This is a genomic window from Rufibacter hautae, assembly GCF_008271695.1.
GTDB lineage: Bacteria > Bacteroidota > Bacteroidia > Cytophagales > Hymenobacteraceae > Nibribacter > Nibribacter hautae.
Genome location: NZ_VKKY01000003.1, coordinates 460,199 through 517,869, shown reverse-complemented (window position 1 = coordinate 517,869; position 57,671 = coordinate 460,199). Strand labels below are relative to the sequence as shown.

The following is a 57,671-nucleotide window of genomic DNA, read 5'->3' as shown; positions in this document are numbered from 1 at the left end:
GGGCAATAACTTCTTTACTATTTCTACTTGGGTTACTTTTCCTTCTTTGGAAATAACGAACGAAGCGACCATGGTCCCGTTTAGGGAGTCCTGGTCTATGCCCATGTTAATGACAAAATTATTCGCCAGGTATTTCAACATGGCACCTTGCCCACCTGGGAACTCCGGCATCTGCTCAGCAGTAACATATACTTTCTCTTCAACGGGCTTCTCCTGTGCCACCACAGGCAAACTAGTCCAGAGCCATACCCAACAACAAAGCAGAATCGCAAATGTGAATCCTCTGGAAGTGGAAAAAGGCCGAAACGGACCAAGTACTCTTTGTATCATTTTGCAGGGCTTTGTGGAGTAATTCGTACTGGGATAGCTATGTGTATAGAATTTTTATTTTTGCATCAATATAGGACAAATCTTTTATATAATTTGATGCATATTTAAAAACCTTGAACCATCCAAGCTTTACAAATTATTTGTTTGCACCTGTCCCAAATCCTGTGAGCCTACCTAAGACGAGGTAAGTTACTTTCTCAATATTCTCGTTCTTTTCCGTTCTTCAGGGTTCCAGGCGCTCTACTTGTTCCGGAAGAATGCTAATATTGCGGTGTTGATATGAAGATAGGATACGACGCGAAACGCGCTTTCACCAATACCTCGGGCCTGGGGAATTACAGCCGCTTTGTTATCTCGGGCATGATGACGCATTACTCCCAGGACGAATACGCGCTGTTCACCCCCCGCCGAAACGACCTTTTCAAAGACTTTTTTCCTTCGGTAGCCAAGACCCAGGTTGTGCAGCCCAACGGGTTGGGCAAGCGGTTCTCTTCCCTATGGCGCACCTTCGGGTTGCGGGCGGCTTTGCCCCAGCATGGGGTGCAGGTGTACCACGGCCTCAGCAACGAACTGCCCTACGGCCTGGACCGGCAGCGCACCAAACTGGTAGTGACCATCCATGACCTTATCTTTCTGCGCTTCCCGGAGCTTTACCCTACCATTGACCGCTACATCTACCGCAAGAAGTTCAAAGACGCCTGCGACAGCGCCCACCAGATCATTGCCATCAGTGAGCAGACGGCCCAGGACCTGGAGGAGTTCTTCGGGGTGGGTCGTGAGAAGGTGCAGGTGGTGTACCAGGACTGTGACCCTGTTTTTCAGCTGATTCCCGAAAAAGAGGCCCAAACCGAGGTGCGGCAGAAGTACGGGTTGCCAAGTCAGTTCATTCTTTGCGTGGGCACACTGGAGCGCCGCAAAAACCAACTGCATCTGTTAAAAGGCTGGCACGCGGCGGGTGCCCCGATTCCGGTGGTTTTCATCGGGCGCAAAACCGAGTACTACCAGGAGATACAGGACTTTATTGCGCAGCATTCGCTGGCGGATAAGGTGTTATTTCTGCCCTACATCCCTTTCCAGGAGCTCCCGATTATCTACCAACTGGCTACGCTGTTTGTCTATCCCTCTATCTTTGAAGGCTTCGGGATACCCATTGTGGAGGCTTTGAACAGCGGCGTGCCCGTGATCACGTCTACCGGTTCCTGTTTCTCCGAGGCCGGTGGTCCGGCTACACGCTACGTCTCCCCTACCGATGTGGAAGGCATGGCCCACGCCATCCAGGAAGTCCTGTCCAGCCCCGATCTCCAGAAACAGATGGTGAAACAAGGTCTGGAGCACGCCCAAACCTTCCGGCCGCAAGTCACTATCCCGCAGCTCTACCAAGTCTACGAGCATGTCTTAACGCAATAAAATTGGATCGCTGAAGAGGAAAGCCGTTGCGCCGGTTTTCTGATGAAGAAGTAAATGAATGCCGTTTTTAGGCCGATATTGAATAAATCGATTTAAAACGGAAAGCGTTGCTATTCCTACTTAAGAGGAGAAAGGCAGCGTTTGCCTGATCAATTTTAGCCTAAGAGAAATCAGGAATTGTCCAGCTCCAGGTACAGGATGGGGTGCGGCTTGCCCATGGCGTCCAGCTCAGAACGCTTGGTTACTTTAAAGCCGTGGTGCTGGTAGAAACCTAGGGCTTGCTCATTTTCCTCGTTCACGTCCACTTTGGTCACGCCCTGGTGCCGGATCACGTGCTGCAGCAAGGCCGTGCCGATGCCTCTTCCCCGGGCCATGGGATGCAGAAACAGCATTTCCAGCTTACCCGCCATAACCCCCGCGAAACCCAAAATGGCTCCGTGGCTGTTGCGGGCGCAGGTGAGTTTCATCATTTTGAGATAGTCATGCAAGATAATGGGCCGGAAAAAGGCAATTTCGTCTTCAGTGACAAATGGATGGGTAGCCCGCACCGATGCCTCCCAAACCGCCACCAGCTCGGGGTACTCTGCGGGCGTGGCGCCGCTCAGCCTGATATCAGGGGTGTCTAAGTGAATCATTTCCTTTGCCCTTTTATGACTAGACACCCAAAGCCCCGGTGTACCCTTATGTTACCTTGAATAAAAACGTATTAAGCGAGCGGTTCTATTTTGGTAAGGCCTTCCCCGGTGCTGCAAAATTGCGGGAGGCTTCTTCTAAATCTTCACCTTTTCACGGCAATCCTCCGTACCTTTGCAGGCTGCTTTCTCTTTTGTACAACAAGGGCAGCGCAAAAGTGTTTTACTTGTAAACGCACCATTTAACTTGACGAAATTACCTGATTACCATATCCATACCCTATCCAACGGCATTAGAGTGCTGCACAAGCAGGTACCGCATACTAAAATCGCGCACTGCGGTTTTATGATGGACATTGGTTCCCGCGATGAACTGCCCCATGAGCAAGGCCTGGCCCACTTCTGGGAGCACATGGCGTTCAAAGGAACCCAGAAGCGGAAATCGTTCCACATCCTGAATCGGCTGGAAAGTGTGGGCGGCGAACTGAACGCCTACACCACCAAAGAGAAGATCAGCTTTTATGCCTCGGTTTTGGAAAACCACTTCGAAAAGGCCTTTGAGCTGCTCACCGATATCACCTTCAACTCCACCTTTCCCGGTAAGGAGATTGAGAAGGAGCGCGGCGTGATTCTGGAGGAAATGGCCATGTACCTGGACACCCCCGAGGACGCCATCATTGATGAGTTTGACGCCGTGGTGTTCCAGAACCACCCGCTGGGTTACAACATTCTGGGTACCCGCGAGAGCGTGAGCGGCTTTACCCGTGAAGACTTCCAGGCCTTTATTGACCGCAACCTCAGCACCGACAAGCTGGTGTTCTGCTCTGTGAGCAACTGGCCTATTGCCAAAGTGGTGAAGCTAGCCGAGAAATACCTGGGGCACCTCCAAAGCAAGATCCAGCCCCGCGAGCGGCTCCTGTTCAACAGCTACGAGCCGCAGACTCTGGTTATGGAAAAAGCCATCCAGCAGGCGCACTGCGTCATCGGGTGCCCCGCATATCCTTTGTCTGATCCGCGCCGGCTCACGTTCTTCATGCTGGTGAACATTCTGGGCGGCCCTGGCATGAACTCCCGCCTGAACCTAGCGGTGCGCGAGAAACACGGCCTGGTGTACACCATTGACGCCAACTACGCCACCTACGTAGATACCGGCCTTTTTGGGATATACTTCGGGACGGAGAAGAAGCAATTGAAACGCACCACCGGGCTGGTCTTGAAAGAATTGAAGCTGCTGCGCGAAAAGCCTATGGGCAGTGTGCAGTTGCACACTGCCAAGGAGCAACTGATGGGCCAACTGGCCATGGCCGAGGAGAGCAACATGGGCTTTATGATGATGATGGGCAAGAGCATCCTGGACCTGAACACCATTGAAAGCCTGAATGACATCTTCGGACAGATCAAGAAAGTACAGGCTAATGACCTCCTGGAAATGGCTCAGGAAACTCTGCGCGAAGAAAACCTGAGTTTCCTGCAGTACGTGCCTAATTAAGAATTAATCTTTTACTCATTATCTATTTACAGAAAAGGCTGCCTAATGGCAGCCTTTTTCATTTTCAGGGTATTTTATCAAAAACACTCATTATTCATTTAAAACGAATCAATAAAATGTAAACTTTAACAATAAACAAGAGTCTTATTTACTGTTTCACAATTTTATCTCATCTCAAATAAGGAAATATATAAATAGGAATTAAACCTAGTTTACTCTCCGTATTAATACTCTTATCAATACATATTTGGCTACTTTTAAGCTTTTATATCTAAAAAAATAAGTTGCATTTACCCTTCTTTTCCATTAGCAAAACTTAATATAAGTGAGGCATAGTCTATGTCACTACATATAATTTAATTTATTCAACTATACATTTTATAATTAAAACACAAAACCTTTTCTATAACTACTCATTTTGAATTATTAAAAAAATTTAATTAACTATTTCACTTAAAAAATCTTGCACTCCCAATTTTTTATCCATAAAATAGCCTATCACTTAACATAAACCCCAATAAGCAGTATGAAGAAAAACTACTCAATCAAACTCCTCGCGTTCGCTTTATTATTAGGCGGCACCTCGTGTTCTGTAAGTGAAGAAGAAGTGGTAGAGAAAGCGCAAGTCTCTAAAGAGAAGCTGCAACAGATCTACAACATGGGCTTCGGGACCACCGATGTCAAAGCCGTTGACGGCGGCTACCTGGTAGAGGGAGACATCTTTTTAACGGATGAGCAACTGAACGCCAAGCAGGATCCCAAGTTCTTACGCGTTGGCGAAACCGAACAATACCGCACCAGCAGCCTGGTAAGCGTGGGAAGCGGACGCACCATCAACGTGGCCATCACTACTTCTTTGCCTAGCTCTTATGTAACTGCGCTAGATGAAGCTATTCGCCGCTACAACGCAGAAAACCTGCTGATTAGGTTCAGAAGAGTATCCTCAGGGTACAACATCTTGTTGTCTAAGGCCCCAACCGGTTCTTCTTACCTGGCCTCAGCGGGCTTCCCTTCCGGCGGAAATCCTTACAACAGAGTTCTGGTGAACTCAGATTATATGGGCTCTAACCCAGGAACCAATTACCTGGCCACCATTCTGGCGCACGAATTAGGCCACACCATCGGGTTCCGCCACACCGACTACATGGACCGGAGCTACAGTTGCGGTGGCGCCTATACCAACGAAGGTGCTTCCACTGTAGGCGCTATTCACATCCCGGGCACGCCCACCACCGCCGATGCCACCTCGTGGATGTTGGCTTGCGTGGCCACTGGCCAGAATCGTCCGTTCAATACCAACGACCGCACGGCCCTCAATTACCTCTATTAATTTCTTATAGATTCTTAAGAAATTCAGTCTTTTTATAATCTAAAAGACGCTCTCCTTTATAGGCAATAAAATATCCTAAACGGGTTTTATACAAAAACCTAAAGGGTATTTTATTGCCTAAATTATCCGGATTTTAAGCATTTGGAATAATTGATTTTTATATCCTTTTTTCGTCAACCTTAATCTATCTTCAACGTTACAGGCTTTATCCTGCTTTTACAGTTGTTCCTTCAAACAAAGAACTCCCCTCCTTTAGCCATTGACAAAACAAACCACAGTTTAACACTCCTTTTTCTGGCTGGTTGTTTTTAAAAATACTTTCTTTTTCCTTTTATACCGAAGCCGTTTTTTTCTTCCATAAAAAAGAACTAAATTCAATTTCAATCTTTACTACCTAACAAACTTTTCTCACACTTTACACCAAACCTTAACAAACAAATTATGAAGTTAACGCACACTCTTAAATTAGCGGCAGTAGCCTTAGTACTTGGTTTTTCTTCTTGTTCTTCTGCCGATGAAGAAATTGTTGAAAAAGCGGCTGTTTCAAAAGACACGCTGGCTAAAATCTATGAAATGGGCTTCGGCACCACAGATGTAAAAGTAGTAGAAGGCGGCTATCTGGTAGAAGGAGATATCCTTTTGACAGATGCCGAATTAAACGCCAAACATGATCATAAATTCCTGCGCGTAGGTGAAACCGAGCAGTACCGCACCACTAACCTGGTAAATGCCGGATCCGGCCGTAACATCACTTTATCCATTGACCCAAGCTTGCCCGCTACCTATGTAACTGCTCTTGATGCCGCCATTGCCCGTTACAACGCGCAAGGTTTGACCATTACCATGAGCCGTGTTTCTTCTGGTGGTCAGATCTACCTTCAGGCTGCTCCTAAGTCAGCTCAATACCTTGCTTCTGCTGGTTTCCCAGTGAACGGCAACCCACATAACAACATTAAGATAGCTACCCGCTACATTGGCACCAACCCTAACCAGGCTTGGTTCACCACTATTCTGGCGCACGAAATCGGTCACTGCATCGGGTTCCGCCACACTGACTACATGGACAGAAGCTATAGCTGCGGTGGTTCTTACACCAACGAAGGTGCTTCTACTGTAGGCGCTGTCCACATCCCAGGCACGCCAACTACCGCTGATGCCACTTCCTGGATGTTAGCTTGTATCGGTTCTGGCCAGAACCGTCCATTCAACACCAACGACGTAACTGCCCTTAAATACCTGTACTAGTCAGGTTTTAGAATCCTAGGGAAAATGGCCTCCAGTTACCTGGAGGCCATTTTTGTTTTCGGCCTGTTCTGCCCTAGCCTATACCGGAGTACTGGAGAACAGCTTGATTGAAAACAGTGGCCGCCCGGTGCCTTGGGCTTTTACTTTCGGTTTACTTCCAGGTGAAAGCTATCTCTGTTATAGGTTTTCTGCTTCCTTTTGGAAAAATGCCCTTAAACCATCCTTGTAGAAAGTGCCAATCCATTCAAGTCTGTTATTCCTACTTTTTCCGTTGTAAGTTTTCGTTTATAGGCCGATTTTCTGAAACAAGCCCTAAACGGCTCGGCAATCCTTTCGCGCTTCTTTACAGCAGAATGACTCTGGCTTGGGTGAGCGCACCTTCCTCTGAAAAGACTTTGATGAAATAAGCTCCCGGGCTTATGCCTTTGGTGTCAATGACCTTGATGGAACCGTCCTGGGAGTATTCCCTGATCAGGCGCCCCATTTGGTCATAGAGGAAAATTGAGTTGAGGCCGTCATCCTGGGTGATGATATTCAACTCTCCTCCCGCCAGGTTGGGGTTAGGATACACCTGGATGTAGTTCTTGGGAGTATAGAAAAGAGCTTCTTCCTGGCTGTAGAAGATGGTTCCGGCTTTGGTGACCATTTTGATTCGGTACTCATTCCTCCCGGAGACCGGAGCAGCATCCTGAAGTGCAAATTTGGTCTGCTGCCCTACAGCAATGGGCTGAATGGTCTGAAAGACACCGGCAATTTTCTTCTCCAGGTACATGGCCTCTATCCCAAACCCCGTACTGATTTGCAGGTCAAGCAAAGCGGTATCTGACACGAAGTGCCTGGGCAGAAAGCTGATAATGTAGCAACCTACTCCCTGTTGGGTGTAATTGAGGGTAAGGCTGCGCTGCCCTAACTTTCCGTTTACCAGCGGAGCAACTGCGTAATGGACTCCAGGCTGTTGGCTTTTTTGTAGAATCACCACCGTATCTGTGGTTTGGGCTGTGGGTTCCAAATACTGGGTTCCCATAGCGTACACCTGGTATCTATCGGCTCCTGCAGCTTTGGGCCAGAACAGCATAAACTCCTCACCGCATTGGTAACCCACTTTCAGCGGCAAGGTGGGTCCTACCATAAATAGCCCTGTCTCGTAGATTTCGCTTCCTACCACCATCCGCATCTGGGCTAGCGCCATGGTATCTGGGAAAACGGCATCAAAAGCCTCAGCGGATAAGGAAATGTTTTCTCCCAAGGTTAGCCATTGAGCCCCGCCGCTCGCCCATTTAAACTCCAGTTTGCCTTTGGCACCGTTTTGCACCGGCAACAACCAACGCAACCGGTTTTTTCGGCCGCTGTCTAGCTGGCCTCCAGCCGAGGGATACCCCCAGGAGAAGGCTTTCTCCACTTCATAGACTACACTGTATTCTTGTGTTCCTGCTACTTGAAAGCCTCGCACCTGCACCTCATATTCACCAGCCAGCGGGTTAGACACCGTTACCTGCTCTACGTTGTTCAGGTGATCAGTTTGGCGGCGGGCAAGTGCCAGTAGAGAATCTTTGTGGGCGAAGGTACTCAGGCCCCAAGGCAGCCAGTTCTCCCCATTTGCTATTGATCGCAGCGACAGGTCCAGATCCTGGATCAAGGCTTTCTCGGCGTTCGGAGATCCTTCCCGGTCTTGCCACACCAAGGTCACTTTCACTTTGGCCGTCCCCGCGGGGACCGTGAACCGAAAAGTACGAGTTGCTGCCTGCGTTACCTCGCCCAGGGCATATCTTTTATCCAGGATGGACTGAACCGCACCCAGCGCATCGGCATTCCCGAAACCGGCGGCATAGTCCACTTCGGGTCGGCCTTTGTCATCAGCGGAGTTGATGAGGGCGGCCTTTACCAAGGAAGAAGGAGGCAAAACCCCACCGTTCTGTTTCCGGTAGGCGTCCTGCACCACCAGGGCAATACCTGAGACCACCGAGGCGGCCTCTGAGGTCCCGGCCTCCCCAAAGGCCACCAGTTCTGGCTTGATGCGCCCGTCATACGTGGGTCCTGTGGAACTGAGCATACTCACTTGCCCCGAGGTGTCAATGGCGCCCACGCTCAGCGTGTTTTTGGAAACCTTGAACTGACCGGTGAGATTAGCAAAACCAGAGATATTGGCATATGGCCCCTCCTCCGCAACCAGAGCACCCGAATTCCCGGAGGAGAACACATGGAGCAAGGTTGGCAACTGGAGCGATTGCTGGTCATAGGCCTGGCTTTCCAGGCCATAGTAATTCTCCACCCCCACCCCGTAGGAATGGTTCTGCACCGATACGCCTTGGGTCTTCAGCAGGTCAGTGTTGTCAGGGAGCAGGTTAGAGAAATCTGCGGCGGTGAGCCGGCTTTGCCAAGCCACGCCTTTGCTGGAAGGTGCCGTATTCCCTCCGCCAGAGATCAACGTAGCCATGCTGGTTGCGTGCGGGGTAGCTTGTTGGTTAAAGCCCGGCGAAGAAAGCACGCGTGTTTTGAAATCTATATCGGTAGAGTCAAAGGGCTGCTCTTTTACGGAGACCACCAAGTCTTTGCCGTGCAGATGAGGGTATTGGAGATGCAGGGCCTCTACCCGGTTCACCCTAGGATCCGCGTTTTGCAGATAGGCCTCTTCCCGGGCTTTCCGGTTTGGCACGTCAACAAACTGCACCCAAGGGCTTTGAGCCAAGGTATGGAGGTTCTCTGGATTGATTTTCTCCAGGAAGTACACCTGGGACAGTGCGGTGGAGCGGACAGGCACCTGGGGCAAGGTGGCCTTCATCCAAGCCAGGAACTGTTTCTGGTCTTTCACCTGAACCCGCACTTGGGTTGTTTTCCGCATCTGGCCGCCGGATTGCAGCACCGGGGCTAACTTGCCCTGCCTTTTAAATTCAGGTGATTCCTGGCCTTGGGCAGCTAATGATAGAAATACCAGACCAACCCCAAATACCCATCGTCCTAAAATATTGCTAGTAAAAAACTGCCCCATCCGGTAATCATCTCGTCTGCTTAAAGAGATAATTTACCGGGTATTCTCCAGGAAAACAAACCTATACCGCTAAAATTAACTTACCATCCACGAAAAGATCCTTTGCGGTCAGCTACTAATGGTACAATTCGGGATGAACTTAATAGCTTTTTTTGCCCAATGCCGAGATTCCGTTTGGGGCATGTTTTCTGAAAAGGAGCCTTAAACAAGGAAAGCAAGCGCTATCAAGACCTTCACCCCTTCATTGCGCTTAAGTCCGGTGTCGGCTTAGGCTCAAAGGTGCCTTATACCACCATGGCCCCATCATACTGCTTCAGGAACTCGGCTAGTTTGTCCAGGGTAAGGGCCAGTTCCTCGGCCATGGGCAGGTACACTACCCTAAAATGATCTGGTTGGGGCCAGTTGAAGCCGGTGCCCTGCACCAGCAGCACATGTTGGTCAATCAACAGATCCAGCACCAGTTTCTCGTCTGACTGGATGTTGAACTTCTTGGTGTCAATCTTAGGGAACATGTAGAACGCTCCTTTGGGCTTCACGCAGGTGATTCCCGGGATGGAGGTCAGTTTCTCGTAGCACACCTCGCGCTGCTTGTACAACCGGCCGGAGGGCAACACCAGATCAGTGATGTTCTGATAGCCGCCCAGCGCCGTCTGGATGGCGAACTGCGAGGGCACATTGCTGCACAGGCGCATGCTGGCCAGGGCGTTGAGGCCCTCCAGGTAAGAAGTGGCGATGGCTTTGTTCCCGGAGGCTACGAGCCAGCCGGCCCGGAAACCGGCGGCTAGGTAATTCTTAGACAGCCCGCTGAAGGTAAGGCACAGCACGTCTTCGGTGAAAGAGGCGGTGGAATGGTGCACTACCTCATCGTAGAGAATCTTATCATAGATCTCATCGGAGAAGATGATGAGTTTGTGGCGTTCAGCAAGCTGTACAATCTGCTGCAGCACCTCGGGGGGGTACACGGCGCCGGTGGGGTTATTGGGATTGATGATGACCAAGCCTTTGGTGCGCGACGTGATCTTGCTTTCCATGTCCTTCAGGTCTGGGTACCAATCCGAGGTCTCGTCGCAGAGGTAGTGCACGGCTTTGCCCCCGGATAAGGTCACGGCGGCCGTCCAGAGCGGATAATCCGGCGCGGGGATCAGGATCTCGTCGTCATTGTTCAGGAGGGCCTGCATGCTGAGCATGATAAGTTCGCTTACGCCGTTGCCTATGATAATGTCGTCTTCGTGCACGTTGTAGAGGCCTTTGCTTTGGCTGTAGTGCATGATGGCCTTACGGGCCGCGAATACGCCTTTAGAGTCTGTGTAGCCCTGGCCGTTGCGCAGGTTCACCATCACATCGTGCACAATCTCATCTGGGGCCTCAAACCCGAAGGGCGCCGGATTGCCAATGTTGAGCCGGGTAATGTGATAGCCTTTCTTCTCCAGGTCTACTGCTTTTTCAAAAATGGGACCTCTTATCTCGTAGAAAACATTGTCTAAGCGGGTACTCTTCTGTATCATAATGCAAGCATGAAAGAATAAAGATAAGGATATCCCTTAGCCCAGGAAATTTGTTTTTGGCCTGTTTTCCCTGAATCACCCAACAAACCGCCTCAGGACTGATGCAAAAAGGCACAAAAAAAGCCACTCCCGGCGGAGTGGCTTTCTATAAAAAATGCGCTGTGCTTTGGGTTCTGTTTCCCTAAAACAGGCCCTAAACGCTAGCGGTCTTCTTCATCGTCTTCCTCTTCGTCATCGTAGCCATCCTCGTCGTCCGGCTCCCCTTCCTCGGGTTGGCTGGCGTTGGTCACCTGTTCATCGCCCAGCACATCAATGAGTTTCTCGATCTCGGTGGCTTTCTCGGGATCGTTGAGTTTCTCGTACGACAGGGACAGGTTCCGGAGGGCGCGCCGCACGATGTCAATGGGCGAGCAGGGCTCATAGAAAATATCCACAGGGCTCAGGTTCAGCTGCAACAGATAGTTGTCTATGTCGCTCTTGGAGAGAATGAGGCCGCGGTTGTACACGTTGATGTAGAACTGCGGAATGACCTCACTCTTGAAGGTTAAGATGAACAAATTAGGCAGGTTCACGCCGTACACGGGCAGCCCCAATTTCTGGGCCAGGGTCATGTAGATGACGCAAAGCGTGAGCGGATTGCCGCGCTTGCTTTCCAGCACCTGGTTGATCATGGAGTTGTTGGGCGCGTGGAAATTCTTGGTATTCGCCGAGAAACGGTGCAGTTTGAAGAGCACGTGGTTCAGGGCTTTGACCTGGTCATAAGGGTGCATCTCGGGGCGCACGTTCACCCAGGCTTCGTAGTAGAGCTCGGCCAGGGGCTGCATGATCTGCTCCAAGGTAAGGTCGGGGTACTGGTAGGTGCTTACCAGCCACATACCGCGCACCAGATCGGTGGCGCCTTCTTCTTTCCAGGTTTTGAGGCGTTGCGTGAGGGAGCTGTACTGCAGGTCATGGATGAGTTCTTCCAGCTTTTTCTGGTGCTCGGGGTCCAGGCTCTCTTCCCAGGCTTCCTCCAGAAACGGCGTGATGGTGTCGCCTAACTCCACAATTCTCTGATGCACGTGCGCCACCACATCCGGGTCCTCGTCATCCAGCAGCGAGATGAGCGCCTTTATCTCTTTATTCGTCAAGGTAGATCAGTTAAGAATTTAAAATTAGGAATTAAGAACCAAAACTGCCGAATCTGTTTCAAAACAAGCCCGGCGGTTTCCGAAATTCCTTCTCCTGAGAACGGGATTTAGAGCAAAAGCGTTTCCCGGCTGTTTTCCCAAAATCAGCCCTTAAACGAATTTGACCTCCCAGATTCGAGCCGGAAGGTCAAAAATTCTTTCGTTTTCGTTATGCTGATTCTTGTTTCTTACCTCAAGGTTCGGTTTACAGAATTGGGATGAAATGAATGCCCGCCTTTACCTACCCCTCCGAGGAGGGGAATATCAGATATCTTAAGATTTAAGACCAAGGCCTGTCCAAATACAAAAGTGGGAAATCACCTCCTGGGAGGGGTAGAGGTGGGTTTCTGCGGCGTGAAGAACCTCATTCCTAATTAACCTCAGGTTTGGATTACGCCCACGTTGAACGGCTTGGTGATAGGTGCGTTGTTGGCGGCCTCAATGCCCGTGGAAATCACCTGGCGGGTCTCCAAGGGGTCAATAATGCCGTCTACCCACAGACGAGCCGCCGCGTAGTATGGGCTCAATTGCTCGTTGTAACGGTCCGTGATTTTGTCCAGAAGTTCTTTCTCAGCCTCTGGGGTAATTTCCTCGCCTTTTGCTTTCAAAGACGCTACCTGAATCTGCAGCAGCGTTTTCGCCGCCGAGGCGCCACTCATCACCGCCAGTTGGGCGGTAGGCCAGGCGTAGATCAGGCGCGGGTCATAGGCTTTGCCGCACATGGCGTAGTTGCCCGCGCCGTAGCTGTTGCCCACTATGATGGTGAACTTAGGCACCACACTGTTGCTCATGGCGTTCACCAACTTAGCACCGTCTTTGATGATGCCGCCGTGCTCAGCCTTGCTGCCCACCATAAACCCACTCACGTCCTGCAGAAACACCAGCGGAATCTTCTTCTGGTTGCAGTTCATGATAAAACGGGCCGCTTTGTCAGCGCTATCTGAGTAGATCACGCCGCCCATCTGCATCTCGCCTTTCTTGCTTTTCACAATCTTGCGCTGGTTGGCCACAATGCCCACGGCCCAGCCATCGATGCGCGCAAGGCCGCAGATGAGGCTCTGACCGTATAAGTCTTTGTAAGGCTCAAACTCAGAGTTGTCCACCAGCCGCAAGATGATGTCCATCATATCATAGGGCTTCACGCGGTCCTGCGGCAGGATTCCGTAAATCTCCTTCGGGTCCAGTTTTGGCTGTGCCGAGGTCACGCGGCTGAAACCAGCTTTGGGATTATCGCCCATTTTATCGAAAATGTTCCGGATGTGGTCCAGGCACTCCTCGTCGGTCTCGAATTTATAATCGGTCACGCCGGAGATCTCTGAGTGGGTAGAGGCGCCGCCCAGGGTCTCGTTGTCGATGGTTTCGCCGATGGCCGCTTTCACCAGGTAAGAACCCGCCAGGAAGATGGAGCCGGTACCCTCCACAATCATGGCCTCGTCGCTCATGATGGGCAGGTACGCGCCGCCCGCCACGCAGGAACCCATGATAGCCGATATCTGCACGATTCCCTCGGAACTCATGATGGCGTTGTTGCGGAACATCCGCCCGAAGTGCTCTTTGTCTGGGAAGATCTCGTCTTGCATGGGCAGAAACACGCCCGCGCTGTCTACCAGGTAAATGACCGGCAAACGGTTTTCCATGGCGATCTCCTGCGCCCGCAGGTTCTTTTTGGCGGTGATAGGGAACCAGGCCCCGGCCTTCACCGTGGCGTCATTGGCCACCACCATGCACTGCCGCCCTTTCACGTAGCCAATGCCGGCCACCACGCCGCCGCCCGGGCACCCGCCGTACTCTTTGTACATGCCCTCGCCGGCAAAGGTGCCTATCTCCAGAAACTCAGAACCCTCATCCAGCAGGTAGTTGATGCGCTCGCGGGCGGTGAGTTTGCCTTTCTCGTGCTGCTTGGCAATGGCTTTCTCGCCGCCACCCAAGGCTACTTTGTTATGTCTGGCTTTAAGTTGGAAAGAAAGCTGCTTGAGGCTGTCTTCGTTCTTATTGAATTCAATATCCATAAATCTACAGAAAGCGGGTGGTTAGGGGTTAGGTCCCATGCGGGGTGTACAAATATAGCAAAATTCAGAAAAGGCTAACACTTGTTAGGAAATTGCATTCCCTTTACGGAACCGCATAAAAAAGCGTTTCGGGGCCGCTTTTAAGAAAACGGCCCCGAAACGCTTTTGCTGCTGACAGAGCAGGTTATTTCTTGGTGTCTACCGTGCCCGTGTTCTCCACGGTCTCGGCGTTCTTCACCTTTCCGGCTTCCTTCACCGTTTTGGCTTCTTTCACTTTGGTGCCGCCGCCAATCAAAGAGAAGTGCACGTACCGCTTGGGATTGGCTTTCAGGTCCATGAGCAGCTCGTTCAGGCTGGCGCTGGAGGCATTGAGGTTGCTGTAGAGCGAGTCATCGTTCATGAGCTTGCCCAAACTGCCGTTGGCCTGGTTGATCTTGGCCATGGTCAGCTGCGCCTGGTAGATGGTGCTGTCCAGTCCCCGGATGGCGCTGTTCATGGAGTTGACGTCGATGGTGTCTGTAAGGGTGTTGAGGTTTCCGGCCAGGCGACTGAACTTGGCCTCAGTGCCCCGCAAGGATGCCGTAAGCCGGGCCAGGTTGCTGGTGATTTCGTTGATGTTGCCCTGGTTGGCCAATGCCACCGCTCTCAATGTTTCAGAAGTAGCCTGGGCGTTGAGCAAAATAGACTGTATGCTTTGCTTCGCGTCTTTGTCCAGGAAGGCATTGAGGCGCTGCAAAGTGGTGTCTACGGTTCCCAGCACCGGCATGGCCCGCTGGGAGAGCATATCGGTGATGCTGCGCTTCACGAAGGGAATGAGGTACTCGCCGCCCTTGTAGCGCAGTTTATTCCGGCCCATGTACAGTTCCACCGCCTTGCTGCCCAGTAAGTCTGAGCTCACCAGCATGGCCACGGTAGAATCGCCCACGTCAATGTCTTTGTCAATGTCCAGGGTTACCAGAATCTTGTTGCCTTTTTTCTGGTCCAGCACCATGTTTTTCACCAAGCCTACCCTGAAACCGTTGATGAGCACCGGGTTAGAGACCGCCAGGCCTTCCACAGAGTCATAGGTGACGTAGAAAGTACGCGTGGAGGAAAGGATATCGCTTCCTTTTAAGAATATAAAGCCCACGTAGAGTGCCGCCAAAGACACAAGGCCCAGCAACGCTACTTTGAGTTCTTTGGAAAATTTTCCCACAGAGGTAGATTAAATTAGTTCATGGCCTCAAGTTCTTGCTTGTAGTCCTTGAAAGCCCGGTATATGCCTGATGCAATATACGATTGGTTGGATTTATCGTTGAGGTACTTCTCTTCCGTTGGATTGGTCAGGAACCCGATCTCAATCAAAGTGCTGGGCATAGCCGATTTCCACAGCACCAGGAAGCCCGCCTGCTTCACGCCGCGGCTGGAGCGGCCCACCTTGGTCTTGAACTCCCGTTCCACTTTCTGCGCGAACCGGAGGCTGTTGTCAATGTAGGCACTTTGGTACAAACTGAAGAGGATGTGGCTCTGCGGCGACTTGGGGTTGAAGCCGTTGTAGTTCTTCTCATAGTCGTCTTCCTGCAGGATAACGGAGTTCTCGCGGGTGGCGACGGCCAGGTTGCTGCTGGACTTGTGCAACCCCATGGTGTAGGTCTCGGTGCCGAAGGCGTTGCTGGGCCCAGAGTTGCAGTGGATGGAGATAAACAGGTCTGCGTGGTTTTTGTTCGCGATGCCGGCGCGGTCAATGAGCTCCACAAACCGGTCGTCTTTGCGGGTGAAGATCACCTTCACATCGGGCACGTTCTCCTCAATGAGCTCGCCCAACTTGAGCGCCACCTTGAGGGCGACTTCCTTCTCGCGGGCCGAGGCCCCGTTACAGCCCGTGTCCTTTCCGCCGTGGCCGGCATCAATTACCACAGTTCGTATTTTTACATCCTTCCTGTCAAAAGTGGTGAAGGAACAAAAGAGTAAAAAAGCAAAAACGGTAAGAGAGACAATATTTTTCACAGGATGCGTTAGTTAAAAGCTATTGTTAATAACTTTGTCCTAGTTAACAAAATAACAAAAAATTTACTTGAATCAGAAGAGATCCCTCCTGTTTTTGGCAATCGCCGCTATGAACGTGATTGCCTTTTTTTCCGCTACGGAGGGAAGCGCGCAAATTCGTCCTAACCGTAATCGTGCCAATTTAATTCCGAAGCCGGATTCCATTGTGGTCTCCTCTCCTGATACTGCTAACGCCAAAGCCAAAGGCGATATTGAGACCACCATCAATTATAAGGCGAAGGACTCTATCCGCTACGATGCCGTCAGTCAGATCATGCACCTGTACGGCGACGCCCACATTGACTACGGTGAAATAGCCCTGGACGCCGGATATATCCAGATCAACTGGAAAACCAACATTATTGACGCCGAGGGGATTTTGGACTCTGCCGGGGTTCTCCAAAACAAGCCTCTTTTCAAAAACGGGGCGGAAAACTACCAGGCCGAGAAGATGGCCTACAACTACAAAACCAAGAAGGGCCGCGTGATTGGGGCCGTGACCACGCAGGGCGAGGGCTACATCCACGCCGAGACCATCAAGCGCGACTCTCTGGGCAGCATCTACGGCCGGCACGCCCGCTATACCACCTGTGACCTGGAGCACCCGCACTTCTACATCAAAGCCTCCAAGATGAAGGTGATTCCCAATGACCGCGTGGTGGCCGGGCCTTTCCATTTAGTCTTCGCCGATGTGCCTACGCCTATAGGCTTGCCATTCGGTTTTTTCCCTTCGCCGCGTAAAAGAGGCTCCGGGGTCATCATCCCTACCTTCGGGGAGTCTAACCAGCAGGGCTTCTACCTCCGTGACGGTGGTTTCTATTGGGCCATGAACGAGTACATGGACATGCGCATCACCGGCGATATCTTCTCTCTGGGGGGTTACGGGGCGCGGGTGCAGTCTACCTATACCAAGCGCTACAAGTTCAGCGGGAATTTCTCTGTGAGCCACACCTATAACCGAGGAAGTGAGAACATTGGGGCGGGCTTGAGCACCGATGCCATCTATAACTACAACACAGACTCCCGCGACATCTGGATCAGTTGGAGCCACCAGCCCATCACGCGGCCCGGCAAAGGCCAGTTCTCAGCGAGCGTGAACGCCGGTAGCCAGTTCTACAACCAACGGAACTCCACCACGGCCCAGAATGCCCTGTCACCGGCGTTCAACTCCACGGTTTCTTACCGCAAGAGCAGCCCGAACTCGCCTATCAACTACGGCGTGACCATCTCCCAGAGCCAGACCACCAGAACCCAGTTAAACGAAAATAATGAACGGGTGCCGGTGCAGCAGATGAGTTTCACCCTGCCAGATTTCAGTTTCGGGGTGGCGAGCCAAAGCCCCATTGAGTGGTTTGGGGGTACTATGACCGGCCGCTGGATTGAAGGCATCAGGATTGGGTATTCTTTGAACGCGCGCCAGTACGTGACCAACAACATCTCGGCGGGTTCCAGCCTGGGCTTTCCTTTTACTAGAGAAAGAGTCAGCGACACCGTGATCGCCATCAACGGTTCCAACCTGGGCCAGATTTTCCGGAACGCCCGTACCAGCATCAACCATGACATTCCCATCACCCTGGGAACGGTGAGCCTTTTCAAGCACTTCAAGGTGACGCCGGGCGTGAGCTACAGCGAGAGCTGGTTTACCAAAAAGTACACCTACCGCAATATTCCGGGGTCTAACCTACTGCAAGCGGATACTTCTAAAGGCCTGCACCGCACTTACCAGTACCAAGGAAGCTTGTCGTTCTCCACCAACTTGTACGGCATCGCCCAGATCAAAGGGAAGAAAATTGAGGCCATCCGGCACACCATCACGCCGAACGTTTCCTACAGCTGGCGCCCTGATTTTGGTCGGGAGGAATACGGTTTTTACCAGCGGGTGCAGCGCGACAGTCTGGGCAACACGCAGCTACTGTCAAGGTTCCAGGGCTTGGAAGGCAACGTGCCGGGGCCAGGTTTGAGCAGTGCGCTTTCTTTCTCCATCAGCAACAACGTGGAGATGAAAGTAAAAACTGATAGTGCGGGCGTGTTCAAGAAAGTGAGCCTGATTGATGCCTTCAACCTATCGGGCTCCTACAACATGGCCGCCGATTCCTTCAAGCTCTCCAACATCAACGTGAACATGTCTACCAAGCTGTTCAACAACGTGGGCGTGACGGTATCAGGGAGCTTTGACCCGTACCAATACATCAATGGGGTAAGAAGAAACATCTACTTGGCGCAATCTGGAGGTTTCAGGCTGGCCCGCCTCATGAACCTGAACTTCAACACCGGGTTTGAGTTCAACCAGCAGGCCCGCAAGCAGCAGGCCGCCTCAGGGGCACCGGCGCCCACCAACCTACCGGCGCTGGAGCGCGTCCTCACTGCCGCCGATTACGTGGAGTTCAACATTCCCTGGACGCTCTCGGTGGATTTGACCTCCAACTTCACCCGAGACAACCTCACCGACAAACTGGTGAACAACGCCACCTCGGCGGGCATCAACGGTTCGGTGACCCTTACCGAAAAATGGGCCATAAACTACACCACCAGCTATGATCTTAAAAACCGGATCCTGAGCTACACCAACATCGGGATTGTACGTGACCTGCACTGCTGGCAGATGTCCATTGACTGGGTGCCGTTTGGGGTGTTGCAACGCTACTCCATCAACATCAACGCCAAATCTGCCCTGCTGCAGGACTTGCGCATCCGGCGCAGCAGCAGCGCCACCGGCAGACCTTACTAAGCCAAAAACAGAGCGGCCATCTTCTTCAAGATGGCCGCTCTGTTTTTGGTCTCTTTTCTGTAAATCAGCCCTGAAATACACCAACGCCAGAGGGGCAAACGTAATAGACGGGTATCTTTCCCCCAGTTCACCGGCAAAGAATTTCTGGTTTTTTATTCCTGATTCCTAAATTCCCACTCCTTACCTTTGCCCAGGCTAATACCCCAACTATTGTTATGTCGGTTCAGAAACGCGAGGTAAAAATCATTACCACCCACCAGCTGCAAAGCATGAAAGTACGTGGCGAGAAAATCTCCATGCTCACTGCGTATGATTTCTCCATGGCCACCTTACTGGATGCCGCCGGAACAGATGTTTTACTTGTGGGCGATTCTGCCTCCAACGTGATGGCCGGCCACGAGACCACACTGCCCATTACCCTGGACCAGATGATCTATCATGCCTCCTCGGTGGTGCGGGGTGTGAAGCGCGCGTTTGTGGTGGTGGACCTCCCGTTCGGTTCTTACCAGGGAAACTCCTCGGAGGCCCTGCGTTCCGCTATCAGGATCATGAAAGAATCTGGTGCCCACGGCGTGAAGCTGGAAGGCGGCGAAGAAATTAAGGACTCCATTACGCGTATCCTCAGCGCCGGCGTGCCGGTGATGGGACACTTGGGCCTTACCCCGCAGTCTATCTATAAATTCGGCACCTACTCGGTGCGTGCCAAGGAAGAAGCCGAAGCCGAAAAACTCCTCTCCGATGCCCGCATTCTGCAGGAACTGGGCTGTTTTGCTATTGTGCTGGAGAAAATCCCGTCCGCCCTGGCTAAACGTGTAGCCGAGGAACTGGAGATTCCCATCATCGGGATCGGAGCTGGTCCGCACGTAGACGGCCAGGTGTTGGTGATTCATGACCTGTTGGGCATCACCAAGGAATTCAAACCCCGCTTCCTGCGCCGCTACGCCGAACTCCATGAGATCATCACCGGCGCCGTGAGCAACTACATCCAGGACGTGAAATCCCTCAACTTCCCTACCGAAGAAGAAGCTTATTAATTGTTCATTGCTGATTGTTGATTGTTCTTCGTGGTATAACAATCAGCAATGAACAACCAACAATTTTCCGCTTTTCGCCTCTTCTCTCAAAAACAGCTTAAAAACCGAATGCCTGCCCCCTTCAAGCTAGACGTACTTTTTGAAGACAACCACCTGCTGGTGGTGAACAAACCTAGCGGAGTGCTGGTGCAGGGCGATGAAACCGGTGATGTGCCGCTCTCAGAGTTGGCGAAGGAGTACATCAAGGAGAAATATCAGAAACCGGGCAACGTGTTCATTGGCGTGGTACACCGTTTGGACCGGCCGGTAAGCGGCGTGGTGCTCCTGGCCAAGACCTCCAAAACTCTCACTCGCCTGAACGAACAGTTCAAAACCCGGAAAACGGAAAAAATTTACTGGGCCATCACGCAACGGGCTCCGCAACCTGAGGCCGGAACCCTAGTGCATTGGCTTGTCAAAGACGCCGAGCGCAATACCACCAAAGCTCTCACGAGTGAAAAGCCGGGCAGCCAACGCGCCGAACTCAGCTATTCTTTACTTAAAGGCGCCAATGGCAAATACCTGGTAGAGGTTCGGCCCGTCACCGGTCGGCCGCACCAGATACGGGTACAATTAGCCTCGCTCAAATGTCCCATCCTGGGCGATCTGCGGTACGGCGCCCCGGAGCCGCTGCCCAACAAAAGCATCGCCCTGCACGCGCGCGAACTGGGTTTTGAGCATCCCGTCCTGAAAACCTGGGTCTCTGTACAGGCTCCTCTTCCCCGCATTCCGGCCTGGCAACCTTTCCAGCCCTAAGCTTTCCCTCTGTTCAGCCTTCTTTAAATTTCAGATCAGGTTTCTGTTTGCTCAAGCAAGTGCAAGTTTCTTAGGGCCGTGCCGTTTCTAGTTTGAAGTCAAAGCAATTATCAGTCATTTTTATAAAAGCAGACATAAAATAGCCAAAGGAAAACTTCAGCCAATTACCTGTTTAAGGGATTTGGCAAACCAAGAAGGAAGAGCAAAAGATGATTCTTATCACTTTTGCGCAAAATACAGGTTTGTCATTGCAGCGTTTATAACTTGCGTTGTAGCTTTGTGAACTTATTTACGGCAGGGCTGTTCTCATACTGCCTGCCGCTGTTAGGCGTAAACTATTAATTGCAATCACCCAGCATGATTATCATCCTCTTTTTCGTAGCACACTGGTACCTGTCGCTGTTTGTGCAGACCTTTTACCTCCACCGCTACGCCGCGCATAAAATGTTCACCATGAATGCGTTTTGGGAGAAGTTCTTTTTCCTTTTCACCTACATCAGCCAGGGCTCGTCTTTCCTGTCGCCCAGAGCATATGCCATTCTGCACCGGATGCACCACGCGTTCTCAGACACGGCCCGTGACCCGCATTCGCCGCACTTTTCCAGCAATGCCTTCACCATGATGTGGAAAACCAAGAACATCTACAACGATGTCTTGAAGAACAGAGTGGAACCAGAGATGCGCTTTGATGGCAATTACCCGGTTTGGCGCCTAGTAGAAAGAATTGGCGATCACTGGGGTTCCCGACTTGCGTGGGGTACTTTCTACGTGGTTTTCTATATTTACTTTGCCGAGTACTGGTGGATGTACCTGCTGTTGCCTTTGCACTTCCTGATGGGGCCTCTGCACGGCGCCATCGTGAACTGGAGCGGTCACAAATACGGCTACCAGAACTTTGACAACAACGACAAATCAAGAAACTCGCTTTTCTTTGACTTTTTAACCGGTGGCGAGTTGTTCCAGAACAACCACCACAAATTGCCTAACCGCGTGAACTTCGGGGTGAAATGGTGGGAAGTGGACCCAACTTACCCTATCATCTGGACCCTGGATAAAGTGGGCATCATCAAATTGAAAAAAGCTACTGCTTAACCGCAGCTCAACATAAAAGCAGAAAGGCGCTTCCTAATCAGGAGGCGCCTTTCTGCTTTATACCGGCTATGCGTTAAGGTCCGCAGTTCCATTATAAGTAACTATTTAAATTCATTATCCTTAAAATCGATCTAAAAACAACGGTCTAGTTTATCTCCTACTTTCAAAAACTTCAAATCATTCCTTTTCAAAAGGCCACAGTCTCAAATCTTTAAACTAATAGTAGCAGTTTCAGAATTATTGCCGTACATTTGCACCCCAATGCCGGACGGGATCCGGCGCTTTAACAAAGTTTACTATGGCTGTTAAAATCAGACTGGCCCGCAGAGGCCGCAAAAAAGCTGCAATGTACGATATCGTAGTTGCAGATGCTCGTGCACCACGTGATGGTCGCTTCATCGAGAAATTGGGTACTTACAACCCACAGACAAACCCTGCCACTATCAACTTCAACGAAGACAAAGCGTTGGATTGGGTATTGAAAGGCGCTCAACCAACTGACACCGTGAAAGCCATGCTTTCTTACACCGGGGTTATGTTCAGAAAGCACTTACAGATTGGTGTATTGAAAGGCGCCGTGACGCAAGAGCAGGCTGATGCCCGCTATGCAGAGTGGAAAGCCGCGAAAGATGCCAAAATCAGCGGTAAAGTAGAGAAAGTAGGAAGCGACAAAGCTGCCCAGAGAAAAGCTGCTTTGGAAGCTGAGGCTAGAGTAAACGCTGCCCGTGCAGAAGCCATCCGTTTGAAAAACACGCCTGAGCCAGTAGCCGCTGAAGAAGCTCCGGCTGCAGAAGGCGATGCCACTGAAGGCACCGATGCTCCTGCCGCAGACGCTACAGAAGAAGCTCAAGCTTAATTTTACCAGCCATGACGTTAGACGCATGCTTCCAGTTGGGGTATATTGTTCGCACGCATGGCACCAAAGGCCAGGTAGTCGCGTTTTTTGACGTGGACTTTCCGGAAGAGTACGATGAATTGGAATCAGTTTTCCTGTTGATAAACGGGAAACTGGTTCCTTTTTTCATTGATGACCTCAACCCGCAGGACAAAGGCAAAAGCATCATCAAGTTTGAGGATGTGAACACCGTGGCCGATGCCGAGAGACTCAAAGGCGTAGCCCTCTACCTTCCCCTGAACCAACTGCCCGAGCTGGAAGAAGACCAGTTCTACTTCCATGAGGTGATTGGCTACACAGTGGTAGATGAACAGTTAGGCGAACTGGGCACGGTGCAGACCTTCTTTGACCTGCCTAACCAGGATCTGCTGGCCATGGATTACCAGGGCCACGAGGTGCTGATTCCGGTTCAGGACGAGATTATCCTGCGCACCAGCAAAGAGGAGCGTAAGATCTACGTGAACCTGCCCGAGGGCCTTCTGGAAGTGTACACCCAACCCTCTAACCGCCAATTGGAAGAACCGCCCCTGGAGGGCGAGGAAGACGAAGACGATGACGCGGTTTGATATCATCACCTGCCAGCCCCACCTGCTCACCGGCCCCTTTGACCACTCTATTCTAAAAAGAGCCCAGGACAAAGGTCTGGTGGAAGTACACCTGCACGACCTGCGCAAATACGCAATCAACAAGCACGGCCAGATTGACGACTACGCCTTTGGCGGAGGCGCCGGCATGGTGCTCATGGTGGAACCCATTGCCAAGTGCATCAGGGAACTGCAGGCCCAGCGCACCTATGATGCGGTGATCTACATGACCCCAGACGGCCAGACGCTGAACCAGCCCATGGCCAATCGGTTGTCCATGCTTAAGAACATCATCATCCTGTGCGGACACTACAAAGGCGTGGACCAACGCGTGCGCGACCTGTTTGTGACCCACGAGATCAGCATAGGCGACTATGTGCTCTCCGGCGGAGAACTGGCGGCTGCGGTGTTGGCAGATTCCCTTATCCGGTTAATACCCGGAGTATTGAATGACGAGAGCAGCGCGCTCTCAGACTCTTTCCAGGACAATCTGCTGGCGCCTCCGGTGTATTCCAGGCCCGCTGATTTTGAAGGACATACCGTTCCAGACATCCTGCTGTCTGGTAACACCCCCAAAGTAGAGGAGTGGCGGTTTGAGCAGGCCGTGCAGCGCACTCGCCAATTACGGCCGGATTTGCTGCCCGATGAAAAAAATTAGTACTTGTTGATTTACAATTAGAAAAATAACGTCTATATTTGCACTCCGAATTTTGCAGATAAAAAGACACTATATTATAGTCATGAGCGATTTAATTAAATTAGTAGAGCAGGAATACACAGAGAAGCGTGCCTCAATTCCTACTTTTGCTGCTGGCGACACAGTGAACATTCACGTGAAAATCCGTGAAGGTAACAAAGAGCGTATCCAGCAATTCCAAGGCGTGGTGTTGCAACGCAGAAACTCCGGCGCTAGCGAGACTTTCACTGTAAGAAAAGTGTCTAACCAAATCGGAACCGAGCGTATTTTCCCGCTTCTTTCTCCAAACATCGAGAAAATTGAGGTAATCCGCAGAGGTAAAGTTAGAAGAGCTCGTCTGTTCTACCTGAGAGGTCTTTCTGGTAAAGCCGCTCGTATCAAAGAAAAAAGAAGCTAATACCTACTGGTATAGATTACCCTATAGTTTTAGTTCCGAAAAAGCCGATCTCCCCGAGATCGGCTTTTTTGTTTTCTTGCCTGGCCGGAAAGGTTTATAGGCGGGCGAAAAGAACGTAATCCATCCTTCGTTCTTAAGAAATTCTAGGCAGTACAACCACTGCAGTTTTCACCAGGTAAGGAGGCGGGTGGGGCGCGGTCCGTAAATCAATACCAGACGCCGTTGGCAAGATTCGTAAATTCTATTGGACACCATCACCTATACAGGTTTCATGCCGGAATTCCTGAGAAATCTTGCCCACATTTAAAGAAGGCGTTTGCCTAAAAGGTTAAAACAATAGGTTATCTTTAGTTAAGAAAAAGAGATTGACACCAGCCTTGCGAAAATTACCTGCTCTTCCAACAGGATTGCTGCTCATTTAAGGGAAAGCAGCCAAAATCGTAGTCCTAGAGCTCTAGTCAGGAAACGGGGCGAAAGAGTTTGGAATGGTTCTTATTTTCTTATACGTTGTCCCTCCCTTCTGGAGCATCAGAAGTGTTCCAATGTTCTCCTACCGGCAGCCACCCCCTCCCGCCGAATTAAATGCTTCGTTAACAACCATCCGGTGTTGAGTTTCATCTCTCCTTGGGTGCGCCTTCACCTGATCTTTGGTTTTAGCTGAGAGCCACACCTGGGCTACCCACCTATCTGATTGCCCCCGCCAATTACGTAGGCAACGTAGCGAATACAGGAAATCACTTTAGATTATTTCAACAGGTCTGTTCCTGTCACCCTGGGTCAGGGAACAGATCATATCCTCTCCCCTTGCCGCTTGTGTTCCTTTCCAGGCAACTATACAGGCGTAGAAGTTCCTCCCTCCAGTGGGGGAAACAGATGCGATTGCACTATGCTTACGGTACATCTTACTGTGTAACCAAGATGAAAAAGCATTTATCCTTCCTTTGGTTGTTCCTATTGGCAACGATCATCTCCAGTTCGGGGCAAACCCTTAAACCCAAATCAATAGATACAGACGGCATTGTCTACTCCATGGCACAATCAGGCGATACTGTCTTCCTGGGTGGCTCTTTTAGCATGCTCGGCTTCAATATTGGGCCTGCCGCTTTACTATCTACCACCTCAGACGTACCAGACCGTACCTTTCCTATAGTAGAAGGCTTCGTATATGTGTCTATTCCTGACGGTTCGGGCGGATGGTACCTGGGTGGCTCTTTCAGTTACGAAGTGGCGGGGGAGACGCGCAGTAGCCTGGCCCATGTGCTTCCCAACCATACTTTTGACCCCGGCTTTGATGCGCAACCAGACCGTGATGTTCAAAAGCTCATTCTCTCCGGCTCCACCCTTTACACTTCTGGTTCTTTTACTCAGATAGGGGGAGAAAACAGGAATTACTTGGCCGCCCTGAGCGCTTCCACCGGAAAGGCCACCACATGGGCTCCACAACCCGACAATTATGTAGCGGACATCGAACTTTATGAATCTACCCTCTTTGTATCTGGAAGTTTTGCTCAAATAGGAGGAAAAACGCAAATAGAAGGACAAAACAGAATTATAATAGCTGCCCTGAGCACCTCCACTGGCAAGGCCACCGAATGGACCCTTCAGCTAGATGGGGGCATTTCAGCCATGGCACTGGATGGCAACATCCTCTATTTAGGAGGTGGCTTTACCCAAATGGAAGGCCAGAACCGCCAGAATCTGGCTGCAGTGGACCTATTATCGGGAGCGCTCACTCCCTTCGCCCCCAAAGTAGATAATTATGTAAATGACCTTTCTATCTCTGGCGCAACCCTCTATGCTGCCGGTGACTTCAGCCGGATCAATGGCATTCTCCGCCCCTTTCTGGCGGCCATGAACACCACCACAGGACAGGTCTCCTCGTGGAATCCGCATCCGAATGGGCCAGTCTATCAAGTCGCCCTCTCTGGCACTACGCTCTACGCCGTAGGAAATTTCGACCGAATCGGCAGCCATCGCCGCCCTTATGTGGCGGCCATCAGCCTCTCCACGGGGCAAATAGTTAACTGGACGCCTGAACCTAATTTTTTTGTGTACTCCGTCACAGTTTGGGGCAATGCCGTCCTGGTGGGGGGATCCTTCACCTTTCTGAAAACCACCTACCGTGACAATCTGGCTGCCTACTCAGCCAGTACGGGGAAAGTTCTATCCTGGAAACCAGGAGCGTATGGTACGTATATTTATATTCCATTTAAGCCACCTATCACGGGCAGAGTGAATGTAGTGCGTGTGCAGGGCTCCACCGTTTATGTGGGGGGAGATTTTCACTATTTAGGTGGCCAACCTCGCCTCAATATAGGAGCCCTCAGTCGCACCTCAGGTCTTGCTACCCCTTGGGATCCGGGAGCAAACGGGAAAGTCTTTGCCCTGGAGGTAGATGGAGCTACTATCTACGCAGGAGGTACCTTTACCCGGATTGGCGGGAAGAGCCGGCATTACGTAGCAGCCCTGGAGAACACTTCCGGTACCGCCTCTCCCTGGAATCCGATACTGGACAATACGGTCCATGCCTTGGCGGTAAACAATTCAACCATCTTTGTAGGGGGTTCTTTCACCAAAGTAGGCCAGCAGGATCGTGGGTCCCTTGCGGCCTTTAAGAAAACCGGGGGATTTCTTCTGTCCTGGAATCCCTTGGCCAACGGGAGGGTTTATGCTTTGGCCTTGGATAGCTCCCTCGTTTACGCCGGGGGCTCCTTCACCCAGGTAGGAGGCCAGAATCGTTCTTACGTGGCGGCTCTGGAGATGAAGAAAGGTCTGGCTACGGTCTGGAACCCAAACCTGAATGACACCGTCTTCGCCCTTATGCAGGGGCAGGGTTACCTGTTTGCGGGAGGTTCTTTCAGCAGGGCAGGAGAGCAACCGGTAAGTAACTTTGCCATGCTTGATACAAGCATGGGAGCCGCGGTAGGGAACTACCCGCAGTTCAACAAACCTGTCCATGCGCTACACTACCATTCGGCATCTTCCACCCTTCATACAGGAGGCCAGTTTACCTTTATTGGAGACGCGGCTCGAAGTTATCTAGCTTCTTTTAACGTTAGCCCTAACCAATCTGCTAGTGACCAGGTAATCACCTTCCATCCCAAAGGAGATAGAACCCTGCTAGAGGATCCCGTCACTTTAGAGGCCACCGCAAGTTCTGGTTTACCGGTCCTCTTTAGTGTAGTGTCTGGCCCGGCAACTATTTTAGGGAACCTACTCACTTTTACGTCGGCTGGCACCGTGGTGGTACAGGCATCACAGCCCGGAAACAAAAATTTCAATCCTGCCCCCGTGGTAGTGAGATCCATTGTGGTTAGGAAAGCAAAAGCCACTATCCAGCTGGATAAAATGACAACCTTGTATAATGGCTCTGTCCAGGCACCCACTTTTACTACTTCTCCTGCCAACTTACCCGTGACCCTTACTTTTGATGGCAGCACTACCCTTCCTGTGAATGCCGGGGGCTACGAGGTAGTTGCCACGGTGAACACAGCTACTTACCAAGGCTCAGCCAGTGGGTTCTTCGTGATCCGGAAAGTCCGCCAGCAACTTAGGGTGCCTACCATACCGGACCTGACGGTGGGAGGTACCCCTTATAAAATTCCGCCTACCGCTGCTAACGGTCTGCCGGTTTTGGTAGAGGTTATCTCAGGGCAGGTTAAAATAGAGAATGGGTTCCTGATTCCCATTGGGCCAGGCGGAGGGTGTATCGCCTTCAGCCAACCCGGTGATGCCAACTACTTACCCTCTGGGAAGATCCAAAGGTGCTTCACCATTCACCCGGCCGAAGGAATCACCCATGAGGTGTGGGCCAGCATTCCTTCCAGCCTGGTAGACATCCATCAGCTTCCCTCAACCCCGCCCACCAGCACCAGCACCATTACCTCCTTCATGGCTCCATCTAACCTAGGTGACAACTACTTCGCCCGGGTGCGGGCCTATCTACTCGTTCCCATTTCCGGCGAATACCGCTTCCACCTTACGGCGGATGACCGGGCAGAGGTAAGGTTGAGCCCGGATGAAGACCCCTCGAAAATGGCCCGGATCGCCTACTTGCGCCGGGCAACCAAGGCCGGCAGGTACCACGACTTCGCTTCCCAACAGTCGGAACTCATTTACCTGGAGGCCGGTCGCCGCTACTACATAGAGGCCGTGATGCGCGAGTTTAGATTCAAAGACCACCTCTCTGTAGCCTGGACCAAGCCCAATGGTACCATGGAGGTTATTCCCGGCGCTAACCTTATCCCCTTCACTTCTACACCTTCCTTAGAAGTCATGGCTGCTGCGGCGCGACAGATTCCACCTGTACCCGAAGTTTTCCTGGATAACTTCACGGCCAGCCCGAATCCCTTCTCAGACAAGGTGACCATAAGCTTTTCCCTGGCAAATGACGAAGAGGTGAGGCTGGAGATGTACACTTTCCAAGGGCAATTGGTAAAAACTCTCCACGTAGGGAAGGCTGAGGCAGGCAAGGTAAACCGCTATGAGTTTGAGAGCGGTTTACATGCCAATGGGGTTTATATTTGTCGGATAACAGTGGCCGGAAAGTCAATCCTCAAAAGACTGTTGCTTCACCGGTAACCTTAAGGTCAAGTTGGAAAGCCGAGGCTCCTAATGGAAGCCTCGGCTTTTTTGCACCAAGTACCACCCTAGTAGAAACCCACTGTTACTGCCCTCAACCCACAGGGGTGGGTACAAAAGCTATTTGTGAACTTATCTATTCCGTTTTAGCCCGTTTTCTGGAAAACACCTCAAAAATGATTAAGCGCTTCCCTTTGCCTGGGCTTCTATTCCAGAAATCAGCCTCCCGCCGCTGATGAGGGGTCTGGTGAATTGAAAACGCAGGCGGGAAGATCTCTCAAAAGAGACGGCCCATCCCGTTTCGCCGGCGTTTTTCAGAAAATAGCCAGTAAACGGAATGCGGAATTGCGTATCTTCAGAAGGCCTTACCGGGTCGTCCTCCTCCCGCCGGGCCGCGGTACCGGGTTTTGGGTAGGCATTACGTCAATTAAGGTTTTCCGCCTCTTTTTCCTGAAATGTAACGTTTCCTGCCGATGCGTTACAGGCCACGGTCCTTATGGACAGTGTCTTGGCCCCAGGGTTATGGGACGTCACTGCGGCACCCGTGGCCCCAGCCCCCGCCACTCACCCCTCCGGAGATTGCCGCTATGGAAGCCGCCCTCTTAATTACAAATTTTCATTTTGGTAAAAAAAGAAAGAAAAATAATGTAATTATTAAAATAAATATTATATTTCTCATATCTTATAGATTCTTGGCAAAAAGAGTAATCATTCCCTTTACACATTCTAGAAATCTCTTGCGGAGGAAGAGGCAAAATGGGTAAGGTCAGAAATATTTTAGCCAGCAAAGGGCACGCTATCTACTCGATAGAACCCGACGACACCGTGTACCAGGCACTGGAACTCATGTGCGAGAAAAACCTGGGAGCCCTCTTGATCATAGACCGGGGAAGATTCACCGGCATCTTTACCGAACGTGATTACGCCCGCAAGGTGATTCTGAAGGGGAAAGCCTCCAAAGAAACCCTGGTACGGGAAATCATGAGCGAACGCCCCATCACCGTTACCCCAGACACCCCTATTGAAGATTGCATGAAACTCATGACCCAAAGTTACATCCGGCACCTTCCGGTGATGGAGAACGGGGAATTGGCGGGGTTGATTTCCATCGGGGACGTGGTAAAATACATCATTGACGAGCAGAAATTCATCATCGAGAACCTGGAGCATTACATAACCGGTCACTAACGGCACTTCGCCGGCGGTGTGTTCATGTGAACCTTTCCTACATGCGGTAACCAGAATCCAAACGATTCCCTGGAGGGGATGCGCTTTGACCAATTCTCCCGAAAATCCTGCCCTGCTCTGGCCTTTGCTGGTCTACACAGCCATTGTGCTCAGCCTGGCCGGCATCATCCTCACCATTTCCCATTTCCTGGGTGGCCGACACCATGAGCGCGCCACTGGTGAACCCTATGAAGGGGGCATCATCAGCACAGGTACAGCCCGATTGCGTTTCTCTTCCCAGTTCTACCTGATTGCCATGCTCTTCGTCATTTTTGACGTGGAAACCATCTTTATTGTGTCCTGGGCCATCGCGTTTCAGGAACTGGGCTGGTACGGCTACTTTGGGGTGCTGGCGTTCATTGTACTGCTGGTGGTGGTGCTGATCTATGAGTGGCGCAATGGGGCCCTGGACTTCGGTCCGGATGGCAAGAAGATTCTGCAGGCGTATAAGAAAATCACCCTAAAAGAGACCCGGCATGAAGTGGTGGCTGAGTAGACCAGAACAACCAACGGGCGCCCTAAAAGGCACCGGTTCTTACGAGGACACCATGCAGCAGAGCATCATGCTCAGCTCCATGCAAAGCCTGCTGGCCTGGGGCCGGAAAAACTCCATGTGGCCGTTCCACTTCGGGTTGTCCTGCTGTTTCGTGGAGATGGCCACCAGCATGACGCCCAAGTACGATCTGGCCCGTTTCGGGGCCGAGGTAATCCGGGGAACGCCCCGCGAGGCCGATGTCATGATCATCGCCGGCACGGTCTTCATCAAAATGGCACCCATCATTCAACGCCTGTACGAGCAGATGATGGAACCCCGCTGGGTTATTTCCATGGGGTCTTGCGCCAACTCGGGCGGTATGTATGACATCTACAGCGTGGTACAGGGCGTGGACAAATTCCTGCCCGTAGATTTGTACGTGCCCGGCTGCCCGCCCCGTCCCGATGCGTTCATGGAAGGCTTGGTGCTGTTGTCAGAATCGGTAGGGAAAGAGAAGCGGCCGCTGAGCTGGAGCGTGGGCGAGCAGGGCATCATCCGACCAGATAATACTGATGTGAAAGCCCGCAAAGTAGAACACCGCCGGCAGATGACTGATTTCCGGTCCCCCGACGAGATATAAATCAGACAACAATCAAGCAGGAAATAAAAATCAGAATAGCCCCAAAAAGCTAGTGGAACCACGATGGTGTAGAGGAAGGATGTAAAGTACAAAAGGACAAGGATTTGCCTAAAATGGCAACAAAACGCCTGTACAATGGATAGCAACGGCAACCTTCTGGCGCAACTGCAATCCCGTTTCGGTGAGGGCACCTTCATCGTACAGACCACCAAGGATGAGATTCTCACCCTCTGGATGCCTGTGGCCCAAGCTAAAGAGATCCTGCATTACCTCAAAAAAGAGATCCCGCAACCCTTCCCTTTTCTCTACGACCTCTGCGCCCTGGACGAACGCACCCGCAACCGGGCTACGAACCACGTCCCCCACGCCGATTTCACCATTGTCTACCATTTGTTCTCCTACGCGCAGAATCTCTTCATCCGGCTGAAGGTGGGTCTGTTTGGCGAGTATCCTTCGCTACCCAGCATCACCGGGCTGTGGGCCAACGCCAACTGGTATGAGCGGGAGATTTTTGACCTCTTCGGGATCAAGTTTGAAGGGCACCCCAACCTGTCGCGCATTCTCATGCCGCGTACCTGGGAAGGCCACCCGTTGCGCAAGGAGCACCCGGCGCGGGCCACCGAGATGGGACCTTTTAGATTATGGGACGAAAAGCAGGATCGTGAGCAGGAGGCATTAAGGTTCAAGCCCGAGGAATGGGGCATGGCGCGCCAGAGCGAAGACAGTGATTTCATGTTCCTCAACATCGGGCCGCAGCACCCGGGCACGCACGGCGTTTTACGCATTATTTTGCAATTAGACGGCGAAGACATTGTGGATGCCGTGCCCGACATCGGGTTCCACCACCGCGGGGCCGAGAAGATGGGCGAACGGCAGTCTTGGCACACCTACATTCCTTACACTGACCGCGTGGATTACCTGGGCGGCGTGATGAACAACCTGGCCTACCTGCTGGCGGTGGAGAAACTGGCGGGTATTGAAGTGCCGGAGCGGGTGAAGGTGATCAGGGTCATGATGTGCGAATTCTTCCGGATTGCGAGCCATTTGGTGTGGTACGGCACGTTTGCGCAGGATTTGGGGCAGCTCTCGCCGGTGTTCTACATGTTCTCTGACCGCGAAAAGGTCTTTGAGGTGGTGGAGGCCGTTTGCGGCGGTCGCATGCATCCCAACTGGTTCCGGATTGGCGGCGTGTCACAGGATCTGCCCAAAGGCTGGGAAACGCTGGTGCAGGGTTTTCTGGACTATTTCCCCAAAAGGCTCAAAGAATACGACAGCATGGTGCTGAAGAACAGCCTGTTCAAAGCCCGCACCGTGGGCATCGGGATCTTCACCGCCGAGGAAGCCATTGAGTGGGGCGTGACCGGGGCCAACCTGCGAGCCTGCGGCATGGACTGGGATTTCCGGAAAACGCGGCCTTACTCGGGCTACGAAATGTTCGATTTTGAGGTGCCCATCGGCCAGAACGGCGACTGTTATGACCGGGCGCTGGTGCGCGTAGCCGAGATGCGGCAAAGTCTGCGCATCATTGAACAGTGCCTCAAGAACATGCCCGCCGGTTCCTACAAAGCCGACCATCCGTTGACCACGCCGCCTCTCAAAAAGCACACCATGCAGGACATCGAGACGCTGATCACGCACTTTCTGAACGTGAGTTGGGGACCGGTGATCCCCGCGGGCGAGGCTATGAGTTGCATTGAGGCCACCAAAGGCGCCAACAGCTATTATCTCACCTCAGACGGCAACACCTCGGCGTACCGCGTCCGCATCCGCACCCCCTCCTTCCCCCACATGCAGATGCTGCCCTACATCAGCCGCGGCTATACCGTCGCCGACCTGCTCTCCATCCTCGGCGCCATGGACTACGTGCTAGCCGATATTGACAGGTGACGAATTTTGAATGAGAGATTGAGTGATGGAGTGAATGTTGGAGTGAATGAGGAGAGAACCTTCGGCAATGCAGTACAAACAGACTCTCGTTTTGGGCTGATTTTAAGAAAACAGCCTCTAAACGGCCCGGCAAAATCGGGAATGTTGAGAGTAGAGGAAGCAAAGCCGAGGTCTACATAGATACAGTGAATGTCCGCCTGAGTTCTCTGTTTTTAGGCTGGTTTCTGGAAAACAGGCCTGAAACAGGGAACATCAGGTGAGCTAATCACCAAGACAAACATCGACTCAATTTTACAAACAGCAGCACTGCTGCTGAGGAAACGAACAAGTACTTAACCGAAGAACAGATGCTGACCACGGAGGAAATCGCGCAGATTGAACATGAGATTAGCCTGGTGCCGCAGCGGAAGGCGGCCTGCATTGAGGCCCTGAAGGTGGTGCAGCAGCACCGCGGCTGGGTCTCGGATGAAAGCCTCAAAGACACGGCCACCATGCTGGGGATGTCGGCGGAGGAGTTGGACAGCGTGGCCACGTTCTACAACCTCATCTTCAGGCAGCCGGTGGGCCGCCACGTAATTCTGCTCTGCGACAGCATCAGTTGCTGGGTCATGGGCTATGAGCAGATCAGGGACCACCTCATACAGAAACTGCAGATCAAATACGGCGAGACCACTCCTGATGGCCGCTTTACGCTTCTGCCCAACGTCTGCCTGGGCACCTGCGACCGCGCCCCCGCCCTCATGATTGACGACCATCTGTACCAGAACGTGACCATTGAGGAGTTAGACGACATCTTGCACCACCACAGATAAACCGCCCGGCCATAGCCATGGAAAGACCCTTGACCAAACACATCCACCCCGATAGAGAACCCCTCAGCCTGCAGGAGTACGAGCGGGTGGGCGGCTACCAGGCGGTGCGGAAAGCCCTGCTGGAGCTCTCACCCGAGGTGGTGGTGACGCTGGTGAAAGACTCCAATCTGCGGGGCCGCGGCGGGGCCGGGTTCAACACTGGGCTCAAGTGGAGCTTCGTGCCGATGGGTCCGGACGTGCCCCGGCCCAAATACCTGGTAGCGAACGCCGATGAGATGGAGCCCGGCACCTTCAAAGACCGCCTGCTCCTGGAAGGCAATCCGCACCAATTAATTGAGGGCATGATCCTCGCGTCCTACGCCATTGGGGCGGATATTAGTTATGTGTTCCTCCGCTGGGCCTACAAGAAAGCGGCCCAAGGCATTGTCAAAGCCATTCAGGAAGCCTATAATGCTGGGTACCTTGGGCAGAATATTCTGGGCACGGGCTTCAGTCTGGAGATGCATTTGCACACCGGAGTGGGCCGCTACATGTGCGGCGAAGAAACCGCGCTGCTCAATGCCTTGGAAGGCAAACGCGCCATGCCGCGGGCCAAGCCACCGTTCCCGCAGGTGAGCGGCCTGTACGGCAAACCCACCATCGTGAACAACGTGGAAACGCTCTGCTGCCTGCCCCACATCGTGAACCACGGCGCCGAATGGTTCAAAGGCCTGAGCCGCACCCAGGATGCCGGCACCAAGATCTACGGCGTGAGCGGCAAGGTGAAACGGCCCGGTGCCTGGGAACTGCCTATGGGCGTCACCATCCGGGAACTGGTGGAAGAATACGCCGGGGGCATGCTGGACGGCTACAAGTTCAAGGGTGCCCTGCCTGGCGGCGCCTCCACCGATTTCCTGGTAGAGCAGCACCTGGACACGCCCATGGATTACACCTCCATCGCGGCGGCGGGCAGCCGCATGGGCACCGGCACCATGATCATTCTGGACGACCAGACCTGCCCCGTGGGCTTCGTGCACAACCTCCAGCATTTCTTCGCGCAGGAATCCTGCGGTTTCTGTACGCCCTGCCGCGAGGGTCTGCCCTGGGTGGAGAAAGTGCTGCTTTCCATTGACCGCGGCGAAGGTCGGCCCGAAGACATGAATATCCTTGATTTCCATACCAAATACCTTGGCCCGGGCAACACGTTTTGCGCGTTAGCTCCCGGTGCTATGGAACCCCTGCAGAGCGCCCTGAAATACTTCCGGGAGGATTTTGAACGCCACATCCATGATCACCAATGTCCCTGGAAATAGGCCATGCCCACCATTTACATAGACAACGTGCCCTATGAGGTAACTGCCGGCAAAAATCTGCTGGAGGCCTGCCTATCCTTAGGCAAAGACCTGCCCTACTTCTGCTGGCATCCGGCCATGGGCTCGGTGGGGGCTTGCCGCCAGTGCGCTGTGAAAATCTTCAAAGACGAAGCTGACACAAAAGGCCGCCTCATCATGTCCTGCATGGAACCGGTGCGCGACAACCTGCGCCTGTCCATTGAGGAGCCCGAGGCCAAAGAATTCCGGGAGCACGTGATTGAGTGGCTCATGACCAATCACCCGCACGACTGCGCCGTTTGCGACGAAGGCGGTTCCTGCCATTTGCAGGACATGACCGTAATGACGGGCCACTCGTATCGCCGCTTCCAGTTCAAAAAACGCACCTACCAGAACCAGTACCTGGGCCCGTTCCTCAACCATGAGATGAACCGCTGCATCCAGTGCTACCGCTGCGTGCGCTACTATAAAGATTATGCCGGCGGTAAAGACCTGGACGTGTTCGGGGCGCACAACCACGTGTACTTCGGGCGGGCCGAGGACGGCGTACTGGAAAGTGAGTTCAGCGGCAACCTGGCCGAGGTCTGCCCCACCGGCGTCTTCACCGACAAAACCCTGAAACAGCACTACACCCGCAAATGGGACCTCACCATGGCGCCCTCGGTGTGCCACCACTGCAGCTTGGGCTGTAACATCACCGCCGGCGAACGCTACGGTTCCTTGCGGCAGATTACCAACCGCTACAACGGCGAGGTGAACGGCTATTTCCTTTGTGACCGGGGTCGGTTTGGCTATGAGTTCGTGAACGGCCCGGCACGGATAAGAAAAGCGTTGGTACGAACCAAACTTCCCGAGGCCGTTTCCCGCGAGGAAGCCTTGCAGGAAGTCACCACGCAACTCAAAACTGCCCGGGTTATTGGCATCGGCTCGCCGCGCGCTTCGCTGGAATCCAACTTCGCGCTGAAGGCTCTGGTGGGCGAGGACAATTTCCACAGCGGCGTCTCCGACACGGATTATGACATGGTGAATATGAGCCTGAAGATCCTGCAGAGTACGCCGGCCCGCACGTTCAGTTTGCGGGAAGTGGAGAAAGCCGATGCCGTTTTCATTCTGGGCGAGGACCTGATCAACACCGCTCCCCGGCTGGGCTTGGCGGTAAGGCAATCAGGGCGGCAACAACCGCTGGAAACGGTGATGCAAGCCAGTATCCCGTATTGGCAGGATGCCGCCGCCCGGGAGCTGGTGCAGGAGCAGCACGGGCCGCTTTTCATGGCCACGCTCACCGCCACCAAACTGGATGAGATCGCCACCGCCACGCTACACGCCTCTCCGGATACCATCGCCCGCCTGGGCTTTGCTGTGGCCAACCTCATCAGCGCCGGATCGCCGGAGGTGACGCATTTATCAGAGGAAGAGCAGGCCCTGGCAGAGCAGATTGCCCAGGCGTTGGTGAAAGCCAAAAAGCCTTTGATCATCTCGGGCTGCTCCACGGGCAGCGAAGCCGTGCTGGAAGCAGCAGCTAACCTCACTGCGGCCTTACACGCCCAAAACCCCGAAACCGGCCTCGTGCTCACCCTGCCCGAATGCAACAGCATGGGCCTGGCGATGTTGGGCGGTCACCGACTCGATTCCGCTTTTGCGGCCATTCATAACGGCTATGCCGAGGCGGTCATCATCCTGGAGAACAACCTGCACCGCTGCGCCGATAAAGCAGAAGTAGACCGTTTCCTGGGCAAAGCCAAACAGGTCATCGTGTTGGACCACCTGCACCACGCCACCACTGAGAAAGCCCATGTACTGCTGCCCGCCGGCGCCTTCTCGGAGGCAGATGGCACCTTGGTGAACAACGAGGGTCGGGCCCAACGCTTCTACCAGGTCTACCCCACTGCTGAGGACATCCAGGAAAGCTGGCGCTGGCTCGCGCAAATAGGCCAGGCGCTGCACGTGCCCCTGATGAGCCAATGGGAGAACATAGATGACGTGAACCGCGCCCTGATGGAGGTTGAGCCTAAGTTCAGAAGTCTAGAAGCCCTGGCTCCGCCCGCTGGTTTCCGGATCTCCGGCCAGAAAATACCCCGGGAAACCCACCGGTTCAGCGGCCGCACCGCCATGTTCGCCCACCATAACGTGAGCGAAGCCAAACCGCCCCAAGACCCTGATTCCCCGCTTTCCTTTACCATGGAAGGCTACCGGGGCCAACCGCCTTCACCTATTACGCCTTTCTTCTGGGCGCCCGGCTGGAACTCCATGCAGTCGGTGAACAAGTACCAGGACGAAGTGGGCGGGCATCTGCGGTACGGCGATCCGGGCATCCGGCTCATAGAACCAGGGCAGGACGGGCTCAACCGCTATTACCACGATGTGCCCGAAGACTTCCAGCCGCTGAAAGACCACCTGTTCGTGCTGCCGCTGCCCCACATTTTCGGGTCGGAGGAGTTGAGCTCGTTTTCGCCCGGGATTGCAGAAAGAGCCCCAAAACCCTATGTGGCCCTGAACCCGAGGGACGCCCAGACCTTTGGTTTGGAAGCAGGTGAGATCCTCAGTTTCACGCTGAACCACCAGACCTTCCGGCTGCCGGTGAAACTGTATCCTGAGCTCTCGCCGGGCACCGCTGGGGTACCCAGAGGCTTACAAGATGTTCCGTTTTTTGAAGTACCCGCCTGGGCCATCATCCTTAAACCAGAACCCGCATGGAAGAATCAACCTCACACTATCTCCTGATCATTGGGGGCGTGCTATTTGGGCTGCTGAACGTGGCCGCGGGGCTCATCTGGGTGGAACGCCGGATGCTGGCGCTCTGGCAGGACCGCTACGGCCCTAACCGCGCGGGACCTTTCGGGCTGTTCATCGTGTTGGCAGATACCCTGAAGCTGTTCTTCAAGGAAGACTGGATTCCGCCGCTGGCGGATAAAGTGGTGTTTGTGATTGCGCCGGCCATTGTGCTGGTGACGGTGCTGCTGGGTTTTGTGGTGGTGCCGTTCGCGCCCGGCATCGTGGTGGCCGACCTCAACATCGGGCTCCTGTTTTTCCTGGCTATGTCGTCTATGGGCGCCTACAGCATCATTCTGGGCGGTTGGGCCTCTAACAACAAGTACGCCTTGCTGGGGGCCATGCGGGGCGCAGCGCAGATGATTTCCTACGAGGTGTTCATGGGGTTGGCGCTCATGGGCGTGGTGCTGTTGACCGGCACTTTTAACATGACCACCATTGTAGAGGCGCAGCGCGATCTATGGTTTTTCATTCCGCAGTTCCTGGGCTTTGTCATCTTCTTCATCGCCGGCGTGGCCGAGACCCACCGCCTGCCCTTTGACATTCCGGAATCGGAGAGCGAGTTGGTGGCGGGGTTCCACTCAGAGTACTCGGGCATGAAGTTCGGGATGTTCTTCATTGGCGAGTACCTGGGCATTACGCTGATCTCCTGCATGGTGGTGACGCTGTACTTCGGGGGATGGCTGGGACCTGGGTTTCTGCCGCCGCTGGTTTGGTTCGCCATCAAGGTGTTCGCCTTCATCAGTTTGTTCATCCTGTTGCGCGCCTCGCTGCCCCGCCCCCGCTACGACCAACTCATGGAATACGGCTGGAAAATCCTGCTTCCGCTTTCCCTGGTAAACCTGCTGGTAACAGCGGCCATTGTCCTGCTGCAAACTGAGTCTTAACGCATAACCCGTCATCGCTCTTGGGGAGCCCTGGCATAACGAAAGGAGCTGATATGTTTAGTATTCTCAGAAGCATGGGGTTAACCTTCCTGCACGCGTTCCACAAACGCGACACCATCCAGTACCCCGAGGAAAAAGCCAAGCTCTCCACCCGGTGGCGGGGCCGGATTGTGCTCACGCGGGACCCCGACATGGGCGAGCGTTGCGTGGGTTGTTACCTGTGCGCGGCAGCCTGTCCGGTAGACTGTATCTCGCTGCAGTCCACGGAGGACGAGAACGGTCGCCGGTACCCGGATTTCTTCCGGATCAACTTCTCGCGCTGTATTTTCTGCGGATTCTGCGAGGAAGCCTGCCCCACCTACGCCATCCAGCTCATCCCAGACTTTGAGATGGCCGAGTACAACCGCCAGAACCTGGTCTACGAGAAAGAAGACCTCCTCATTGATGGGCAAGGAAAATATCCCGGCTACAACTATTACAAAGTGGCAGGCATGGCCATCGGCGGAAAGGACAAAGGAGAAGGCATCAACGAGAATCCGCCGGTAAACGTGAAAAGCCTCCTGCCTTAACCTGCACCGCCATGGAACTGACCTTTTTCATCGCTGCCGCCATCGCTATTCTCGCAACCATCATGGTGGTCACGCAATACAACCTCATCCATGCGCTGCTGTACCTGGTGGTGTCGTTCCTGGCTATTTCGGTGGTGTTTTTCACATTAGGGGCTCCTTTCATGGCCGCTCTGGAGATCATCATCTACGCCGGGGCCATTGTGGTGCTCATCATCTTCGTGATCATGATGCTGAACCTCACCACCGAAGACATCCAGCATGAAAAGGAATGGCTCCAGCCCCGCATCTGGATCGGCCCGGCCGTGTTGTCCTTCATACTGCTGGTGGAGCTGGTCTACATTTTCACCATTGATACCCCGGCCAACTACCGAAGCACGCCCGTGGAGGCGAAGGCCGTGGGCATGTCTTTGTTTGGGCCCTACGTGCTGGGCGTGCAGTTGAGCGGCATGCTGCTGATGGCGGGCATTGTGGGCGCCTATCATTTGGGCCGGCAGAAGAAGAAAGTAATCCACCGTTTTTTGGAAAGGACCGACGCATGACTACCCTCCCCATGGAATATGGCCTGCTGCTGGCGGGCATCCTTTTCGTCATCGGGCTGGTGAGTCTGCTCATCCGGCGCAACATCATCTTCATGCTCATATCGGTGGAGATCATGCTCAATGCCGCCGGGCTGGCCTTTATAGTGGCCGGTGCCCGCTGGGCCCAGGCCGATGGGCAGGTCATGTTCATTTTCATCGTCACCATGGCTGCCGCCGAGGTCTCCGTGGGCCTGGCCCTGATCCTCCAGTTGTACCACAACCTGAAAACCCTTGACAGCGACGCAGCCAACCTAATGTACGGATAGCTATGGAAAATCTACTCTGGGTCATTCCCGCTTTGCCTTTTGCCGGTGCCCTGCTGCTGATTCTGCTGGGCGGCAGACTGCCCCGTACGGTGGTGTCTCTAATTGGCGTGGGCAGCGTTGGTTTATCGGCCGTGCTCACGTTGCTTTTGGGTTTTCAATTTCTGAGCGATGCTCCCGCAGGAGGCGTGTACCGGCAGGAAGTCTGGCAGTGGTTTAACGTGGCAGGCTTCAACCCGTCCATCGCGTTTCACCTGGATGCGCTGTCTTTAGTGTTCATCTTCGTGATCACGTTTGTGGGTTTCCTGATTCACCTCTACTCCACCGCCTACATGGCCGAGGACGAGGGCTTCACCCGCTTCTTTGCCTACATGAACCTGTTTGTGGGCTCTATGCTGGTGCTGGTGCTCGCGGATAACCTGCTGTTGCTGTACCTGGGCTGGGAAGGTGTGGGTTTGTGCAGTTACCTTTTGATCGGGTTTTGGTATAAAGAGCCCCAAAACGGCTATGCCGCCCGCAAAGCCTTCATCATTACCCGGGTGGGCGACACGGCCATGGCCATTGGCTTGTTCATGCTTTTCCAGTATTTCGGGACGCTGCACATCCAGACCATTTCATCTGAAGCAACTCAAGCTTGGCCCATAGGTGTGCAACCCGCTTTAATCATCGCGTTTCTGCTGTTGGGCGGAGCGGTAGGAAAATCAGGACAGTTACCACTGCAGACCTGGCTCCCCGATGCTATGGCCGGTCCTACGCCAGTGAGTGCCTTAATTCACGCAGCAACCATGGTGACGGCGGGTGTGTACCTTATCGCTAGAATGCACGTGCTGTTTGAGCTGGCGCCGATAGCCCAATTTACCGTGGCAGTCATTGGCGCGGTTACCTTGCTGCTGGCGGGATTTTCTGCGTTGACTCAGTCAGACCTGAAGCGGGTGCTGGCCTATTCCACCATCAGTCAGATTGGCTACATGTTTCTGGCCTTGGGCGTAGGGGCCTGGAGCGCGGGTATCTTCCATTTCATGATCCACGCGTTCTTCAAGGCCCTGCTCTTCCTGGCGGCCGGGGCCATTATTATTTCGCTGCACCATGAGCAGAACATGTTCAAAATGGGCGGCCTCAAAGAGAAAATGCCGGCCGTGTTCTGGACCTTCTTGATTGGGGCGGCTTCATTGGCGGCCTTGCCTTTGGTGACGGCGGGCTTCTACAGCAAAGACCAGATTCTATGGTTGGCCCTGGCGGGCGAACGCGGTAACATCTGGCTGTACCTGGCCGGGCTGGTCGGCGCGTTCATCACCGCCATCTACACCTTCCGGATGGTGTTCATCACGTTCTTCGGCGAAGCCAAAACGCATCTGGAGCATCCGCCGGGCAAGCTCATCGTTTTGCCGTTGGTGGTGCTGGCGGTCCTTTCCACTGTGGCGGGGTTTATTGAGCTGCCGCACAACTTTGGGCACGTGGTGCTGTTCTCTTCCTTTTTGAGCCCGGTTTTGCCAAATCTGCCCGTAAACGAAAGCATGGTCCCTTCTGAGTGGATGTTCCAGGCTATTGCGGCAGCATTCTCTTTGGCCGGGGTTTTCGTCGCCTACCTGGTGTACCTGAAACGACCTGCCCTGCACGAAAGCATCCGAAACTCGGGCGTGGCCATGGCGCTGCACCGGTTCTGGTACTCAGGGTGGGGCTTTGACCGGTTGTATGACAAGCTCTTTGTGCAGCCTTTCGTCTACATGGCCACCCTCAACAAGAACGATTTCATTGACTCTTTTTACCATTTACTGACCCACATTGCCCGGATGTTGAACCGGGGGATGGCCCACACGCAGAGCGGCATCCTGCGCTGGTACATGATGGGCGTGGTAGTGGGCGCCCTTGTGATTATCACCATAAGTCTACTCCCATGATACTCGCCTGGCTCCTTGTTCTTTTATTGGTGGGTGGCATCCTGGCCTGGGTCAGCGACCGTGTCCATCCGCAGTTGCCGCGCTGGGTGGCATTGTCGGTGACGTTGGCCTGTCTGCTCATGACGCTGTTCCTCTGGCTGGAAACCCCGGCCCACACCGCCAACACCTGGCTGATGCGCTATGAAGTACCCTGGATTCCGCAATGGGGTGTTTCCTTTTCGCTGGCCCTGGACGGGCTGAGTTTGCTCATGCTGGCCTTGACGTTCTTCATCGGCCTAGTTTCTATCCTGATTTCCTGGAAAGAGATCCAAACCAAGGTAGGGTTCTTCCATTTCAACATCCTCTGGGTGTTAGCGGGGATTACGGGCGTGTTCCTGACCATGGACCTGTTCCTGTTTTACTTTTTCTGGGAGGTGATGCTCATTCCCATGTACTTCCTCATCGGTATCTGGGGGCATGAGAACCGGACGTACGCGGCCTACAAGTTCTTCATCTTCACGCAAGCCAGCGGGCTGCTCATGCTTTTGTCCATTCTGGGGCTGTATTTTGTGCACGGCACGGCCACAGGCACCTACTCCTTTAATTATTTTGATTTGCTGGGCACTAACTTTCCATTGGGCGTGGAGAAGTGGCTCATGGCAGGTTTCCTGGCGGCGTTCCTGGTGAAATTACCCGTAGTTCCGTTCCATTCCTGGCTCCCCGATGCCCACTCCCAGGCCCCTACCGCCGGTAGCGTGATCCTGGCCGGGCTGCTCTTGAAAACCGGGGCGTACGGATTGCTGCGTTTCGTGGTACCGCTGTTCCCCGAAGCCGCCCAAGTCTTTGCCCCCTGGGCGATGCTACTGGGCGTGATAGGGATTCTGTACGGCGCCATCCTGGCCTTCGCGCAGACTGATCTCAAGCGCCTCATCGCCTACACCAGCGTGAGCCACATGGGCTTTGTGGTGCTGGGCGTTTTCGCTTTCAACCAATGGGCGTACCAGGGCGTGGTGATGCAGATGATTACCCACGGCCTCAGTACCGGCGCCCTATTTATTTTGGCGGGCTTCCTCTACGAGCGGCTCCACACCCGTGACATCCGGCAGATGGGCGGTTTCTGGCCTACTCTGCCTAAAATGGGCGTAATAGCCATGGTGTTTGTCATGGCGTCGCTGGGACTTCCCGGGCTGGGGAATTTCATTGCCGAGTTCCTGACGCTGGTGGGCAGTTGGCGAGCCAGTCCGGTCTTTACCGTTTTCGCGACCATCGGGTTAGTAGCGGCCACGGTGTACTCCCTGCGCATCATGCAAAAAGTGTTCCTGGGCCAGCACCATACTACGCATAGAATGCAGGATCTTTCCCCCAGGGAGTTGGGGATTGCCGTGCCGTTGGTGGTGCTCATTCTGTGGCTCGGGCTGAATCCGCAGCCGGTGTTGGACCTGGCCCGAGGTTCCTTAGAAACGCAATTAGAGGCCTATGCCCAACCATCGCTGAAAATCACTTCCCCCAACTCCGTTACTCTTATCGCCCACCCACAAGATTCGGTTCATACCCTGAAAGGAGGTTCTCATGCGCTTAAATGACGTTCATTACCTCATGCCCGTGCTCATTTTGGTGGCCGGTGCCATTGTAACCATGCTGTCGGTGGCCGTGAAGCGGAACCACCGGGTGGTGTTCGGGCTTACGTTGCTGGCCCACTTTGCGGCTTTGTTCACCCTTTTGCCCCTGCGGGGATTCTCTTACCAGATTCCGCCTTTCCTGATTGTGGACGGCTGGGGCGTGTTCACGATGGGCCTTATTCTCATGACCTCTTTGTTTGTGACGCTGGTGTCGTACGCCTATTTTGAGCAGCGCGAAGAGCGCAAAGAGGAGTACTACATCCTGTTGCTGCTGGCTACGCTGGGTACTTGCGTGCTAGTCATCAGTCAGCATTTCATGGCGCTTTTCCTGGGGCTGGAGGTGCTCAGCGTATCGCTTTACGCGCTTATCTCTTACCTGCGCCTGCGCGAGATGTCTGACGAGGCGGGCATAAAATATCTTATCTTGGCGGCCATGTCCTCGGCGTTCATGCTGTTTGGGATGGCCCTTATGTACGCGGTCACCGGCACCATGTCGTTCACCGATATCGCCGTTTATTTGCGGTCCATGCAGGACATCCCGCTGTTGTTTCTGACCGGTTTCGGTCTGATTGTGGTGGGCGTTGGGTTCAAACTGGGCGTGGTGCCGTTCCATATGTGGGCCCCCGATGTGTACGAAGGCGCGCCGGCTCCCGTGACGGCGTTCATTGCTACGGCGTCCAAGGGCGGCATGATGGGCCTACTCATCCGGTTTATCACCGAGACAGACGGATACCGATACCCCAGCCTGGTACTCATCTTCACCTGCATCGCGTTGGCCTCCATGGTGGCGGGCAACCTGCTGGCCCTCCGGCAGAAGAACATCAAGCGCCTGCTCGCCTACTCTTCCATCGCCCACCTGGGCTACCTGCTCATTGCCTTTCTGGCCGGAAACCAACTGGGCGTGGAGGCGGTGAGCTTTTACCTGGTGGCTTATTTTATCACTACGCTGGGTTCCTTCGGGGTAGTGGCGCTCCTGTCAGACAACATACGCGATGCCGACCAACTGGAGGATTACCGCGGCTTGTTCTGGCGGCGCCCGGCCACGGCGGCCATTTTCACGGCCATGCTGCTGTCGCTGGCCGGCATTCCGCTCACCGCCGGCTTTGTGGGCAAATTCTACATCCTGGCCTCGGGCGTGAATACCCAACAGTGGCTGCTGGTGGCCATGCTGGTGCTCAACAGTGTCATCGGCTTGTACTACTACATTAAAGTAATTGCCGTCATGTTCGCCCAGCCCGAGAAGAAACCCGAGCTCCGCAAGGTTCTGCACCCGGCCGTTTCCTTCGCCAGCGGGGCCACCATGGCCGTACTGGCTTTGCTCCTGGTCTGGATCGGCGTGTATCCAACCACCTTGGTGCAGATCATCCGGGGATTGCTGGTGACGTTTATGGCCTCCCGGTAGCGGCATTTTCATACAGATCAAACCTCTATAAGCCAAAGGCGGCAGGTCTAAATCCGGTCCTGCTGCTTTGGGCTTATTTTCCTGAAATCGGCTTCAAAACACCTTTCCGAAGTAGGCCATCCGCCGACGGGTTTTCTGTTTTGGCAAATTCTGCGTACACTTACCTTCCCATTCATTTTATGAACAAAAAGTAGATGCAGAACAACCGTTGGAGTTTAGAGGGCCGCCGAGCCTTGGTTACCGGAGGCACCAAAGGCATAGGATTAGCTATTGCCGAGGAATTACTTTCCTTCGGGGCCGAGGTACTGATTGTGGCCCGCAAGGAACTGGAGGTAAACCAGGCTGTCACCGATTGGCGCGCCCGGGGCATGAAAGCATCAGGCATGGTGGCCGATGTAAGCCAAGCCGCTGACCGCCATAATTTGCTGCAACTGGTGGAGAATACCTGGGGCACCCTGGACATCCTGGTGAACAACGTGGGCACGAACATCCGGAAGAAAATCGGCGAGTACACGCCCGAAGAATACAGCTACCTGCTGAACACCAATCTCACCTCGGCGTTCGAACTGTGCCGATTGGCCCACCCGTTTTTGAAAGCCTCGCCGCAAGGAAATGTGGTAAACGTTTCCTCAGTGGCCGGACTGGGGCACGTACGCACCGGCGCCATCTACGGCATGACCAAAGCCGCACTGGTCCAGCTCTCCAAGAACCTGGCGGGCGAATGGGCGCCGGACGGAATACGGGTAAACTGCGTAGCGCCGTGGTACATCAGAACGCCCCTCGCCGATCAGGTGCTGCAGAACCAGGAGTACCTGGATAGTGTATTGAGCCGCACGCCTACCCGCACCATCGGGAACCCTGAGGATGTGGCCTCAGCCGTGGCGTTTCTGTGCATGCCTGCCGCCGCGTATATCACTGGTCAGTGCATTGCCGTGGACGGAGGCATGAGCATCAACCTGTTTGGGTAACCGACTCTTTCAAAAGAAGTGTTACAGTGTTTGAGTAGGGGCAATCCCTTGTGGTTGCCCTTTCACGTTTGCTACCGTAAAAGGGCAACCACAAGGGATTGCCCCTACAAAGCTTAAAACAGAAACTCCTCCCCAGCCAATGCCAGGGAGGAGTTTCTGTTTTAGGCCTGTTTCTCTGAAATGGGCTACGAAACGGAAGAAGGCACTTCTTCCATCATCTGCACCAGAGCTTGGTAGTAGTTCTCCAGCGAATCTGGGTGCGTGTGCAGGTACAGGAACGGCTCAATCAGTTCCAGTTCCATTAGTTGCAGTTCCTCGCCTACCACCACGCCATCTACGCGGGCGTACAGACAGCCCTCGGCGAACTGGTCTACCATGGTTTGGGCCTGCGCCAACAGGTGCGCCGGGGCTTCCTGCGGATGAATGGTACCACCAAAGAAATGCTGTACCCTGAAATCACCGTCTTTGGCGGACTTGAGCAGGCAGTGGCTGTACTGGCCGTTGAAGAACAGGAACGACCACTCGCCTTCTTCCTGAATCTGTGGCATGAACGGCTGCGCCAGATAATCTTCTGCTCTCAGCAATTCCTCCAGCTTGGGGGTCACTTCTTCCACTTGGTCAAGAGACACAATGAACGTGTTCTTCGCGCCGCCGCTTACGCAGGGCTTGATGATGAGCTTATCGGTTTGGAACTGGCTAAAGTACTGCTCTAAAGCTACGGCGGTTCCTCTTTTGAGTAACGCAGTAGGCACAATCGGCAATCCGGCTTTCTCCACCTCCAAAAGGTAGTGCTTATCGGCGTTCCAGCGGATGGTAGAGATGGGGTTCAGGGTGCGAATGCCTAATGCTTCCATGCGGTCTAGCCAGGCGCAGAAGGCTGGGAACTTATCAAAATAATCCCACGGCGATTTGAACACCGCCAGATCATATTGCTCCCAGTTCACGGCCGGGTCATGCCAGTCTTCCAGGGTGATGTCAATGCCTTTAGAGGTGAGGTAATCCATCAGGACGCCGTCTTCGCTGCCGCTCAATGAGCCATAGCTGTGAATGGCTTCGTAGGTCACTAATGCTAGTTTCAAGGTTGTTTTTTGGATATAATGAGTGATGTGAAAAAATTCTCTGTGGAGGTTTAACCCACCCCTACCCCTCCTAGGAGGGGTAGGGGTGGGTTACCACGCATTTCTGTTTTAAGCCTGGTTTCCGTAAATCAGGTCCAGAACAACTTATTTCAACGGATTGTTCAGGTAATCCACGGCTAAGCTAGCCAGCGCCCTAACACCCAGTTTCAAACCGCTTTCCTCGATGTAAAAATCCGGAGTATGGTGCGAGGGGGCTTTGGCGGGGTCCGTGCCTTTGGGCATGCCGCCCAGGAACAGGTACAGCCCCGGCACTTTCTGCTGGAAATAGGCGTAATCCTCCGCGATGGTCACGGGTTTGGTGAGTTTCACCTGGTTCGTGCCAGCCACGCGCTGCAGCGAAGGCAGCATGTGCGTGGTAAGGGCTTCGTGGTTGTAGGTCACCGGTGTCATCTCCTGAATGGAAACCTCGGCGGTAGCGCCTGCTCCGGTGGCGATGCTGGTAGCGATTTTCTTCAGTCGTTCGTGGATCTGCTGCTGCATGGGTACATCCAGCGCCCGGATGGTGCCAATCATCTCCACCTGGCTAGGCACGATGTTGGCGCGAACCCCGCCGTTGATGGCGCCCACGGTTACAATTGCTGCTGCGTTGGTCACGTCCACTTGGCGGCTCACAATAGTTTGCAGCGCCGTCACGATGTACGCCGAGGTCACCACTGGATCCACCCCCATCCAGGGAGTTCCGCCGTGCGACTGCTGGCCTTTCACCGTAATCTTGAAGTTATCGGAGCTGGCCATCATGCCCTGCGGCCGATAGGTAATGGTGCCCACCTCCACGTCTGACCGGATGTGCAGCCCGAACATAGCGTCTACTTTGGGCCCCTCCAGCACGCCTTCCTGTACCATCAGTTTGGCGCCGCCCACCTGCCCGGGAGCAGAACCTTCCTCGGCAGGCTGGAAGATGAACTTCACCGTGCCTTTCAAATCTTTCTTCACACCGCTGAGCACCTCGGCCACGCCCATGAGCATGGCTACGTGCGCATCGTGGCCGCAGGCGTGCATCACACCCACTTGCTGTCCCTCAAAGGTGGTCTTCACTTTAGAGGCGAACGGCAGGTTATGGGTGTTGTTCTCAGTGACAGGCAACGCATCCATGTCGGCGCGCAGGGCTACTACGGGTCCGGGCTGACCGCCTTTGAGAATACCTACCACACCGGTTCTAGCCACGCCGGTTTTCACTTCCAGCCCCAAGGCTTTCAAGTGCTTCGCTATTTTCTCCGCGGTTTTGACTTCAAAGTTTCCTAGCTCAGGATTCTGGTGCAGTTCGCGGCGCCACTGAATGACTTTGGGTTCAATCTTATCGGCGAGTTGGTCTATCTGTGTTTGCGCTCCGGTCGTTTGTGCATTGCCGATGAGCGATAAGCCCAGAAAAGAAGTCAGGAAAAATAGAAGCGATTTATGGGAAAGCATAAGGTCCTTTCGTTTTGCGCCGATTTCTGTAAATCAGCTTGAAAACACAAAAGTACGCCACCCAATCGGGAAAAGGAATTTTACACTAGAGTTGGTTAAAAGCTTCAAGTAAGAACCATTAACTGTATTTCGCAGGTGCGAGCTTGCAACTCGTGTCCGCACGCATTGCTAACCAAAAGTCTTACCCTTTTTGTCATCCTGAAAGGATCTTGGGAGCGAACGGCAATACCGTTTCTTCAACGTCTTTTTAGTTCGCCACAAGATCTTTCCAAGATGACAAAAGGAAGAGAGTATCTTTATGATGGGAACAGAATACCTAGGCTCTGAACAGCAGGAAGCAAAAGAGGATCAGGAATGCGTGCGGACACGAGCTACAAGCTCGCGCCAGCATTTTAAACGTTTAGAGTCTGTTTTCCAAAAACAAGCCCTAAACGAACCCGCTATTCTTCCTTGTCTTTCGCTTCTTCTACAGCTGCTTTCAACGGTTCCTCCAGGCGCTGCTCAGCGGCGGTGTCTCCTTTCTCAATGGCTTCGGCAATGTTCTCGGCGAAGTTGGCGGCTACTTGCGGGGTAATGGGCATGATCTCTGGATCGGTGAGGGCGTCAATGACTACGGGGCGATCTGCGCTTAGGGCGGTTTCCCAGGCGGCGTCAATCTGGTCTGGCCGTTCAATTCGGATACCTATTAACCCGATGCTCTCGGCATAGGCGGCATAGTTGAAATCAGGCAGGACTTGGGAATCATCGAATTTAGGATTGCCTTCGTTCATGCGCTGTTCCCAGGTCACGAAATTGAGATCACGGTTGTTGAGCACTAGTACAATCAGGCGCGGATCACTCCACTGGCGGTAGTATTTCTGAATAGTCAGCAGTTCCTCGGTGCTGCCCATCTGCATGGCTCCGTCGCCGGCAAAAGCGAAGGCTACGCGATCAGGGAAGGCGAACTTAGCGGCCAGCGCGTAGGGCAAGGCGCAGCCCATGGTGGCCAGCGTGCCGGAAACGGAGAACTTCATGGTGCCTCTGATTTTGATGTATTGCGCCATCCAACTGGAGGAGGAACCAGAGTCAGCGGCCAGGATACAGTTATCAGGCAGACGCGGCGACAGCTTTTCAAAGACTAGCCGCGGGTTCACCGGATTGGCCGGATGGCTGGCTTCCTCGGCTAGCTGTTTTCCCCAGGTCTGGATGTTCTGTTCAATGGTCTGTCGCCAGGTTCGGTCTTCTTTCGGTTGCAGCAGCGGCAGGAGCGCACGCAGGGTCTCGGCGCTGTCCCCGATGAGCGGCACTTCCATGGGGTAGCGGATGCTGAGCATACGGCCATCCAGGTCAATCTGCACGCCGCGGGCCTGGCCTTCTTTGGGCAGGAACTCGGCGTATGGGAAGCTGGACCCGATCATGAGCAGCGTGTCGCAGAGAGCCATCATTTGGTGGCTGGCCTCCGTCCCGAAGAACCCGATGGCGCCCGTCACAAACGGCAGATCATCGGGCAAGGCGGCTTTGCCGAGGTACGCCTTCGCCACTCCGGCCCCTAGAACTTCGGCAATTTGCGTGACTTCCGGGGCAGCGTCTTTCGCGCCGGCGCCAATCAAGATAGCGACTTTCTTGCCGGCATTCAGCACCTCGGCGGCTTTCTGCAAATCTTCGTCGCGGGGCAGCACGCGCGGCGGCAAGTACCCGATGCCGGAGTGCACCGTGCCATGCTTGTGCTCCGGTTCCTGGTACTCCAGTTCCTGCAGATCGCTCGGCAGGATGACGCAGGTGACAGTTCGCTGGTCTTTGGCGATGCGGAAGGCACGGTCAATGAGGTGCCGTACCTGGCTGGGCTCGGTGGCCATCTGCACAAACTCGCTGGCTACGTCCTTGAATAACGATACTAGGTCTACCTCCTGCTGGCTGTGTCCGCCCAAGGCCGTACGCGCTTTCTGCCCTACAATGGCTACTACTGGCTGATGGTCTAGTTTGGCATCATACAAGCCGTTGAGCAAGTGGATAGCCCCGGGGCCCGAGGTTGCTAGACAAACGCCTACTTCACCGGTGAACTTGGCGTGCGCGCAGGCCATGAGGGACGCCACTTCTTCGTGCCGCACCTGGATGAACTTTATCTGTTCGCTGGCGCGGTCCAACGCTCCCATCACACCGTTGATGCCATCGCCGGGATACCCGAAGATGCGGTTCACGCCCCATTTCTGCAGGCGCTCTACTATGAAATCACTGACTTGCTGTGGCATACGCGGTTGGTTTAAGGGCTTCTTTTGCGAAAAGAGGCTCTAAACAGGTACGACCTTAGGGGCAGATGGTTCAGTTGAGGAAGGATCTACAGGAATAGAAGAGGCTTGTTCTAGCGGTCCAACAACTAAGTAGCGGTAGATAGCAGAGATTCTCCCCTTGAGGGGAGATAAAGAGGGGTGTTTACAAAGGAGAGCACGCATTTCAGAATTAAATAACAAAAGATATCTTCTCATCAGAGAAGCAAGCATCATCAGCAATGCGTGGATCAGCAGGTGTAAACACCCCTCTTCGCTCCCCACAAGGGGAGAGTCTGCGTTTAGCTAAAGTCTTGAGTAAATTCTACTGAGTTAAAATCTGCAAAAAGGCTAGTTGAAAACACTGGTAACTCTAGAAACAAAAACGCCCTGCTTTGAAGCTGTTTTCTCTAAAACAGCCTCAAAGCAGGGCGTTAAAACGTATGTCGCGGTTTACTTCTTCAACGGGTTGTTCAGGTAATCCACGGCCAGGTAGGCCAGAGTGCGGACGCCTAGTTTCAAGCCGCTTTCGTCAATCATGAAGTCTGGGGTGTGGTGGGCTGGAATTTTAGAAACATCTTGGCCTTTAGACATGCCGCCTACGAACACAAACACGCCAGGTACTTTCTGCTGGTAGTAAGCGAAGTCCTCGGCACCGGTTACGGCTTTGGTGAGCACCACGTTCTGCTGGCCTGCCACGGTGTGTAACACAGGCAGCATGTGGGCGGTGAGGGCTTCGTGGTTGTAGGTGATGGGGGTGTTTTTCACGATCTCTACCGTAGCGGTGGCGCCGGAACTGGCGGCGATCATCTCGGCGGTGCGGCGCAGTTTCTCGTGGAGCTGTTCCTGCATTTTGGGGTCCAGGGCCCGGATGGTACCTATCATCTCCACTTCCTCGGGGATGATGTTGGTTCTTACCCCGCCGTGGATGGCGCCCACTGTGATCACAGCCGCCTCGTTGGTGAGTTCCATCTGGCGGCTCACAATGGTCTGGATGCCGTTGATGATCTGCGCCGATACCACAATCGGGTCTACGCTCATCCAGGGGTACGCGCCGTGTGCCTGGCGGCCTTTCACCTTGATCTTGAAGTTATCCGAGCTGGCCATGGTGCCCTGTGGACGGTATTTAAGCGTGCCCACCTCGGTGGCCGAGTTGATGTGCAGCCCGAAGATGGCGTCTACTTTAGGATTCTCCAGGGCGCCCTGGGCCACCATCACATCGGCACCGCCTTCTTCGCCGGCGGGCGCACCTTCCTCAGCGGGCTGGAAGATGAATTTCACAGTGCCTTTCAGGTCTTTCTTGTGCTGGGCCAAAATCTCGGCGGCGCCCATGAGCATGGCTATGTGGGTATCGTGCCCGCAGGCGTGCATCACGCCCACTTCCTGGTTGTTGAACGTGGTGCGCACTTTAGAGGCGAAGGGCAGGCTGTTGCGCTCCGTCACAGGTAAGGCATCCATATCGGCGCGGAGGGCGACCACGGGTCCGGGCTGACCACCTTTCAAGATGCCGATGATGCCGGTTTTAGCTACGCCGGTTTTCACTTCAAACCCGAGACTCTTCAGGTGCTTGGCCACTTTCTCGGCGGTCTTTACCTCGCGGTTACTCAACTCAGGATTTTGGTGGAAATCGCGGCGCCACTGGATGACTTTGGGCTCCAGTTTATTCGCGAGCTGGTCAATCTGGGCGTGCAGATTGGTGGTTTGGGCCTGGGCCACCTGGGTAAGCGCCACCAGCGCGGCTGCCGAGGCTAATTTCTTGAAAGGACTCATTTGTTTGCTTAGTGAAGGGTAGTGATGTTTCGCACTCCTATGTTAAGCATAATTTCTGAAAAACAGGGCAAAATCAGGTGTAGGGGCAATTCCTTGTGGTTGCCCATTTAATTGTCCAAACGCGCTAGGGCAACCACAAGGGATTGCCCCTACCTCAAATTAATTGTAATTTCAGCCGAATATTAGATTTTCAAGATGCTGCCTCGCCTGTTATTTTCCCTATTGCTTCTGCTTCCCTTTTCTGTTTTCGCCCAACAGGCCTATTGGCAACAGGAGGTGAACTATAAAATTGAGGTGACGCTGGATGATGTGAACCATATTCTTTCGGCCACAGAACAGATTGAGTACGTGAACCACTCGCCGGAAACGCTCACATTTCTGTACTTCCATTTGTGGCCCAACGCCTACCAAGACCGCAACACGGCCTTCGCGAAGCAGCAGTTATTTAATAATGAAGACAAGTTCTACTTCGCCAAGGAGGAGTCCCGCGGTTCTATTTCGGGGCTGGATTTCAAAATAAACGGCCAAAACGTGAAATGGGAACTAGATGCCAAGAACCCAGACATCGCGAAGCTTACTTTGAACCAGCCGTTGGTGCCGGGCGGCAGAATCACTATCAGCACTCCTTTTCAGGTTAAGTTGCCGGATTCTTTTTCGCGGTTGGGGCACGTGGGGCAATCGTACCAGATCTCGCAGTGGTACCCTAAACCGGCGGTATTCGATCAGAAAGGCTGGCACCCGATGCCGTACCTGGACCAAGGCGAGTTTTACTCCGAGTTCGGGTCGTTTGATGTGCGCATCACCTTGCCCGCCAACTACACCGTGGGCGCCACGGGGGTGCTGCAGAACGAGCGCGAGCAGACGCGTATGGACAGCCTGGCGCGGGTGACGGCAGCCATCAAAGAGTTTAACACGGAGGATCTGGCATTTCCGGCCTCGGCGAAAGCCACTAAAACCCTGCACTACAAACAAGACCGCATCCATGATTTCGCTTGGTTCGCTGATAAGCGGTTCCATGTCTTGAAAAACGAGGTGGTGCTGCCTTATTCCAAACGTCCGGTGACTACCTGGCTTTTGTTCACGAACCGGGTGGCGGACCAATGGATTGGGAGAGCGCACGAGATCAACGATGCCGTCTACGCCTACTCTTTGTGGCTGGGTGATTACCCCTATAGCCAAGCCACGGCGGTAGACGCCGCCCTGAGCGCCGGCGCGGGCATGGAATACCCCATGGTAACCGTCACTGAGCCCGAGGCCATCATTCATGAGGTGGGCCACAACTGGTTTTACGGTATCCTGGCCAGCAACGAGCGTAAACATCCCTGGCTGGATGAGGGCATCAACTCTTACTATGAATTCCGGACCAAAGCGCTGCGAAATAAATATGCGGGTATGGTGTCCAGCGAGGTGAATACGAATGCCTTCGGGAAGTTCCTGGGGGTGGATGATTTGCCGCCGGCAGCTATTGACAACCCGGCCTATCTGTCGGCGGTTAGCTGCGGGTTGGACCAACCCGTGACCGCTCCGGCAACCCAGTTCAGGACCCTCAATTACGGCACCATCGTTTACCTCAAAACGGCGCAGCTGTTCCAGTACCTGGAGAAGTACCTGGGCACCGCCCGCTTTGACAGCGCCATGCACACCTATTATCGCCAATGGCAGTTCAAGCATCCATATCCCGAGGATCTGCAGGCGGTGCTGGAGAAATCCACGGGCGAAAAGCTGGGTTGGTTTTTCAAGGACTTGCTGCCTTCCACTACCCTGCCCGATGCGCACCTGCAAACCGTCACCTCTTCCGGTGGATCTACCCAGGCAATTGTGCGGCAAACCGGGAAACTGGCCTTGCCGGTGCAGGTGGCCGCGCTGGACGCCGCGGGAAAAACGCTGGAATCACACTGGACCAAACCGGGCGAAAAAGAGCAGACCGTCACCTTCACCGCCTCCGGTATTGACCGCATCGTGGTAGACCCTGAGTACGTGTTCCCGGAGCTGGACCGCCGCGACAACCAGTCCCGTTTAGGGGCTCTTTTCCCGAAAAGTGAACCTATTCGCCTTCAGCCTTTCCTAAGCGCAGATCGGATAGACCAGAAACAACTCTTCGTGGCACCCTCGTTGGGGTATAACACTTTTGACGGTTTCCAACTGGGGGCAGCCTTCTACAACTCGTTTCTTACGGAGCACAAGCTCAATTACGTGGTCATGCCGATGTACGGCTTCAAGAGCAGCCGACTGACGGGCCTGGCCGATGTGAAGTTCAGGATTCCGGCGCAGGGCTTTCTGCGGAAGGTGGAGTTGGGTGTGCTGGGCCAGCGGTTTGCCAACTTTCACAGCATCGCGCCTAGCCTCACGATCCACAACCGCCTGCATAATCCCACCACGGCTCGGCAGCAACTCACGCTGGCCTGGCACTACGTGCAGGATGATTTCCTGCCAGATTTCCACGCCCCTCACCTCGCCTATCAGCTTTCTACCCAAAATGCGGTGGCAGGAACCCAGGTAAATTTAGACGTCACCCATTTCAGGTACACGACTTCGGTACCTACCTTCATTGTAACGCCAAATACCCCGGAAGAAGGGTTTCAGGAGGTGGACTTCTCTCCTACTCGTTTTAGGCTTTCTTTAGAAAACTGGTTCAAATACCGGCCTGAAAAGGAAATCAGGGTGCGAGGCTTTGTAGGCTTCATGGCCGATAACGACTATTCCCGAAGTCCATACTATCTGGGTCTGGCCGGCAGCCCCGATTACCTGAAGCAGACGCCGTTCTTTAACCGCACCGAGATGTTCACCACCTCACAAGGCAGTTCAGCGGCCATCCGGCAGACCGATAGGCAGGACGGCGGTTTCCGGAACGGGGTGCCCGTTATGAGCCAGGAATGGCTGGCCGCCCTCAACCTCACCGCCGATTTACCGGTGACGTCCTTCGCCGTGTACCTGGACCTGGGCCGCGTGCAGGAGCAGGATAAACTGTTCTATGGCACGGGCCTGCAGCTTTCCTTTTTCCGGAACGCCCTCCAGGTTTACTTCCCGGTGGCGGGCAGCAACTACGCTTCTGACCTCCCCAAAAACTTCAAAGATTTTAGAAACAGCATCCGGTACTCGTTGAATCTGCAAAGACTGAACCCCTTCCGGTTGCTGGACGAGTTGCAGTAGAGATTGAGTGCATGAGTGCGTGAGAGATTGAGTGAATGAATGGTTGGGAGAGTGCCAGGAAAGGTAGAAAATGGAGAGTGCTGGTTCAGCTTGAAAGAATCTATTTTTTAGCTATCTTACAGAAAACAGGCCCAAAACGCCGCCACTTCCTACTACCACCATGCCCTTTATTCACAGAACCTATTGGCCGCTCCCGCTGCTTCTCCTGGCATTTCTCTGCTTTGGCTGTAAACCCAATTATCGTGAACTCCCGGCCATCACCGAGACCAAGCACTGGCAGGCGGTGGTGGAAACGCCCTCCGGCTCCACCATGCCGCAGGTGTATGATGCGCAGGAGAAAAAGTTTGTGCCGCAAGTGGAGGCCGGGCAGCCGCGCAAGCTGGAGTTTCTGCCCTACCCCGGCAACGAGGGCTTTATCCCGTCCACGCTGGTAGACTCTGTGGATGGCAAGCAGGCTGGTCCGCTGCCTGTGGTGATTCTTTGCAACCAGAAAGAGCCGGGTACGGTGCTGGAGATTTTGCCGGTGGGCGTGATGATCCTGGAAAGCGAGGGCGAACTGCGGAACCTGGTGGTAGCGGTGCCGGCGCGGCCCAGCGAGCAGACCATCTCGCCCAACTCCTTCAGTGATTTCTCGGCTCGTTACCCGGCGGTCAAGAAGATTCTGGAACAGTGGTACCTCAACGTGAATCCGCGGCAACCCACCCGCTTATCGGCGTGGAAAGACGAAGCCTTCGCCGATAGGCTGATTCAGCAGGGCGTGCAGTAGGCATTCTTTGTATGGTTACCGAGCCAATTCAAAAATAGGCCGCTTAATGTGTGGCCTGTCTGGCTCCTCGCCGCTGGGCAACTTCCAGGAGCGGATGGAGGTGAACGGCAGGCGCAACAAATTTGCATAGGTAAGCTCCTCTGCCTCTTGGTAGGCAGGAACCCCAATGGTAATTTCCTGCTGCGGCACGTTTAGGCGGAGCGTTTGGTGCAGCCGGTCCCAGAAAGAAAACACCACTGAGTAATTGCTGTTGGTTTCGCGCAGCACAATAGAATGGTGAATCCCATGCATGCGAGGTGTCACGACCACTTTGGAAAGCGCTTTCTCTACTTGGTAAGGCAATTGCCAGTTGCTGTGGTGGAAAGCCGTAGCGCCTTCATAGAAGAGTTCATACAGCAACACAGTACCAGGAGTAGTCCCCACCAAACCAGCTACCCCGCCCCGATACAACGCACTGATGGCAACTTCGCCTAGATGGAAACGCCAAGCGGTGGTAATATCCAGGTCCAGATCTGTGTGGTGCACGTTATGGAACCGCCACAGCACCGAGAAACGATGGTTAAGCGTATGCCAGAGGTAATTTCCGTAATCCAGCAGCAGAAAGGCTACTAGCGTTTTCAACGACTGGGGCAGTGGCAATCTGGGGAGTAAGCCTATTTGGCGTTTTTGGGTATAGGTTGCGGCGCCCACCAAAGCCGGGATGAGCATAAGCCGCAAGCCCACCGCAGCGGTGGCGGCCACTTTCCCGTTCATCACCAGGCGGTCTGTGCGGGGTTGTTTCCGGGAACGCAGGGCTCTGGTGGTTTCTTTCCAAAACAAAAACAGCGCCCAGCCACCCAGCACAGGCATTCCCACTTTCTGAAACAGAGAAAAGGCATCTTCTTTCTTCATCTTTTAAGAATTGCATACCCTCCGCTATACGCAAAACCAATGCACTTTCATCACCTGGGAGGCTCCCGGCTTGCAAAAAGAGATTTCCTAAA

Annotated in this window: 43 protein-coding genes (1 of these 43 cut by a window edge); 30 read left to right on the top strand and 13 right to left on the bottom strand. The window is 53.7% G+C overall.

Features of this window, described 5'->3' with window-relative positions; genetic code table 11:
- Positions 1-330, bottom strand: partial view of a TonB family protein gene (locus tag FOA19_RS18630; RefSeq protein WP_149092352.1) — the start only. 1,656 nt of this gene lie to the left of the window's left edge; only the first 330 of its 1,986 coding nucleotides appear in the window; it begins with the start codon at positions 328-330; its stop codon lies beyond the left edge, outside the window.
- Between the two features lie 279 nt (positions 331-609).
- Here FOA19_RS18630 and FOA19_RS18625 point away from each other — a divergent pair, with 279 nt between their 5' ends.
- Positions 610-1,737, top strand: coding sequence for a glycosyltransferase family 4 protein (locus tag FOA19_RS18625; RefSeq protein ID WP_149092351.1), 1,128 nt, complete (start codon positions 610-612; stop codon positions 1,735-1,737).
- A 170-nt stretch (positions 1,738-1,907) separates the two neighbouring features.
- On the opposite strand, the gene FOA19_RS18620 is transcribed toward FOA19_RS18625, so the two are convergent.
- Positions 1,908-2,372 (bottom strand): GNAT family N-acetyltransferase, encoded by a 465-nt coding sequence (locus tag FOA19_RS18620; protein ID WP_149092350.1) that lies wholly within the window; start codon positions 2,370-2,372, stop codon positions 1,908-1,910.
- 244 nt (positions 2,373-2,616) lie between these two features.
- On the opposite strand from FOA19_RS18620, the gene FOA19_RS18615 reads away from it, so the two are divergent.
- The 3 genes from FOA19_RS18615 to FOA19_RS18605 all read left to right on the top strand — a co-directional run bounded on the left by FOA19_RS18615 (position 2,617) and on the right by FOA19_RS18605 (position 6,433).
- Positions 2,617-3,858, top strand: a complete 1,242-nt coding sequence (locus FOA19_RS18615; RefSeq protein ID WP_149092349.1) for a M16 family metallopeptidase — start codon at positions 2,617-2,619, stop codon at positions 3,856-3,858.
- A 526-nt stretch (positions 3,859-4,384) separates the two neighbouring features.
- Complete coding sequence (locus FOA19_RS18610) at positions 4,385-5,188, top strand: M57 family metalloprotease (RefSeq protein ID WP_149092348.1); 804 nt, start codon at positions 4,385-4,387, stop codon at positions 5,186-5,188.
- Between the two features lie 441 nt (positions 5,189-5,629).
- On the top strand, positions 5,630-6,433 hold the full coding sequence (locus FOA19_RS18605) for a M57 family metalloprotease (protein WP_149092347.1): 804 nt from the start codon (positions 5,630-5,632) through the stop codon (positions 6,431-6,433).
- A 343-nt stretch (positions 6,434-6,776) separates the two neighbouring features.
- Here FOA19_RS18605 and FOA19_RS18600 read toward each other — a convergent pair whose 3' ends face one another.
- From FOA19_RS18600 to FOA19_RS18575, 6 genes are all read right to left on the bottom strand, one after another.
- The gene (locus tag FOA19_RS18600; protein WP_190300466.1) at positions 6,777-9,272 is read right to left on the bottom strand and encodes a S8 family serine peptidase; all 2,496 of its coding nucleotides are present in this window, start codon (positions 9,270-9,272) and stop codon (positions 6,777-6,779) included.
- Positions 9,273-9,703: 431 nt separating this feature from the next.
- Positions 9,704-10,924, bottom strand: a complete 1,221-nt coding sequence (locus FOA19_RS18595) for a pyridoxal phosphate-dependent aminotransferase (RefSeq protein ID WP_149092345.1) — start codon at positions 10,922-10,924, stop codon at positions 9,704-9,706.
- 200 nt (positions 10,925-11,124) lie between these two features.
- Positions 11,125-12,054 (bottom strand): transglutaminase-like domain-containing protein, encoded by a 930-nt coding sequence (locus tag FOA19_RS18590; RefSeq protein WP_149092344.1) that lies wholly within the window; start codon positions 12,052-12,054, stop codon positions 11,125-11,127.
- 419 nt (positions 12,055-12,473) lie between these two features.
- Positions 12,474-14,102, bottom strand: coding sequence for an acyl-CoA carboxylase subunit beta (locus tag FOA19_RS18585; protein WP_149092343.1), 1,629 nt, complete (start codon positions 14,100-14,102; stop codon positions 12,474-12,476).
- Positions 14,103-14,286: 184 nt separating this feature from the next.
- Entirely contained in the window at positions 14,287-15,297 is a 1,011-nt protein-coding gene (locus FOA19_RS18580; protein WP_149092342.1) for an MlaD family protein, read from the bottom strand.
- Between the two features lie 14 nt (positions 15,298-15,311).
- Positions 15,312-15,998 (bottom strand): N-acetylmuramoyl-L-alanine amidase family protein, encoded by a 687-nt coding sequence (locus FOA19_RS18575; RefSeq protein WP_394344107.1) that lies wholly within the window; start codon positions 15,996-15,998, stop codon positions 15,312-15,314.
- 157 nt (positions 15,999-16,155) lie between these two features.
- Between FOA19_RS18575 and FOA19_RS18570 the strand changes: the two genes are divergently transcribed.
- The 24 genes from FOA19_RS18570 to FOA19_RS18455 all read left to right on the top strand — a co-directional run bounded on the left by FOA19_RS18570 (position 16,156) and on the right by FOA19_RS18455 (position 46,213).
- Positions 16,156-18,855 (top strand): putative LPS assembly protein LptD, encoded by a 2,700-nt coding sequence (locus FOA19_RS18570; protein WP_190300465.1) that lies wholly within the window; start codon positions 16,156-16,158, stop codon positions 18,853-18,855.
- 215 nt (positions 18,856-19,070) lie between these two features.
- Positions 19,071-19,889, top strand: a complete 819-nt coding sequence (gene panB / locus FOA19_RS18565) for a 3-methyl-2-oxobutanoate hydroxymethyltransferase (RefSeq protein ID WP_149092339.1) — start codon at positions 19,071-19,073, stop codon at positions 19,887-19,889.
- A gap of 108 nt (positions 19,890-19,997) precedes the next feature.
- Positions 19,998-20,684 (top strand): RluA family pseudouridine synthase, encoded by a 687-nt coding sequence (locus tag FOA19_RS18560; RefSeq protein WP_149092338.1) that lies wholly within the window; start codon positions 19,998-20,000, stop codon positions 20,682-20,684.
- Positions 20,685-21,041: 357 nt separating this feature from the next.
- The gene (locus FOA19_RS18555; RefSeq protein ID WP_149092337.1) at positions 21,042-21,776 is read left to right on the top strand and encodes an acyl-CoA desaturase; all 735 of its coding nucleotides are present in this window, start codon (positions 21,042-21,044) and stop codon (positions 21,774-21,776) included.
- Between the two features lie 298 nt (positions 21,777-22,074).
- Positions 22,075-22,632, top strand: a complete 558-nt coding sequence (locus FOA19_RS18550; protein ID WP_149092336.1) for a 30S ribosomal protein S16 — start codon at positions 22,075-22,077, stop codon at positions 22,630-22,632.
- A gap of 11 nt (positions 22,633-22,643) precedes the next feature.
- Positions 22,644-23,237: a ribosome maturation factor RimM gene (gene rimM, locus FOA19_RS18545; RefSeq protein ID WP_149092335.1), complete on the top strand. Its 594-nt coding sequence runs from the start codon at positions 22,644-22,646 to the stop codon at positions 23,235-23,237.
- A complete protein-coding gene (trmD, locus tag FOA19_RS18540; protein ID WP_149092334.1) occupies positions 23,224-23,913 on the top strand; it encodes a tRNA (guanosine(37)-N1)-methyltransferase TrmD in 690 nt (229 codons plus the stop codon). The genes rimM and trmD overlap by 14 nt, the downstream gene beginning before the upstream one ends.
- An 82-nt stretch (positions 23,914-23,995) precedes the next feature.
- The gene (gene rplS, locus FOA19_RS18535; RefSeq protein WP_123127567.1) at positions 23,996-24,349 is read left to right on the top strand and encodes a 50S ribosomal protein L19; all 354 of its coding nucleotides are present in this window, start codon (positions 23,996-23,998) and stop codon (positions 24,347-24,349) included.
- Positions 24,350-25,267: 918 nt separating this feature from the next.
- Positions 25,268-28,930, top strand: a complete 3,663-nt coding sequence (locus tag FOA19_RS18530; RefSeq protein WP_190300464.1) for an MBG domain-containing protein — start codon at positions 25,268-25,270, stop codon at positions 28,928-28,930.
- A gap of 756 nt (positions 28,931-29,686) precedes the next feature.
- The gene (locus FOA19_RS18525) at positions 29,687-30,118 is read left to right on the top strand and encodes a CBS domain-containing protein (protein WP_149092332.1); all 432 of its coding nucleotides are present in this window, start codon (positions 29,687-29,689) and stop codon (positions 30,116-30,118) included.
- Positions 30,119-30,203: 85 nt separating this feature from the next.
- Positions 30,204-30,653: an NADH-quinone oxidoreductase subunit A gene (locus FOA19_RS18520; RefSeq protein ID WP_223808979.1), complete on the top strand. Its 450-nt coding sequence runs from the start codon at positions 30,204-30,206 to the stop codon at positions 30,651-30,653.
- A complete protein-coding gene (locus FOA19_RS18515; RefSeq protein ID WP_149092331.1) occupies positions 30,634-31,272 on the top strand; it encodes an NADH-quinone oxidoreductase subunit B in 639 nt (212 codons plus the stop codon). Before FOA19_RS18520 ends, FOA19_RS18515 begins: the two co-directional genes overlap by 20 nt.
- Positions 31,273-31,407: 135 nt before the next feature.
- Positions 31,408-33,159 carry an NADH-quinone oxidoreductase subunit C/D gene (gene nuoC / locus FOA19_RS18510; protein ID WP_149092330.1) on the top strand — a complete coding sequence of 584 codons (1,752 nt, stop codon included), beginning with the start codon at positions 31,408-31,410 and terminating at the stop codon, positions 33,157-33,159.
- Positions 33,160-33,506: 347 nt separating this feature from the next.
- A complete protein-coding gene (nuoE, locus tag FOA19_RS18505; RefSeq protein ID WP_149092329.1) occupies positions 33,507-33,971 on the top strand; it encodes an NADH-quinone oxidoreductase subunit NuoE in 465 nt (154 codons plus the stop codon).
- Between the two features lie 17 nt (positions 33,972-33,988).
- Positions 33,989-35,263 carry an NADH-quinone oxidoreductase subunit NuoF gene (nuoF, locus tag FOA19_RS18500; RefSeq protein ID WP_190300463.1) on the top strand — a complete coding sequence of 425 codons (1,275 nt, stop codon included), beginning with the start codon at positions 33,989-33,991 and terminating at the stop codon, positions 35,261-35,263.
- Between the two features lie 3 nt (positions 35,264-35,266).
- A complete protein-coding gene (gene nuoG, locus FOA19_RS18495; RefSeq protein ID WP_149092327.1) occupies positions 35,267-38,002 on the top strand; it encodes an NADH-quinone oxidoreductase subunit NuoG in 2,736 nt (911 codons plus the stop codon).
- Positions 37,972-38,937, top strand: coding sequence for an NADH-quinone oxidoreductase subunit NuoH (gene nuoH / locus FOA19_RS18490; protein WP_149092326.1), 966 nt, complete (start codon positions 37,972-37,974; stop codon positions 38,935-38,937). The genes nuoG and nuoH overlap by 31 nt, the downstream gene beginning before the upstream one ends.
- A gap of 53 nt (positions 38,938-38,990) precedes the next feature.
- A complete protein-coding gene (gene nuoI, locus FOA19_RS18485) occupies positions 38,991-39,506 on the top strand; it encodes an NADH-quinone oxidoreductase subunit NuoI (RefSeq protein ID WP_149092325.1) in 516 nt (171 codons plus the stop codon).
- 11 nt (positions 39,507-39,517) lie between these two features.
- Positions 39,518-40,045, top strand: coding sequence for an NADH-quinone oxidoreductase subunit J (nuoJ, locus tag FOA19_RS18480; RefSeq protein WP_149092324.1), 528 nt, complete (start codon positions 39,518-39,520; stop codon positions 40,043-40,045).
- Positions 40,042-40,350: an NADH-quinone oxidoreductase subunit NuoK gene (gene nuoK, locus FOA19_RS18475; RefSeq protein WP_149092323.1), complete on the top strand. Its 309-nt coding sequence runs from the start codon at positions 40,042-40,044 to the stop codon at positions 40,348-40,350. The genes nuoJ and nuoK overlap by 4 nt, the downstream gene beginning before the upstream one ends.
- Before the next feature lie 2 nt (positions 40,351-40,352).
- Entirely contained in the window at positions 40,353-42,245 is a 1,893-nt protein-coding gene (gene nuoL, locus FOA19_RS18470; protein WP_149092322.1) for an NADH-quinone oxidoreductase subunit L, read from the top strand.
- Positions 42,242-43,807, top strand: a complete 1,566-nt coding sequence (gene nuoM, locus FOA19_RS18465) for an NADH-quinone oxidoreductase subunit M (protein ID WP_149092321.1) — start codon at positions 42,242-42,244, stop codon at positions 43,805-43,807. The genes nuoL and nuoM overlap by 4 nt, the downstream gene beginning before the upstream one ends.
- Entirely contained in the window at positions 43,794-45,245 is a 1,452-nt protein-coding gene (locus FOA19_RS18460; protein ID WP_149092320.1) for an NADH-quinone oxidoreductase subunit N, read from the top strand. Before nuoM ends, FOA19_RS18460 begins: the two co-directional genes overlap by 14 nt.
- A gap of 194 nt (positions 45,246-45,439) precedes the next feature.
- The gene (locus FOA19_RS18455; RefSeq protein ID WP_149092319.1) at positions 45,440-46,213 is read left to right on the top strand and encodes an SDR family oxidoreductase; all 774 of its coding nucleotides are present in this window, start codon (positions 45,440-45,442) and stop codon (positions 46,211-46,213) included.
- A gap of 185 nt (positions 46,214-46,398) precedes the next feature.
- On the opposite strand, the gene FOA19_RS18450 is transcribed toward FOA19_RS18455, so the two are convergent.
- The 4 genes from FOA19_RS18450 to FOA19_RS18435 all read right to left on the bottom strand — a co-directional run bounded on the left by FOA19_RS18450 (position 46,399) and on the right by FOA19_RS18435 (position 52,772).
- Complete coding sequence (locus FOA19_RS18450; RefSeq protein WP_223808978.1) at positions 46,399-47,292, bottom strand: ATP-grasp domain-containing protein; 894 nt, start codon at positions 47,290-47,292, stop codon at positions 46,399-46,401.
- A gap of 144 nt (positions 47,293-47,436) precedes the next feature.
- Positions 47,437-48,759, bottom strand: a complete 1,323-nt coding sequence (locus FOA19_RS18445) for an amidohydrolase (protein ID WP_149092318.1) — start codon at positions 48,757-48,759, stop codon at positions 47,437-47,439.
- Positions 48,760-49,199: 440 nt separating this feature from the next.
- Positions 49,200-50,987 (bottom strand): thiamine pyrophosphate-requiring protein, encoded by a 1,788-nt coding sequence (locus tag FOA19_RS18440; RefSeq protein WP_149092317.1) that lies wholly within the window; start codon positions 50,985-50,987, stop codon positions 49,200-49,202.
- A 468-nt stretch (positions 50,988-51,455) separates the two neighbouring features.
- Positions 51,456-52,772, bottom strand: a complete 1,317-nt coding sequence (locus FOA19_RS18435) for an amidohydrolase (RefSeq protein WP_149092316.1) — start codon at positions 52,770-52,772, stop codon at positions 51,456-51,458.
- Positions 52,773-52,994: 222 nt separating this feature from the next.
- Here FOA19_RS18435 and FOA19_RS18430 point away from each other — a divergent pair, with 222 nt between their 5' ends.
- Both FOA19_RS18430 and FOA19_RS18425 read left to right on the top strand, forming a co-directional pair.
- Positions 52,995-55,922, top strand: a complete 2,928-nt coding sequence (locus FOA19_RS18430; protein ID WP_190300462.1) for a M1 family metallopeptidase — start codon at positions 52,995-52,997, stop codon at positions 55,920-55,922.
- A gap of 160 nt (positions 55,923-56,082) precedes the next feature.
- Positions 56,083-56,688 carry an inorganic diphosphatase gene (locus FOA19_RS18425; protein ID WP_149092314.1) on the top strand — a complete coding sequence of 202 codons (606 nt, stop codon included), beginning with the start codon at positions 56,083-56,085 and terminating at the stop codon, positions 56,686-56,688.
- A gap of 15 nt (positions 56,689-56,703) precedes the next feature.
- Here the strand turns inward: FOA19_RS18425 and FOA19_RS18420 are convergent, their stop codons facing one another.
- On the bottom strand, positions 56,704-57,579 hold the full coding sequence (locus FOA19_RS18420) for a sterol desaturase family protein (protein ID WP_149092313.1): 876 nt from the start codon (positions 57,577-57,579) through the stop codon (positions 56,704-56,706).
- Positions 57,580-57,671 lie beyond the last annotated feature (92 nt).

Bases quoted from the DNA above. Each gene is read 5' to 3' on its own strand.
- FOA19_RS18625 (WP_149092351.1), top strand. From the start codon at position 610: ATGAAGATAGGATACGACGCGAAACGCGCTTTCACCAATACCTCGGGC.
- FOA19_RS18620 (WP_149092350.1), bottom strand. From the start codon at position 2,372: ATGATTCACTTAGACACCCCTGATATCAGGCTGAGCGGCGCCACGCCC.
- FOA19_RS18610 (WP_149092348.1), top strand. From the start codon at position 4,385: ATGAAGAAAAACTACTCAATCAAACTCCTCGCGTTCGCTTTATTATTA.
- FOA19_RS18605 (WP_149092347.1), top strand. From the start codon at position 5,630: ATGAAGTTAACGCACACTCTTAAATTAGCGGCAGTAGCCTTAGTACTT.
- FOA19_RS18600 (WP_190300466.1), bottom strand. From the start codon at position 9,272: ATGCGGAAAACAACCCAAGTGCGGGTTCAGGTGAAAGACCAGAAACAG.
- FOA19_RS18595 (WP_149092345.1), bottom strand. From the start codon at position 10,924: ATGATACAGAAGAGTACCCGCTTAGACAATGTTTTCTACGAGATAAGA.
- FOA19_RS18585 (WP_149092343.1), bottom strand. From the start codon at position 14,102: ATGGATATTGAATTCAATAAGAACGAAGACAGCCTCAAGCAGCTTTCT.
- panB (WP_149092339.1), top strand. From the start codon at position 19,071: ATGTCGGTTCAGAAACGCGAGGTAAAAATCATTACCACCCACCAGCTG.
- FOA19_RS18560 (WP_149092338.1), top strand. From the start codon at position 19,998: ATGCCTGCCCCCTTCAAGCTAGACGTACTTTTTGAAGACAACCACCTG.
- FOA19_RS18555 (WP_149092337.1), top strand. From the start codon at position 21,042: ATGATTATCATCCTCTTTTTCGTAGCACACTGGTACCTGTCGCTGTTT.
- FOA19_RS18550 (WP_149092336.1), top strand. From the start codon at position 22,075: ATGGCTGTTAAAATCAGACTGGCCCGCAGAGGCCGCAAAAAAGCTGCA.
- rimM (WP_149092335.1), top strand. From the start codon at position 22,644: ATGACGTTAGACGCATGCTTCCAGTTGGGGTATATTGTTCGCACGCAT.
- trmD (WP_149092334.1), top strand. From the start codon at position 23,224: ATGACGCGGTTTGATATCATCACCTGCCAGCCCCACCTGCTCACCGGC.
- rplS (WP_123127567.1), top strand. From the start codon at position 23,996: ATGAGCGATTTAATTAAATTAGTAGAGCAGGAATACACAGAGAAGCGT.
- FOA19_RS18530 (WP_190300464.1), top strand. From the start codon at position 25,268: ATGAAAAAGCATTTATCCTTCCTTTGGTTGTTCCTATTGGCAACGATC.
- FOA19_RS18525 (WP_149092332.1), top strand. From the start codon at position 29,687: ATGGGTAAGGTCAGAAATATTTTAGCCAGCAAAGGGCACGCTATCTAC.
- FOA19_RS18515 (WP_149092331.1), top strand. From the start codon at position 30,634: ATGAAGTGGTGGCTGAGTAGACCAGAACAACCAACGGGCGCCCTAAAA.
- nuoC (WP_149092330.1), top strand. From the start codon at position 31,408: ATGGATAGCAACGGCAACCTTCTGGCGCAACTGCAATCCCGTTTCGGT.
- nuoE (WP_149092329.1), top strand. From the start codon at position 33,507: ATGCTGACCACGGAGGAAATCGCGCAGATTGAACATGAGATTAGCCTG.
- nuoF (WP_190300463.1), top strand. From the start codon at position 33,989: ATGGAAAGACCCTTGACCAAACACATCCACCCCGATAGAGAACCCCTC.
- nuoG (WP_149092327.1), top strand. From the start codon at position 35,267: ATGCCCACCATTTACATAGACAACGTGCCCTATGAGGTAACTGCCGGC.
- nuoH (WP_149092326.1), top strand. From the start codon at position 37,972: ATGGAAGAATCAACCTCACACTATCTCCTGATCATTGGGGGCGTGCTA.
- nuoI (WP_149092325.1), top strand. From the start codon at position 38,991: ATGTTTAGTATTCTCAGAAGCATGGGGTTAACCTTCCTGCACGCGTTC.
- nuoJ (WP_149092324.1), top strand. From the start codon at position 39,518: ATGGAACTGACCTTTTTCATCGCTGCCGCCATCGCTATTCTCGCAACC.
- nuoK (WP_149092323.1), top strand. From the start codon at position 40,042: ATGACTACCCTCCCCATGGAATATGGCCTGCTGCTGGCGGGCATCCTT.
- nuoL (WP_149092322.1), top strand. From the start codon at position 40,353: ATGGAAAATCTACTCTGGGTCATTCCCGCTTTGCCTTTTGCCGGTGCC.
- nuoM (WP_149092321.1), top strand. From the start codon at position 42,242: ATGATACTCGCCTGGCTCCTTGTTCTTTTATTGGTGGGTGGCATCCTG.
- FOA19_RS18460 (WP_149092320.1), top strand. From the start codon at position 43,794: ATGCGCTTAAATGACGTTCATTACCTCATGCCCGTGCTCATTTTGGTG.
- FOA19_RS18455 (WP_149092319.1), top strand. From the start codon at position 45,440: ATGCAGAACAACCGTTGGAGTTTAGAGGGCCGCCGAGCCTTGGTTACC.
- FOA19_RS18445 (WP_149092318.1), bottom strand. From the start codon at position 48,759: ATGCTTTCCCATAAATCGCTTCTATTTTTCCTGACTTCTTTTCTGGGC.
- FOA19_RS18440 (WP_149092317.1), bottom strand. From the start codon at position 50,987: ATGCCACAGCAAGTCAGTGATTTCATAGTAGAGCGCCTGCAGAAATGG.
- FOA19_RS18435 (WP_149092316.1), bottom strand. From the start codon at position 52,772: ATGAGTCCTTTCAAGAAATTAGCCTCGGCAGCCGCGCTGGTGGCGCTT.
- FOA19_RS18425 (WP_149092314.1), top strand. From the start codon at position 56,083: ATGCCCTTTATTCACAGAACCTATTGGCCGCTCCCGCTGCTTCTCCTG.
- FOA19_RS18420 (WP_149092313.1), bottom strand. From the start codon at position 57,579: ATGAAGAAAGAAGATGCCTTTTCTCTGTTTCAGAAAGTGGGAATGCCT.